54 protein-coding genes and 1 pseudogene (2 of these 55 only partly in view) are annotated in these 55,885 nt (G+C 65.3%); 28 read left to right on the top strand and 27 right to left on the bottom strand.

The window, feature by feature from the left end:
- Window positions 1-211, bottom strand: partial view of a glucose-6-phosphate isomerase gene (gene pgi, locus EN786_RS21685; protein WP_127282842.1) — the beginning only. Its footprint begins 1,433 nt before the window's first position; the window shows 211 of its 1,644 coding nt (coding positions 1-211); its start codon is at window positions 209-211; its stop codon lies off the left edge, out of view.
- A 394-nt stretch (window positions 212-605) separates the two neighbouring features.
- Here pgi and EN786_RS21680 point away from each other — a divergent pair, with 394 nt between their 5' ends.
- Both EN786_RS21680 and EN786_RS21675 read left to right on the top strand, forming a co-directional pair.
- Window positions 606-2,099 (top strand): PLP-dependent aminotransferase family protein, encoded by a 1,494-nt coding sequence (locus EN786_RS21680; protein ID WP_127309567.1) that lies wholly within the window; start codon window positions 606-608, stop codon window positions 2,097-2,099.
- Window positions 2,100-2,301: 202 nt separating this feature from the next.
- Window positions 2,302-3,891: a trimethylamine methyltransferase family protein gene (locus tag EN786_RS21675; protein WP_127282844.1), complete on the top strand. Its 1,590-nt coding sequence runs from the start codon at window positions 2,302-2,304 to the stop codon at window positions 3,889-3,891.
- 15 nt (window positions 3,892-3,906) lie between these two features.
- Here the strand turns inward: EN786_RS21675 and EN786_RS21670 are convergent, their stop codons facing one another.
- Window positions 3,907-4,305 (bottom strand): hypothetical protein, encoded by a 399-nt coding sequence (locus EN786_RS21670; RefSeq protein ID WP_127282845.1) that lies wholly within the window; start codon window positions 4,303-4,305, stop codon window positions 3,907-3,909.
- A gap of 167 nt (window positions 4,306-4,472) precedes the next feature.
- Between EN786_RS21670 and EN786_RS21665 the strand changes: the two genes are divergently transcribed.
- Window positions 4,473-4,892 (top strand): GFA family protein, encoded by a 420-nt coding sequence (locus tag EN786_RS21665; protein ID WP_127282846.1) that lies wholly within the window; start codon window positions 4,473-4,475, stop codon window positions 4,890-4,892.
- A gap of 88 nt (window positions 4,893-4,980) precedes the next feature.
- Here EN786_RS21665 and EN786_RS21660 read toward each other — a convergent pair whose 3' ends face one another.
- The gene (locus EN786_RS21660; RefSeq protein ID WP_127309569.1) at window positions 4,981-6,786 is read right to left on the bottom strand and encodes an IlvD/Edd family dehydratase; all 1,806 of its coding nucleotides are present in this window, start codon (window positions 6,784-6,786) and stop codon (window positions 4,981-4,983) included.
- A 150-nt stretch (window positions 6,787-6,936) separates the two neighbouring features.
- On the opposite strand from EN786_RS21660, the gene EN786_RS21655 reads away from it, so the two are divergent.
- Window positions 6,937-7,386: a carbon monoxide dehydrogenase subunit G gene (locus EN786_RS21655; protein ID WP_127309570.1), complete on the top strand. Its 450-nt coding sequence runs from the start codon at window positions 6,937-6,939 to the stop codon at window positions 7,384-7,386.
- A 16-nt stretch (window positions 7,387-7,402) separates the two neighbouring features.
- Here the strand turns inward: EN786_RS21655 and EN786_RS21650 are convergent, their stop codons facing one another.
- Window positions 7,403-8,572, bottom strand: a complete 1,170-nt coding sequence (locus tag EN786_RS21650; protein ID WP_135861132.1) for an Mrp/NBP35 family ATP-binding protein — start codon at window positions 8,570-8,572, stop codon at window positions 7,403-7,405.
- Between the two features lie 230 nt (window positions 8,573-8,802).
- Between EN786_RS21650 and EN786_RS21645 the strand changes: the two genes are divergently transcribed.
- Window positions 8,803-9,180 (top strand): VOC family protein, encoded by a 378-nt coding sequence (locus EN786_RS21645; protein ID WP_127282850.1) that lies wholly within the window; start codon window positions 8,803-8,805, stop codon window positions 9,178-9,180.
- Window positions 9,181-9,200: 20 nt separating this feature from the next.
- Here the strand turns inward: EN786_RS21645 and EN786_RS21640 are convergent, their stop codons facing one another.
- Window positions 9,201-10,205, bottom strand: a complete 1,005-nt coding sequence (locus tag EN786_RS21640; protein WP_128273137.1) for an inorganic phosphate transporter — start codon at window positions 10,203-10,205, stop codon at window positions 9,201-9,203.
- A 3-nt stretch (window positions 10,206-10,208) separates the two neighbouring features.
- On the bottom strand, window positions 10,209-10,850 hold the full coding sequence (locus EN786_RS21635; RefSeq protein ID WP_127282852.1) for a DUF47 domain-containing protein: 642 nt from the start codon (window positions 10,848-10,850) through the stop codon (window positions 10,209-10,211).
- Between the two features lie 180 nt (window positions 10,851-11,030).
- On the opposite strand from EN786_RS21635, the gene EN786_RS21630 reads away from it, so the two are divergent.
- The 10 genes from EN786_RS21630 to EN786_RS21585 all read left to right on the top strand — a co-directional run bounded on the left by EN786_RS21630 (window position 11,031) and on the right by EN786_RS21585 (window position 21,522).
- Entirely contained in the window at window positions 11,031-11,930 is a 900-nt protein-coding gene (locus tag EN786_RS21630; protein WP_127282853.1) for a LysR family transcriptional regulator, read from the top strand.
- Between the two features lie 193 nt (window positions 11,931-12,123).
- The gene (locus tag EN786_RS21625) at window positions 12,124-12,603 is read left to right on the top strand and encodes a formate dehydrogenase subunit gamma (RefSeq protein WP_127282854.1); all 480 of its coding nucleotides are present in this window, start codon (window positions 12,124-12,126) and stop codon (window positions 12,601-12,603) included.
- Window positions 12,600-14,156 (top strand): NADH-quinone oxidoreductase subunit NuoF, encoded by a 1,557-nt coding sequence (locus EN786_RS21620; RefSeq protein WP_127309573.1) that lies wholly within the window; start codon window positions 12,600-12,602, stop codon window positions 14,154-14,156. Before EN786_RS21625 ends, EN786_RS21620 begins: the two co-directional genes overlap by 4 nt.
- Window positions 14,157-14,166: 10 nt before the next feature.
- Window positions 14,167-17,079 carry a formate dehydrogenase subunit alpha gene (fdhF, locus tag EN786_RS21615; RefSeq protein ID WP_127309574.1) on the top strand — a complete coding sequence of 971 codons (2,913 nt, stop codon included), beginning with the start codon at window positions 14,167-14,169 and terminating at the stop codon, window positions 17,077-17,079.
- A 241-nt stretch (window positions 17,080-17,320) separates the two neighbouring features.
- Window positions 17,321-18,145, top strand: coding sequence for a formate dehydrogenase accessory sulfurtransferase FdhD (fdhD, locus tag EN786_RS21610; protein WP_127309575.1), 825 nt, complete (start codon window positions 17,321-17,323; stop codon window positions 18,143-18,145).
- Window positions 18,135-18,449: a formate dehydrogenase subunit delta gene (locus EN786_RS21605; protein WP_127309576.1), complete on the top strand. Its 315-nt coding sequence runs from the start codon at window positions 18,135-18,137 to the stop codon at window positions 18,447-18,449. The genes fdhD and EN786_RS21605 overlap by 11 nt, the downstream gene beginning before the upstream one ends.
- A gap of 122 nt (window positions 18,450-18,571) precedes the next feature.
- On the top strand, window positions 18,572-20,125 hold the full coding sequence (locus tag EN786_RS21600; RefSeq protein ID WP_135908842.1) for an alpha/beta fold hydrolase: 1,554 nt from the start codon (window positions 18,572-18,574) through the stop codon (window positions 20,123-20,125).
- Between the two features lie 108 nt (window positions 20,126-20,233).
- Entirely contained in the window at window positions 20,234-20,713 is a 480-nt protein-coding gene (locus EN786_RS21595; protein WP_127309814.1) for a carboxymuconolactone decarboxylase family protein, read from the top strand.
- Window positions 20,714-20,797: 84 nt separating this feature from the next.
- Complete coding sequence (locus tag EN786_RS21590) at window positions 20,798-21,160, top strand: nuclear transport factor 2 family protein (protein ID WP_127309813.1); 363 nt, start codon at window positions 20,798-20,800, stop codon at window positions 21,158-21,160.
- A 47-nt stretch (window positions 21,161-21,207) separates the two neighbouring features.
- Window positions 21,208-21,522 carry a hypothetical protein gene (locus tag EN786_RS21585; RefSeq protein WP_127282449.1) on the top strand — a complete coding sequence of 105 codons (315 nt, stop codon included), beginning with the start codon at window positions 21,208-21,210 and terminating at the stop codon, window positions 21,520-21,522.
- Between the two features lie 66 nt (window positions 21,523-21,588).
- On the opposite strand, the gene EN786_RS21580 is transcribed toward EN786_RS21585, so the two are convergent.
- From EN786_RS21580 to EN786_RS21535, 9 genes are all read right to left on the bottom strand, one after another.
- Entirely contained in the window at window positions 21,589-22,290 is a 702-nt protein-coding gene (locus EN786_RS21580) for a hypothetical protein (protein WP_127309812.1), read from the bottom strand.
- Between the two features lie 184 nt (window positions 22,291-22,474).
- Window positions 22,475-22,960: a nuclear transport factor 2 family protein gene (locus tag EN786_RS21575; protein WP_127309811.1), complete on the bottom strand. Its 486-nt coding sequence runs from the start codon at window positions 22,958-22,960 to the stop codon at window positions 22,475-22,477.
- A gap of 45 nt (window positions 22,961-23,005) precedes the next feature.
- Window positions 23,006-24,433: a gamma-aminobutyraldehyde dehydrogenase gene (locus tag EN786_RS21570; RefSeq protein WP_127309810.1), complete on the bottom strand. Its 1,428-nt coding sequence runs from the start codon at window positions 24,431-24,433 to the stop codon at window positions 23,006-23,008.
- 106 nt (window positions 24,434-24,539) lie between these two features.
- The gene (locus tag EN786_RS21565) at window positions 24,540-25,355 is read right to left on the bottom strand and encodes an ABC transporter permease (protein ID WP_127282453.1); all 816 of its coding nucleotides are present in this window, start codon (window positions 25,353-25,355) and stop codon (window positions 24,540-24,542) included.
- On the bottom strand, window positions 25,345-26,313 hold the full coding sequence (locus tag EN786_RS21560) for an ABC transporter permease (protein ID WP_127309809.1): 969 nt from the start codon (window positions 26,311-26,313) through the stop codon (window positions 25,345-25,347). The genes EN786_RS21565 and EN786_RS21560 overlap by 11 nt, the downstream gene beginning before the upstream one ends.
- Before the next feature lie 223 nt (window positions 26,314-26,536).
- Entirely contained in the window at window positions 26,537-27,535 is a 999-nt protein-coding gene (locus EN786_RS21550; RefSeq protein ID WP_127309808.1) for an ABC transporter ATP-binding protein, read from the bottom strand.
- Between the two features lie 167 nt (window positions 27,536-27,702).
- Entirely contained in the window at window positions 27,703-28,857 is a 1,155-nt protein-coding gene (locus EN786_RS21545) for an ABC transporter substrate-binding protein (RefSeq protein ID WP_127282456.1), read from the bottom strand.
- A 220-nt stretch (window positions 28,858-29,077) separates the two neighbouring features.
- The gene (locus EN786_RS21540) at window positions 29,078-29,989 is read right to left on the bottom strand and encodes a LysR substrate-binding domain-containing protein (RefSeq protein ID WP_127282457.1); all 912 of its coding nucleotides are present in this window, start codon (window positions 29,987-29,989) and stop codon (window positions 29,078-29,080) included.
- Window positions 29,990-30,063: 74 nt separating this feature from the next.
- Entirely contained in the window at window positions 30,064-30,837 is a 774-nt protein-coding gene (locus tag EN786_RS21535; protein WP_135908840.1) for a DeoR/GlpR family DNA-binding transcription regulator, read from the bottom strand.
- 403 nt (window positions 30,838-31,240) lie between these two features.
- Here EN786_RS21535 and EN786_RS21530 point away from each other — a divergent pair, with 403 nt between their 5' ends.
- Complete coding sequence (locus tag EN786_RS21530; protein WP_127282459.1) at window positions 31,241-32,128, top strand: phosphotransferase family protein; 888 nt, start codon at window positions 31,241-31,243, stop codon at window positions 32,126-32,128.
- Window positions 32,125-34,566: an FAD-dependent oxidoreductase gene (locus EN786_RS21525; RefSeq protein ID WP_127309806.1), complete on the top strand. Its 2,442-nt coding sequence runs from the start codon at window positions 32,125-32,127 to the stop codon at window positions 34,564-34,566. The genes EN786_RS21530 and EN786_RS21525 overlap by 4 nt, the downstream gene beginning before the upstream one ends.
- Before the next feature lie 4 nt (window positions 34,567-34,570).
- On the opposite strand, the gene EN786_RS21520 is transcribed toward EN786_RS21525, so the two are convergent.
- Window positions 34,571-35,203, bottom strand: a complete 633-nt coding sequence (locus EN786_RS21520; protein WP_127282461.1) for a class I SAM-dependent methyltransferase — start codon at window positions 35,201-35,203, stop codon at window positions 34,571-34,573.
- 110 nt (window positions 35,204-35,313) lie between these two features.
- Between EN786_RS21520 and EN786_RS21515 the strand changes: the two genes are divergently transcribed.
- Entirely contained in the window at window positions 35,314-36,216 is a 903-nt protein-coding gene (locus EN786_RS21515) for a phosphotransferase family protein (RefSeq protein ID WP_135908838.1), read from the top strand.
- A gap of 18 nt (window positions 36,217-36,234) precedes the next feature.
- On the opposite strand, the gene EN786_RS21510 is transcribed toward EN786_RS21515, so the two are convergent.
- Both EN786_RS21510 and EN786_RS21505 read right to left on the bottom strand, forming a co-directional pair.
- Window positions 36,235-37,158, bottom strand: coding sequence for a DMT family transporter (locus EN786_RS21510; protein WP_127309804.1), 924 nt, complete (start codon window positions 37,156-37,158; stop codon window positions 36,235-36,237).
- Window positions 37,159-37,241: 83 nt separating this feature from the next.
- The gene (locus EN786_RS21505) at window positions 37,242-38,522 is read right to left on the bottom strand and encodes an amidohydrolase family protein (protein WP_135861147.1); all 1,281 of its coding nucleotides are present in this window, start codon (window positions 38,520-38,522) and stop codon (window positions 37,242-37,244) included.
- A gap of 183 nt (window positions 38,523-38,705) precedes the next feature.
- On the opposite strand from EN786_RS21505, the gene EN786_RS21500 reads away from it, so the two are divergent.
- Entirely contained in the window at window positions 38,706-40,460 is a 1,755-nt protein-coding gene (locus EN786_RS21500; protein ID WP_127311905.1) for an ABC transporter ATP-binding protein, read from the top strand.
- Window positions 40,461-40,582: 122 nt separating this feature from the next.
- Here the strand turns inward: EN786_RS21500 and ilvD are convergent, their stop codons facing one another.
- Window positions 40,583-42,427 (bottom strand): dihydroxy-acid dehydratase, encoded by a 1,845-nt coding sequence (gene ilvD / locus EN786_RS21495; protein WP_135908836.1) that lies wholly within the window; start codon window positions 42,425-42,427, stop codon window positions 40,583-40,585.
- A 245-nt stretch (window positions 42,428-42,672) separates the two neighbouring features.
- Here ilvD and EN786_RS21490 point away from each other — a divergent pair, with 245 nt between their 5' ends.
- Window positions 42,673-43,143, top strand: coding sequence for a VOC family protein (locus EN786_RS21490; protein WP_127282467.1), 471 nt, complete (start codon window positions 42,673-42,675; stop codon window positions 43,141-43,143).
- Between the two features lie 84 nt (window positions 43,144-43,227).
- On the opposite strand, the gene EN786_RS21485 is transcribed toward EN786_RS21490, so the two are convergent.
- From EN786_RS21485 to EN786_RS21470, 4 genes are all read right to left on the bottom strand, one after another.
- Complete coding sequence (locus EN786_RS21485; RefSeq protein WP_127311895.1) at window positions 43,228-44,820, bottom strand: peptide chain release factor 3; 1,593 nt, start codon at window positions 44,818-44,820, stop codon at window positions 43,228-43,230.
- Window positions 44,821-44,924: 104 nt separating this feature from the next.
- Window positions 44,925-45,167, bottom strand: coding sequence for a DUF1127 domain-containing protein (locus EN786_RS21480; RefSeq protein WP_127311896.1), 243 nt, complete (start codon window positions 45,165-45,167; stop codon window positions 44,925-44,927).
- 85 nt (window positions 45,168-45,252) lie between these two features.
- A complete protein-coding gene (locus EN786_RS21475) occupies window positions 45,253-45,786 on the bottom strand; it encodes a hypothetical protein (protein ID WP_135908834.1) in 534 nt (177 codons plus the stop codon).
- A gap of 16 nt (window positions 45,787-45,802) precedes the next feature.
- Window positions 45,803-46,084: a DUF4242 domain-containing protein gene (locus EN786_RS21470; RefSeq protein ID WP_127282471.1), complete on the bottom strand. Its 282-nt coding sequence runs from the start codon at window positions 46,082-46,084 to the stop codon at window positions 45,803-45,805.
- 196 nt (window positions 46,085-46,280) lie between these two features.
- Between EN786_RS21470 and EN786_RS21465 the strand changes: the two genes are divergently transcribed.
- From EN786_RS21465 to EN786_RS21455, 3 genes are all read left to right on the top strand, one after another.
- Window positions 46,281-47,402 carry a winged helix-turn-helix domain-containing protein gene (locus EN786_RS21465; RefSeq protein ID WP_135908832.1) on the top strand — a complete coding sequence of 374 codons (1,122 nt, stop codon included), beginning with the start codon at window positions 46,281-46,283 and terminating at the stop codon, window positions 47,400-47,402.
- Window positions 47,378-48,097 carry a hypothetical protein gene (locus EN786_RS21460; RefSeq protein ID WP_135908830.1) on the top strand — a complete coding sequence of 240 codons (720 nt, stop codon included), beginning with the start codon at window positions 47,378-47,380 and terminating at the stop codon, window positions 48,095-48,097. The genes EN786_RS21465 and EN786_RS21460 overlap by 25 nt, the downstream gene beginning before the upstream one ends.
- A 71-nt stretch (window positions 48,098-48,168) precedes the next feature.
- Window positions 48,169-49,242 carry an FAD-binding oxidoreductase gene (locus EN786_RS21455; RefSeq protein ID WP_127311549.1) on the top strand — a complete coding sequence of 358 codons (1,074 nt, stop codon included), beginning with the start codon at window positions 48,169-48,171 and terminating at the stop codon, window positions 49,240-49,242.
- On the opposite strand, the gene EN786_RS21450 is transcribed toward EN786_RS21455, so the two are convergent.
- The 4 genes and pseudogenes from EN786_RS21450 to EN786_RS21435 form a co-directional block, all read right to left on the bottom strand.
- Entirely contained in the window at window positions 49,236-50,609 is a 1,374-nt protein-coding gene (locus EN786_RS21450) for an amidase (protein WP_127311550.1), read from the bottom strand. The two genes, EN786_RS21455 and EN786_RS21450, sit on opposite strands and share 7 nt — an antisense overlap.
- A 133-nt stretch (window positions 50,610-50,742) precedes the next feature.
- Entirely contained in the window at window positions 50,743-51,537 is a 795-nt protein-coding gene (locus tag EN786_RS21445) for a class II glutamine amidotransferase (RefSeq protein ID WP_135908828.1), read from the bottom strand.
- A gap of 215 nt (window positions 51,538-51,752) precedes the next feature.
- A pseudogene (locus EN786_RS21440) lies at window positions 51,753-52,549 on the bottom strand (class II glutamine amidotransferase).
- Between the two features lie 15 nt (window positions 52,550-52,564).
- Complete coding sequence (locus EN786_RS21435; protein ID WP_126056793.1) at window positions 52,565-52,816, bottom strand: DUF6356 family protein; 252 nt, start codon at window positions 52,814-52,816, stop codon at window positions 52,565-52,567.
- Between the two features lie 115 nt (window positions 52,817-52,931).
- Here EN786_RS21435 and EN786_RS21430 point away from each other — a divergent pair, with 115 nt between their 5' ends.
- The 5 genes from EN786_RS21430 to EN786_RS21410 form a co-directional block, all read left to right on the top strand.
- Window positions 52,932-53,402, top strand: a complete 471-nt coding sequence (locus EN786_RS21430; RefSeq protein ID WP_127311402.1) for an Lrp/AsnC family transcriptional regulator — start codon at window positions 52,932-52,934, stop codon at window positions 53,400-53,402.
- 84 nt (window positions 53,403-53,486) lie between these two features.
- Entirely contained in the window at window positions 53,487-53,972 is a 486-nt protein-coding gene (dut, locus tag EN786_RS21425) for a dUTP diphosphatase (protein WP_127311403.1), read from the top strand.
- A complete protein-coding gene (locus EN786_RS21420) occupies window positions 53,972-54,631 on the top strand; it encodes an HAD family phosphatase (protein ID WP_189340635.1) in 660 nt (219 codons plus the stop codon). Before dut ends, EN786_RS21420 begins: the two co-directional genes overlap by 1 nt.
- Before the next feature lie 80 nt (window positions 54,632-54,711).
- On the top strand, window positions 54,712-55,536 hold the full coding sequence (locus tag EN786_RS21415) for a hypothetical protein (protein WP_127282480.1): 825 nt from the start codon (window positions 54,712-54,714) through the stop codon (window positions 55,534-55,536).
- A 78-nt stretch (window positions 55,537-55,614) separates the two neighbouring features.
- Window positions 55,615-55,885, top strand: partial view of an oxaloacetate decarboxylase gene (locus EN786_RS21410; RefSeq protein ID WP_127282481.1) — the beginning only. 533 nt of this gene lie beyond the right edge of the window; the window shows 271 of its 804 coding nt (coding positions 1-271); it begins with the start codon at window positions 55,615-55,617; the stop codon falls past the right edge of the window.

Raw genomic sequence — 55,885 nt, 5'->3', positions numbered from 1 at the left:
GATCGGCGGCTCCGGCGAGCTTCTCCAGCATCGCCATCGTGTCGGCATCGACCGCGCATTTCGACCAGTCAAGCAGGAGATCGCCGTCGGTGGCGGAAAACGTCGCGAAGCGTTTGGGATCAGCTGCGAAAGCTTCACGCATCGTGCCTTTGGCCGCCGCGCGATGTTCGCGCAAGGCGGCGACTTGCTTGTCGAAGGATGATTGATCCAATGCGGGCTCCTGGCGGGTTTTTGAACCTATCTTAACAGGCCGGATGTTTCCGGCGCATGTCGTCGCGACATTCTATCGAGCCGATTCCATTTCATTCAAGGGCGGCATTGCCGCACTGCATCACGCTTTGATGACGGACTGCATCACGCTTTTATGATGCCTTGCATTACCCGGCGACGGAGGATGCGACGATGCTGCGCGTCGCTCACCAACCGGCAGGCCGCGACGCAGGCGACGACGCTGCGCGTCGCGCAACGGATCACATTCGTGACCAATGGATCACTGGCATAAATCCCAGCGATCAGAAAAATTGATTGGCGCAACCCCTTGTGCCACCCCTACACTCGACTGGTCCAGCCAAACACAAAAAGCTGGCCATCGAGGAAACTCTTCCATGCCACAGCGCAACGACACGGCCATATGGTCCGGCCTGTTCCGGATTTCGGCTGAATCCGGCCAGACCCTGCAGGCGCAGATCCGCCAGGCGATCGTCGCCGCCATTCTGGACCGGCAGATCGCCGCTTCCATGCCGCTTCCTTCCTGCCGCATCCTGGCCGAAAAACTGGGCGTCGCCCGCGGCACGGTGGTGCTCGCCTTCCAGCAGCTCGTCGACCAGGGCTTTCTGGTGGCGCGCGAGCGGCGCGGCCATTTCGTCAATCCGGACGTGCTGGCCACCCCCGCCAAGCCGCACCAGAAGGCTCCCGACCAGCAGAACGAGATCGACTGGAAGGCGCGCCGGCAGATCGCCGCCAGCGACATGCCGCCGCCGGCCAAGCACGACAACTGGATCAAGTCGTCCTACCCCTTCGTCTACGGCCAGTTCGATCCGGCGCTGTTCCCGACGGCCGAATGGCGCGAATGCAACCGCATGGCGCTCGCCGTGCTGGAGATCCGCAACTGGGCATCCGACATGGTCGACCGCGACGATCCGCTCTTGATCGAGCAGATCCAGGCGCGGCTCTTGCCGCGGCGTGGCATCTTCGCCAATCCGGACGAGATCATCGTCACGCTCGGCGCGCAGAACGCGCTTTACATGCTCGCCTCGTTGCTGATGACCAAGGGCTCGAAGGTGGCGATGGAGGATCCGGGCTATCCCGACGCGCGCTCGATCTTCCGGCTTGCGGGCGCCGACATCCAACCGGTTCCGGTCGACCAGTCCGGCATCGTGACCTCTTCGATCCCGCAGGATTCCGGCTTCGTCTTCGTCACGCCCAGCCACCATTGCCCGACTATGGTGCCGTTGTCGGCCGAGCGCCGGCAGGACCTCCTGGCGCGGGCCAACCGCCACAACCAGATCATCATCGAGGATGGCTATGACAGCCAGTTGCTGGACGAGGCGCCGCAGCAGGCGCTGAAGAGCCTCGATCGCTCAGGCCGCGTCATCTATGTCGGCTCGATGTCGAAGACCCTGGCGCCGGGCCTCAGGCTTGGCTACATCGTCGCCTCGGCCGGGCTGATCGCCGAGTTGCGCGCGCTGCGCCGCTTCATGCTCAGGCACCCGCCGGCCAACAACCAGCGGGCGGTGGCGCTGTTCCTGTCGCTCGGCCATCACGAGGCGCTGGTGCGGCGCCTGTCCAGCGCCTTCGACGAGCGGCGCAAGCGTCTGGTCCATGCGATTTCCGCTTTCCTGCCCGAGTGGCGCTCGACCGACTCGGCCGGCGGCACATCGCTCTGGCTCGAGGGGCCGCGCGGCACCGACTCGCGGGGCCTCGCCGAAGCGGCCGCCTCGCGCAGCGTCATCATCGAACCCGGCGACCGCTTCTTCGACCGCACCGAAAAACCGTCGCGTTTCATGCGCTTGGGCATTTCCTCGATCGCGCTGCAACACATCGAGCCCGGCATTCGGGAACTCGCCACCGCGGCCGGCCGCAGACCCGCGGCCGCCTGATCATCAACTGACGCTGAATTCCCAAAGAGAGCCGGCCTTCGCCGGCTCTCTTTGCTTTAGCGCTCTGGCATATTCGACGGAGCTGGCTGGCTCATAGGCTGTGCCAATGCCGGCGGCATAGTCGAACCATAAGGGGACGAAGCAGGGCCGATGGTGGACCAACCGCCGCGTCCCGCCTCGCAGCAAAAGGTGGAGTGCTTCCATGTCAGTGGCTCTTGAGAAGCAGGACGCTTCGGCCGACCAGCGGTCGCGGCGATCCGGCGGGCGCGAAGCGCGCCGTGCGATGCGGGCGGCACCGCTTGCCGACGACATCAGGCCGGTGCGGCCGGGCCTCGAAGGCGGCAGCTATGGGCCGCTCAGCGAAAACGACCGAGAGCGCATCCATGAGGCGGTGCTGACGCTGCTGGAAACGGTCGGCTTCGCCAACGCGATACCCTCCTGCATCGAGGCGCTGACCAGGGTTGGCGCGACCTATGGCGACGATGGCCGCATCCGCCTGCCGCGGGCGCTCGTCCTCGACACGATCAAGAATGCGGCCCGGCATTTCACCCTGCACGGCCAGGACCCCAAGCACGACATGGTAATCCAGGGCAAACGCGTGCATTACGGCACGGCGGGCGCGGCCGTGCATCTGGTCGACGTCGAGAAGCGCGAATACCGCGAGTCCCAATTGCAGGACATCTACGACGCCGCGCGCTTGGTCGACGGCCTCGACAACATCCATTTCTTCCAGCGCACCATGGTGCCGCGCGACATTCCCGATCCGCTGGAGATGGACTTCAACACGCTCTACGCCTGCGTGATGGGGACCGCCAAGCATGTCGGCACCTCGTTCACGGTGCGCGAGAACGTCAAGCCGGCGCTGGAGATGCTCTATGCGATCGCCGGCGGCGAGGAAAATTTCCGCGCACGCCCCTTTGTGTCGAATTCCAACTGCTTCGTCGTGCCGCCGATGAAGTTCGCCGAGGACGCCTGCGGCGTGCTCGAGGCCTGCGTCGAAGGCGGCATCCCGATCCTGCTTCTGTCGGCTGGCCAGGCCGGCGCCACGGCGCCGGCGGCGATTGCCGGGGCGGTGGTGCAGGCGGTCGCGGAAGTGCTGATGGGCCTGGTTTATGTCAACGCCATCAAGCCCGGCCATCCGGCGATCTTCGGGACCTGGCCGTTCGTCTCCGACCTTCGGACCGGCGCCATGTCCGGCGGCTCGGCCGAGCAGGCCGTGCTGACCGCCGCCTGCGCCCAGATGGCGCAATATTACGACCTGCCGGGCGGCTCGGCGGCCGGCATGACGGATTCGAAACTGCCCGACATCCAGTCCGGCTACGAGAAGGGCATCACCAATGTGATGGCCGGCCTCTCCGGCCTCAACCTGGTCTATGAGTCGGCCGGCATGCATGCCTCGCTGCTCGGCTTCTGCCTGGAAAGCCTGATCATCGACAACGACATGCTCGGACACTGCCTGCGCTGCGTGCGCGGCATCGAGGTGACCGACGAGGCGCTGTCGATCGACACCATCGCCGATGTCTGCCTGAAGGGCCCCGGCCACTATCTCGGCAACGAGCAGACGCTGAAACTGATGCAGACCGAATATTTCTATCCGGCCATCGGCGACCGCTTCTCGCCCAAGGAATGGAACGAGAAGGGCCGGCCCGACATCCTGCAAAGGGCGATCGCCGAGAAGAAGCGCGTGCTTGCCGAGCGCTTCCCGCGCCACGTGCCGAAAACGGTCGACGACAAATTGCGCGCCCGCTTCGGCGATATGATCAAGCTGCCGCGCGGCGGCATGGGCGGCTAGGCTGGGTAGAGCATCCTATTCGGCGCTTAGGCCGAAGCGCTCCACCACCTCGGCGCTGATCAGCTTTGCATGCAGCGCCATCAGCACGATCTGCGCATCGAGGCTGTCGCCGGCCTCGAGCGCTTCCTCGATGCGGCGCTCCGCGTCCAGCCTGCGCTCGCGGCCATTGGCCTGTTCGAACGTCTCTGGCCCGGCAACGCAATAGACGAACAGCTGCGCTAGCGAGGCGTAGGCCTGGGCCGGCGGCTCGTCCGGCCAGTGATCCTTCATCAGATTGACGATGGTGAGCTTGACGCCCTCCGGCACGAGCGCGGGATGGAGGTCGGCGCCGCGCAAGGCGGCATCGAGCGTCCGCAGATCGCCCGAGCGGCCGAACATGCCGAGGAAGCCTAGGGAAGAGCGCCGCTTCGTCATGGATGGTCCTGTCCGTTTGCCAGCATATGGCATCGCGCGCGCCGTTTTGCACAAGACGACGTATTGCCCAGAAGAGCCGGGCGCCTATCTGGCGGGGCTATGGTCACAATCTGATCTGGTTTCGCGGAGGCCACAGAGGGACCAGAGCAAATTCTGCGAGGAGTGCCATGAAGAAGACCTATCACGGCAGTTGCCATTGCGGCGCGGTGCATTTCCAGGCCGATCTCGACCTCGCCGAGGGCATTCGCAAATGCAATTGCAGCTTCTGCTGGAAACTTGGCTACCGCAAATCCTTTACCGCCTACCAGGCGCTCAGGGTGACGGAAGGCAGTGACCGGATGCGGGACTACAAGGCAAGCCCGTCCAACTGGCCGGAAGGCGACATCAACCACTATATGTGCCCGAACTGCGGCGCGAATGTCTTTTCGCGCGGCTATCTCGATTTCATGGGCGGGAATTTCTGGGCTGTGAACGTCGCCTGCCTGGACGACGTCAGCGAGGAGGAACTCGCTTCCGCACCGATCATCTACGAGGACGGTAAACGCAACAGGCAGGACCAGGCGCCGGAGATCACCGGTTACCTGTAAGCGCAGCCGGACAGCAGCCCTGGGTCAGCAAAAACGGCGGCTTGATCCACGATCAAGCCGCCGTTCGCGCGAGCGAGGTTGCCGGCGCTCAGTGGTTGTCGCGGGGCACACCCCTGGTGTGCGCGACATCCTGGTACTTCACTGCCGGCTTCAGCACCATGCCGGCGTCAAACTGGTCGACGATGCCGCGCTGGATCTCCTGCCACGGCGTCTGGTGCTGGGGATAATGGAAGCCGCCATTGCCCTGGAGTGCTGCGCGCCGCCTCGCGATCTCCTCGTCGCTGACGAGGATGTTGGCCGAGCCCTTCTTCAGGTCGATGCGGACGCGGTCACCGCTCTTGAGCAGCGCCAGGCCACCGCCTATAGCCGCCTCCGGCGAAGCGTTGAGGATCGAGGGCGAGCCCGACGTGCCCGACTGGCGGCCGTCGCCGATGCAGGCCAGCGAATGGATGCCCTTCTTGATGAGGTAGGCCGGCGGCTGCATATTGACCACCTCGGCGCCGCCGGGATAGCCGACTGGGCCGGCGCCGCGCATGAACAGGATGGTGTGCTCGTCGATGCCTTGCGCCGGATCGTCGATGCGGGCGTGGTAGTCCTCCGGGCCGTCGAAGACCATGGCGTTGCCCTCGAAGGCTTCGGGATCCTTCGGGTTGGACAGATAGCGCTGGCGGAATTCCGGCGAGATGCCGCTGGTCTTCATGATCGCGGAGTCGAACAGGTTGCCCTTCAGGTTGATGAAGCCGGCATTGGCCTTCAGCGGCTTGTCGACGCTGTGGATGACCTCCAGGTTTTCGTTGGCGGCATCGCGGCAATTGTCGCCGATCGACTTGCCGTTGGCGGTAACCGCATCCGGATGCGGCAAAAGCCCGCCCTTCAGCAGTTCGGCGACGACCGCCGGAACGCCGCCGGCGTGGTGATAGTCCTCGCCGAGATATTCGCCCGTCGGCTGCAAATTGACGATGAGCGGCACGTTGAGGCCGACCTTCTGCCAGTCGTCATTGTCGAGCGGCACGCCGAGATGGCGGGCAATGGCGTTGAGGTGGATCGGCGCATTGGTCGAGCCGCCGATGGCCGAGTTGACGACGATGGCGTTCTCGAACGCCTGGCGCGTCATGATGTCGGACGGCTTGAGGTCCTCATGCACCATGTCGACTATGCGCTTGCCGGTCTCGTAGGCGATCTGGCCGCGCTCGCGATAGGGCGCGGGGATGGCGGCCGAGCCCGGCAGCTGCATGCCGAGCGCCTCGGCCAGCGAGTTCATGGTGGTGGCGGTGCCCATGGTGTTGCAGTAGCCGGTCGACGGCGCCGAGGAGGCGACGATGTCCATGAACTCGTCGTAATTGATCTCGCCCGCCGAGAGGCGCTGGCGCGATTCCCACACGATGGTGCCGGAGCCGGTGCGCTTGCCCTTGTGCCAGCCATTCAGCATCGGGCCGACCGAGAGCGCGATGGCCGGGATGTTGACGGTGGCGGCGGCCATCAGCAGCGCCGGCGTTGTCTTGTCGCAGCCGATGGTCAGCACGACGCCGTCGAGCGGATAGCCGTAGAGCACCTCGACAAGGCCGAGATAGGCAAGGTTGCGGTCGAGCGCCGCGGTCGGGCGCTTGCCGGTCTCCTGGATCGGATGGCACGGGAACTCGAAGGGAATGCCGCCCATCGAGACGATGCCCTCGCGCACGCGCTTGGCGAGCTCGAGATGATGCCGGTTGCAGGGCGACAGATCCGAGCCGGTCTGGGCGATGCCGATCAGCGGCTTGCCCGACATCAGCTCGGCGCGCGTCAGTCCGTAGTTCAGGTAGCGCTCGAGATAGAGCGCCGTCATGCCCGGATTGTCGGGATTGTCGAACCACTCCTGCGAGCGAAATTTTTTCTTCTTGGTGGGGGCGCCGGCCATCGTGGTCTCCGTATTTGTATGACAAATCGATATGACAATGCGCGGATGCAGGCAAGGGGCACGCGCCATCCGAACCCGCACTTTGGTGCGATAGACATAAGTCTGCCCCTGCGCTAGGGCTTCCGGGCAGTCTTTTCCGGGAGGTTCTTGATGGCTTTGGTGATCGAAGGCGAGGAACGGATTGCCGCACCCCTGCAAAAAGTATGGGAAGCGCTGAACGACCCGGACATTCTGAGGGGCAGCATCCCCGGCTGCCAGAGCCTGGAAAAGAAATCCGACACCGAAATGGCGGCAACCGTCGTGCTGAAGATCGGGCCGATCAAGGCGACGTTCAACGGCGAGGTCGTGCTCAAGAACCTCAAGCCTCCGCATTCCTACACCATCCAGGGCGAGGGCAAGGGCGGCATTGCCGGCTTCGCCAAGGGCGGCGCCGACGTGACGCTGACCGCCGACGGCGCCGACTCGACGGTGCTCAAATATGCGGCCAAGGCCGATGTCGGCGGCAAGATCGCCCAACTCGGCAGCCGCCTGATCGAATCGACGTCGAAGAAGCTCGCCGGGCAGTTCTTCTCGACGTTCGGCGAGAAGGTCGGCGGCTGACCCTCGCGCCGAGGGATCACTCGAACACGATCGAGGGCACCGCGGCTTCCGCCGCGCCACGCTCCTCATTGACCCTGTCCCAGACCTTTGCCGCAATGTCGCGGTAGATCTTCGCCTCGGCGCCTTCCGGCTTCGAGACCACCACCGGCGCGCCGGCATCCGAGCTTTCGCGAATGCCCATTTCCAGCGGCACCTCGCCGAGGAAGGTGACGCCCAGCCGCTCGGCCTCGCGCCGCGCCCCGCCATGGCCGAAGATGTCGTAGCGCTTGCCGGTGTCGGGGGCGAGGAAATAGCTCATGTTCTCGACGATGCCGAGCAGCGGCACGTCGACCTTCCTGAACATGTTGAGGCCCTTGCGGGCATCGATCAGCGCCAGGTCCTGCGGCGTCGAGACAATGACGGCGCCGGCGAGCGGCACCTGCTGGGCCATGGTCAACTGGGCATCGCCGGTGCCGGGCGGCATGTCGACGACCAGCACGTCGAGCGCGCCCCATTCGACCTCGCGCAGCATCTGCGTCAGCGCCGACATCACCATCGGGCCGCGCCAGATCATCGGCGTCTCCTCATCGACGAGGAAGCCCATCGACATCACCTTCAGCCCATAGTTCTGCATCGGCTTCAGGATCTTGCCGTCGACCGTCTGTGGCCGGCCGTGGATGTTGAGCAGCCTTGGCATGGACGGGCCGTAAATATCGGCGTCGAGGACGCCGACCTTGAGGCCGTTGGCGGCAAGACCGAGCGCCAGGTTGACCGCTGTGGTCGACTTGCCGACGCCGCCCTTGCCGGAGGCCACCGCGATGATCGCGTCGATGCCGGGCACGCCGCGCTTGCCGTGGCTGTGCGATGCCGGCGCCTGCGGCACGGGGCGCTGCGGCGCGGCGGTCGGCGCCGGCCGCGGCGCAGGACGCGGCGGCACCGGCGCTTCCATGCCGCCGCCCTTCTTCTCCGCCGTCAGCGCCACGACGGCGCCGGCGACGCCCGGAATGGCCTTGACCACGCGCTCGGCGGCGGCGCGCAGCGGCTCCATCTCCTGGGCGCGGGCGGCGGGCACGGTGATCGAGAAGAACACCTTCGAATCGGCAATGAAAATCTCCGAGACCAGGCCGAGGTCGACGATGTTGCCGGTGAAATCCGGCCCGTTGACCGTTTTCAGGCGCTCGATGACGGTTTCCGTGGTGACGGCCATGGTGTTTCCTCGGGGTTTTGGCGATGCAGATAGTGCAGTTTCCGGCAAGAACCAAGCCGTGGAGCAAAGGCTTGCCCGGCGTGCCACGGAAAACGACCGGCAGTGTCGGATTTGCCGGATGACGTTTCCGGTCGGCCGGCTGTTGACCGCCTGCCCATGGCCAATCGATCCACCGGCCCTATCTCGCTTGCCATGAGCGGCGACACAACAAATCCGGGAAGGAGACTGTCATGCTCGCAAACAGCAATGCAGCAGCCAATCTGGCGGTGAAAGACCTGGCGAGAGCCAAGACCTTTTATGAGGGAACGCTGGGTCTCAGGCAGGTGGACGACATGGCTGGCGAACTGGTCGTCTACAAAAGCGGTGACACAGTCATCAACGTCTATCATTCGGATTTCGCCGGAACCAACAAGGCAACGGCTGTGACCTGGAACGTCGGCGACGAGATCGCTCCTGTCGTCAAGTCGCTGAAATCGAAAGGCGTCGCCTTCGAGCACTATGAGATGCCCGGCCTGTCGCTGGACGGCGACATCCATGTCGGCGACGGCATGAAGGTCGCCTGGTTCAAGGATCCGGACGGCAACATATTGTGCCTCGCGGGCGAGTAGGTCTTTGCGCCCCGCTCCGGTCAGCCCACCAGGCGCGTGGCGAAATAGGTGAGCGCTGAAATGGCGGCGGTGGCCGGCAGGGTGACGACCCAGGCGACGACGATGTTGCCGGCAATGCCCCAGCGCACGGCTGAGACACGGCGGGCGGCGCCGACGCCGATGATGGCGCCCGTGATGGTGTGCGTGGTCGAGACCGGAACGCCGAGCCAGGTGGCGGCGAACAGCGTGATGGCGCCGCCGGTCTCGGCGCAAAAGCCCTGCATCGGGTTCAGCCGGGTGATCTTCGAGCCCATCGTGTGGACGATGCGCCAGCCGCCGAACAAGGTGCCTAGCGCCAGCGCCGACTGACAGGTGATGACCACCCATAGCGGCACGTGGAAGGTGCCGCCGAGCATGCCTTGCGAATAGAGCAGCACGGCGATGATGCCCATGGTCTTCTGCGCGTCGTTGCCGCCGTGGCCGAGCGAATAGAGCGAGGCGGAGAAGAACTGCAGGACACGAAAGCTGTTGTCGACGGCGAATGGCGTCTGGCGCACGAACAGCCAGGAGACGATGAGGACGAGCAGGAGCGCCAGCACGAAACCCGTCGCCGGCGAGAGCACGATGGCCGCGACGGTCTTGCCGAGGCCCGACCAGACGATGGCGCTTGTGCCCGCCTTGGCGACGCCGGCGCCGACCAGCCCGCCGATCAGCGCATGCGAGCTGCTGGAGGGAATGCCGGCGATCCAGGTGACGATGTTCCAGACGATGGCGCCGACCAGCGCGGCAAAGATCACGGCCGGCGTGACGATGCTGGCGTCGACGATGCCCTTGCCCACCGTCTCGGCGACATGCAGGCCGAAGAACATGAAGGCGATGAAGTTGAAGAAGGCCGCCCAGAACACCGCATAGTGCGGCCTCAGGACGCGCGTCGAGACGATGGTGGCGATCGAATTGGCGGCGTCGTGCAGGCCGTTCAGGAAATCGAAGAACAGCGCCACGGCAACGAGGCCAACCAGCAGGGGAAAGGTGATGGTGGCGTCCATCGCCTAAACGTTCTCGATCACGATGCCGCTGATCTCGTTGGCGACGTCCTCGAACCGGTCGACAACCTTCTCCAGCTCACCATAGATCTCGGAGCCGATCAGATAGGCCATCGGATCGCTGCGGCCGTGCCGTTTGAACAGATCCTTCAGCCCCTGCTCGTGCAGGTCGTCGGCGCGGCCCTCGGCGCGCATGACCTCCTCGGCAATGGCGTTGAGACGAACGCTGTGGGCGCCGACCTTGCCGAGCAGCGGGATCGCCTCGGCGACCAGCTTGGCGGCGTCGACGATGACGGCGCCCATCTCCTGCATCAGCGGGTCGAACTCGGTCTTCTCGAACAGCTTCACCGTCTTGACGGTCTTGTGCATCATGTCGATGGCGTCATCCATCGACTGGATCAGGTCCTTGATGTCGCCGCGATCGAAGGGGGTGATGAAGGAGCGGCGCACGGCCAAAAGCACCTCGGCGGTGATGCGATCGGCCTCGTCCTCGAGATCGATGATCTTCTGGCTCCAGCGGTCGATGTCCTTGCCCTGCAGGAGCTGCTGCAGCGCCTCGGCGCCGCCGACCACCGTGCGGGAATGGCGTTCGAACAGGTCGAAGAAGCGATCTTCGCGCGGCAGCAGCTTGCGGAACCAGCCCAGCATGTCGATCTCCCGTCGTGTCTACACCCGTCACTGACATAACGCCGCAAGGCGCCTCGGGAAACAGTAAGCCGGCTGAAAGATGTGGATGCCGGGCGACGGCAGATGCGACTTGCGGCGCAGGACAATTTCCCCGACCCTGCGCGGAACGCGGACAGAAGGTCCGCAACAGGCATCAAAGGCATGATCGACAAGCTGGAATTCTTCATCGCGCTCGCCAGGGAGGAGCATTTCGGCCGGGCGGCGGAAGTGTGCGGCGTCACCCAGCCGACGCTGTCGGCGGGGATCAAGCAGTTGGAGGAGCAGCTCGGCGTCATGCTGGTGCTGCGCGGCTCGCGCTTCCAGGGGCTGACGCCGGAAGGCAAGCAGGTGCTGGTGTGGGCGCGCCGCATCGTCGGCGACAGCCGCACCATGCGCGAGGAGATGCGCGCGGCCCGGCACGGCCTGTCCGGCCGCATCCGCATCGCCGCCATCCCGACAGCGCTCGCAATGGTGGCGCGGCTGACGACGCCGTTCCGGGCCAAGCATCCCGGCGTCACCTTCTCGGTGCTGTCGCGCACCTCGATCGAGGTGCTGTCGCTGCTCGGCAATTTCGACGTCGATGCCGGCATCACGTATCTCGACAACGAACCGCTTGGACGCGTGGTGAGCGTGCCGCTCTATGACGAGCGCTATCAGCTGATCACCGCGGTCGGAAATCCCTTTTCCGACCGCGACAAAGTGACGTGGGCGGAGATCAGCCAGCTGCCGCTCTGCCTGTTGACGCCCGACATGCAGAACCGCCGCATCATCGACCAGCATCTGGCAGAGGCCGGAGTGCAGGTGCGGCCGACGCTGGAGTCGAATTCGATGATCGTGCTGTTTTCGCACATCCGGACCGGCAAATGGTCGTCGATCATGCCGCTCAACCTTGCGGAAACATTCGGCTTTTCCGAACCGATCAGGGCCATTCCGATCGTCGATCCGGACGCCAGCCACACGGTCGGCCTGGTGGCGGCGCCGGGCGAGCCGCACACGCCCTTGGTGCAGGCGCTGCTGGACGAGGCGATGACGCTTGCGGACGATTTCCGCGCCCATCGCTAGGCTAGACAATGCAGGTCGAGCGCGCTTGATAGAAAATTTCTATCAAGCAACGGGACAGCTTTATTGATTTCGGAGGTTTCCTCTGATTTCGTAAGGACTTAGCGATATTGCGCCGGGTGCGTGTCGTTGCCCCAAAACCGCTCTATATTTTGGGTGACACACATCGGGTCACCACGACCAGGGAGGGCGCTGCATGCCAATGCAGCCTGCAAGTACCGAGATCGCATCGCGCGCCGCCGCGATCATAGATGAATTGAAGGACCTCGAAGGTCCGCTGCTGCCGATCCTGCACGAGATCCAGGAAGAATTCGGCCATGTGCCGCAGGCAGCGCTGCCGGTCATTGCCGACGGGCTGAACCTGTCCAGGGCCGAAGTGCACGGTGTCGTCACCTTCTACCATGATTTCCGCGCCCGCCCGGCCGGCCGGCATGTGCTCAAGCTGTGCCAGGCGGAAGCCTGCCAGTCGATGGGCTCGGATGCGGTCGCCGCCAAGGTCAAGCAGTTGCTCGGCATCGGTTTCCACGAGACCACCCGCGACGGATCGGTTACACTGGAGCCGGTCTATTGCCTCGGGCTTTGCGCCTGTTCGCCGTCGGCGATGCTGGACGGCGAGGTGATCGGGCGGCTCGATGACGAGAAGATCGAAGAGATCGTCGCGGAGGTACGCTCATGATCCCGCGCATCTATATCCCCGGAGATTCCGGCGCGCTGGCGCTCGGCGCCGAAAAGGTCGCCAAGGCGATCGAGAAGGAACTCGCCGAGCGCGGCGTCGAGGCCAAGATCGTGCGCAACGGCTCGCGCGGCGCCTATTTCCTGGAGCCGATGGTCGAGGTTGCGACGGCCGAGGGCCGCGTCGCCTACGGGCCGGTCAAGCCTTCCGACGTCAAGAGCCTGTTCGACAGCGGCTTCCTCAAGGGCGCGCCCCACAAGCGCTGGCTGGGCGCGCCGGACAAGATCCCCTTCCTCGCCAAGCAGACGCGCCTGACCTTCGCGCGCTGCGGCGTCATCGATCCGCTCTCGCTCGACAATTACAAGGCGCATGGCGGGCTGAAGGGCCTGCACAACGCCGTCGCCATGGCGCCCGCGGACATCGTCAAGCAGGTCACCGAATCCGGGCTGCGCGGCCGCGGCGGCGCCGGCTTCCCGACCGGCATCAAGTGGAAGACGGTGCTCGATACCGCTTCGGACCGCAAATACATCGTCTGCAACGCCGACGAGGGCGACAGCGCCACCTTCGCCGACCGCATGATCATGGAGGGTGACCCCTTCGTGCTGATCGAGGGCATGGCGATCGCCGGCATAGCCACCGGCGCGACCAAGGGTTTCGTCTATATCCGCTCAGAGTATCCGCATGCGGTGGCGACGATGAACAAGGCCGTCGAGATCGCCCGCAAGCACGGCGTGCTCGGCGTCAATGTGCTGGGCTCGCCCAACGCCTTCGACATGGAAATCCGCGTCGGCGCCGGCGCCTATGTCTGCGGCGAGGAAACCTCGCTTCTGAACAGCCTGGAAGGCAAGCGCGGCGTGGTGCGCGCCAAGCCGCCGCTGCCGGCAATCCAGGGCCTGTTCGGCAAGCCGACGGTGATCAACAACGTGATCAGCCTGGCCTCGGTGCCGATCATCATGGACAAGGGTGCCGCCTTCTACAAGGATTTCGGCATGGGCCGCTCGCGCGGCACGATCCCGATCCAGATTGCCGGCAACGTCAAGCATGGCGGCCTGTTCGAGACGGCCTTCGGCCTGACGCTGGGCGAGATCGTCGACGACATCGGCGGCGGCACGGCTTCCGGGCGTCCGGTGAAGGCGGTGCAGGTCGGCGGTCCGCTCGGCGCCTATTTCCCGCGCGCGCTGTTCGACACGCCGTTCGACTATGAGGCCTTCGCCGCCAAGGACGGGCTGATCGGCCATGCCGGCCTCACCGTGTTCGACGACACCGCCGACATGCTGAAGCAGGCGCGCTTCGCCATGGAGTTCTGTGCCATCGAGAGCTGCGGCAAGTGTACGCCGTGCCGCATCGGGTCGACGCGCGGGGTGGAGGTTCTCGACAAGGTCGCCTCCGGCATCGAGGCGGAGAAGAACCTCGCTCTGGTCACCGACCTCTGCAACACGATGAAGTTCGGATCGCTGTGCGCGCTGGGCGGCTTCACGCCCTACCCGGTGATGAGCTCGATCACGCATTTCCCCGAGGATTTCAAGCCGGCGCCGACGCGCGTGGCGGCTGAATAGGAGCTGGCAGATGAACATCAAGGCCGACTTCCCGTCGCTCATCGAAGAGATCGACTACGGCACCCCGGAGTCGAGGGCGGAAAAACAGATCACGCTGATCGTCGACGGCCGCAGCATCACGGTGCCGCAAGGCACCTCGATCATGCGCGCGGCGATGGAGGGCGGGGTCGAGATTCCGAAGCTCTGCGCCACCGACATGCTGGATTCGTTCGGCTCATGCCGCGTCTGCCTGGTCGAGATCGACGGACGCGGCGGCACGCCGGCTTCCTGCACGACGCCAGTCGGCGAAGGCATGGTGGTGCGCACGCAGTCCGAGCGGCTCGATGCGATCCGCCGCGGCGTCATGGAGCTCTACGTCTCCGACCATCCGACCGGCTGGAATGAGACGGCCGGCACCGGCGCCAGCGAATTCGACGTGGTGGCGAAGTCGGTCGGCCTGAGCGAGAACCGCTACGGCGTCGAGGGCCGCAACCACGTCAAGGAAGAGAACGGCGTCGCGCCAGGCCATGGCTCGCTGGCCGTCGACTATATCGCCCGCGACGAATCCAACCCCTATTTCACCTACGACCCGGCGCAGTGCATCGTCTGCTCGCGCTGCGTGCGGGCGTGCGAGGAGGTGCAGGGCACCTTCGCGCTGACCATCGAGGGCCGCGGTTTCGAATCGCGCATGGTCGCCGGCATGCACGAGGATTTCATCGCCTCCGAATGCGTGTCCTGCGGCGCCTGCGTGCAGGCTTGCCCGACCGACGCGTTGCGCGAGAAGACGGTGCTCGAGAAGGGCATGCCGGAGCGCTCGGCCGTCACCACCTGCGCCTATTGCGGCGTCGGCTGCTCGTTCAAGGCCGAAGTGAAGGGTGACGAGGTCATCCGCATGATGCCCTACAAGGACGGCAAGGCGAACCACGGCCATAGCTGCGTGAAGGGCCGCTTCGCCTATGGCTACGCCACCCACAAGGACCGCATCCTGTCGCCGATGATCCGCGACAAGATCTCCGATCCGTGGCGCGAGGTGAGCTGGGAAGAGGCGATCGCCCACACGGCCAGGGAATTCCGCCGCATCCAGTATCAGTACGGCCGCACCGCGATCGGCGGCATCACCTCCTCGCGCTGCACCAACGAGGAGACCTATCTCGTCCAGAAGCTGGTGCGGCAGGGCTTCCGCAACAACAATGTCGACACCTGCGCCCGCGTCTGCCATTCGCCGACCGGCTATGGGCTTGGCCAGACCTACGGCACCTCGGCCGGCACGCAGGATTTCGACTCGGTCGAATTCACCGACGTCGCCGTCGTCATCGGCGCCAATCCGGTTTCCGCCCACCCGGTGTTCGCCTCGCGGCTGAAGAAGCGCCTGCGTCAGGGCGCCAAGCTGATCGTGCTCGATCCGCGCCGCACCGAGATGGTCAAATCGGCGCATATCGAGGCGGACTATCACCTGCCGCTGAAGCCCGGCACCAACGTTGCGGTGCTGACGGCGCTGGCGCATGTCATCGTCACCGAGGGCCTGTTCGACGAAGCCTTCATCCGCGAGCGCTGCGACTGGGCCGAGTTCCAGGACTGGGCGTCCTTCGTCGCCCTGCCGGAAAACAGCCCCGAGACCGTCGGCAAGCTGTCCGGCGTCGACCCCGAGTTGATCCGGGGTGCGGCGCGGCTCTACGCCAAGGGCGGCAATGGCGCGATCTACTACGGCCTCGGCGTCACCGAACACAGCCAGGGCTCGACGACGGTGATGGCGATCGCCAACCTCGCCATGGCCACTGGCAATATCGGCCGTCCGGGCGTCGGCGTGAACCCGCTGCGCGGTCAGAACAACGTGCAGGGCTCGTGCGACATGGGCTCCTTCCCGCATGAGCTGCCCGGCTATCGCCACATCTCAGGCGAGGCGGTGCGCGACATCTACGAGAGCCTGTGGGGCGTCAAGCTCGACGACGAACCGGGCTTGCGCATCCCCAACATGCTGGACGCCGCCGTCGACGGCTCGTTCAAGGGCATCTACATCCAGGGCGAGGACATCCTGCAGTCCGATCCCGATACCAAGCATGTCGCCGCTGGTCTCGCCGCGATGGAATGCGTCGTCGTGCACGACCTCTTCCTCAACGAGACGGCGAACTACGCGCATGTCTTCCTGCCGGGCTCGACCTTCCTCGAGAAGGACGGCACCTTCACCAACGCCGAGCGCCGCATCAACATGGTGCGCAAGGTGCTGGAGCCGAAGGCGCGCTACGCCGACTGGGAGGCGACGCAGGAGCTTGCCCGCGCCATCGGGCTCGACTGGAACTACCAGCATCCGTCCGAGATCATGGACGAGATCGCCCAGACGACGCCGAGCTTCGCCAACGTCTCCTTCGAGATGCTCGACCGCGTCGGATCGGTGCAGTGGCCCTGCAACGACAAGGCGCCGCTCGGTACCCCGATCATGCATGTCGATGGCTTCGTGCGCGGCAAGGGCAAGTTCATCCGCACCGAATATGTGGCGACGGACGAACGGACCGGCCCGCGCTACCCGCTGCTGCTCACCACCGGCCGCATCCTGTCGCAGTACAATGTCGGCGCGCAGACCAGGCGCACCGAGAACGTGATGTGGCATGCCGAGGACCGGCTGGAACTCCATCCGCACGACGCCGAGAATCGCGGCATCCGCGAGGGCGACTGGGTGCGGCTGGTGAGCCGTTCGGGCGAAACGACGCTGCGCGCGCTGATTACCGACCGCGTCTCGCCGGGCGTCGTCTACACGACCTTCCACCACCCGGACACCCAGGCGAACGTCATCACCACCGACTTCTCGGACTGGGCGACCAACTGTCCGGAATACAAGGTGACCGCCGTGCAGGTGGCGCCGTCCAACGGCCCGACCGACTGGCAGAAGGACTATAACGAGCAGGCGCGGCAGAGCCGCCGCATCGCTCCGCTGGAAGCGGCGGAGTAATTGTGTCGAGACATCGTCGACCCCCACTCCGTCGAGCTTCGCTCGACACCTCTCCCCCGATCGACGGGGGAGAGGAAAGGCGCGAGCCTTGGTCGGGAGTCGCCCCTCCTCTCCCTCCGGATGGGGGAGAGGCGGCGCTGCGAAGCAGCGACGGAGTGGGGGAAGGCCCGGAAGAACCATCGCCCATTGAAGCAAGGTGCTTCCTAAGTGAGATAGCTGGCAGGCCAGAGGTTGGCGCCTCGTGACCCGCCCTCCTGTCTCTCAGACCTCTCGCCTCGCGCACCGCGCCAGCGGCACGACTGCCGCGAACCGCATGGTGCCGGAGGAGACGCCGGTGGCATTCTCCTATGCCGGCACCACCCATGCGGTGATGATGGCGAGCCCCGCCGATTTCGAGGATTTCGCGCTCGGCTTCTCGCTGACCGAAGGCATCGTTGCCGACCCGCAAGAGATCGAGGCGATCGAGGTCGAGGATCTCGGCGCCGGCATCGACATCCAGATCAGGCTGAAGGACAAGGCCAACACGCGCTTCCAGGCAAGGCGGCGCAGGCTCGCCGGGCCGGTCGGTTGCGGGCTGTGCGGCATCGAATCCATCGAGGAGGCGATGCGTTCGGTCGACGCGGTCGGTTCGTCAAAGCTTACGCTTGACGCCGACGACATCACCCGCTCGGTCAAGCTTCTGTCGAAGGTGCAGCCGCTGCATACCGAGACCGGTGCCGTGCACGCCGCCGGCTTCTACGTGCCGGGCCAGGGCATCGTCATGGCGCGCGAGGATGTCGGCCGCCACAATGCGCTGGACAAGCTGGCCGGCGCGCTGGCCAAGGCCGGCATCGACGGCGCGACGGGCGCCGTCGTGGTGACGTCACGCGTGTCGGTCGAGATGGTGCAGAAGACGGCGGCCATCGGTGCGGCCATCATCATCGCCGTTTCGGCGCCGACGGCACTTGCCATCCGCACGGCCGAGGCCGCCGGCATGACGCTGGTGGCGCTGGTGCGCGGCGAAGATTTCGATATTTTCACCCACCCCGACCGGGTGGTTTCCGGAGTTGCCAAGCATGTCGCATGACGAAGACCACATCACGAGCACCAGGGAAAAGCTGGTGCGCATGGCCAACCAGATCGCAACCTTCTTCGATTCCAAGCCGCGCGAGGAAGGCATCACCGGCGTCGCCGAGCACATCAACAAGTTCTGGGAACCGAGGATGCGGCGGCAGCTGTTCGAGATGCTCGACGACGGCACCGAGACGTTCAACGAGCTGGTAGTGGCCGCCTCGGCAAAGATCAAGCGGCCCAAGACGTCCGAACAGGCCGACACGAGCATCGGTTACACCGGGCCTGCGCAAGGCGAGAACGGTGCCTTGCACAAGTAACGCGGCCGTCGCTCCCGTTCAACAAAGGCCTTATATTTTAGCTCTCTAAAGTTTGTCTGCCGCGGACGGCATAGCTCTGCTATGGTCGACGACAAGAAATCGTCTGGCCGGCGGGGTGTTGCGTGAGGCCGATCGAGACCCGGTACGCCCGTAGCGGCGATGTGCGGATCGCCTATCAGGTGGTCGGCCAGGGCTCGTTCGATCTCGTCTTCGTGCCGGGCTTCATATCCAACCTCGACCTGCAGTGGGAGGATGAGGGCTACAGCCGTCTGCTGAAACGGCTTTCGGCCTTCTCGCGGCTGATCCTGTTCGACAAGCGCGGCACTGGTCTCTCCGACCGCGTCGACAGCCGCCACCTGCCCAGCCTCGAGACCCGCATGGACGACGTGCGCGCGGTGATGGACGCCGCCGGCAGTGGCCGCGCGGCGATCCTCGGCGCCTCGGAAGGGGCGCCGATGGCGATGCTGTTCGCGGCCACCTATCCGGAGCGGACACGGTCGCTGGTGCTTTATGGCGGCTATGCGAATTTCCACAGATGGGTGATGCCGCCAGAGCGTCTCGAGGCCTTCATCGAGACCGCGGAAACGGCGTGGGGGACCGGCGCCACGCTGCCCAATTTCGCGCCGGGCCGGATCGACGACCCGCATTTTTCGCAATGGTGGGCGCGCTTCGAGCGGCTGTCGGCGAGCCCGACGGCGGCGGCCGCGCTGGCCCGCATGAATGCCGGTGTCGACGTGCGCGGCATCCTCAGCACGATCAGCGCGCCGACGCTCCTGATCCATCGCCGCAACGATGTGCGGGTCGACCCCGAGGCGAGCCGCTTCCTTGCCCGCAAGATCCCCGGCGCCCGGCTGGTCGAGATAGCCGGGCGCGACCATCCGGTGTGGACCGGCGACGTCGACCGCGTGGCCGACCTGATCGAGGAGTTCCTGACCGGGGAACCGGCGGTGGCCGACACCGAGCGCGTGCTCGCCGCACTGCTGGTGACGCGCATCTACGACACCGCCAAGCTCGGCGACCGCATGTGGAGCGAGCGCAGCCAGCGCTTCCAGGAAACCTGGCGGCTGCTGGTTGGCCGCCATGGCGGGCGCGCCGCCGGCACGCATGGCGAGTTGATGGTCTCGCGCTTCGACGGGCCGGGGCGCGCCATACGCTGCGCGGCGGCGCTGCGCGAGGCGGCGCAGCAGATCGGCGTGGCGAGCGCGCAAGGGGCGCATGTCGGCGAGATCGAGTTGCGCGGCCAGCCGGTCGGGCTCACGGCGCGCGTGACCCTGCAGCTTGCCAGCCATGCCGGGCGCGGCGACATCCTAGCCTCCCGGCTGGTTGCCGACCTCACCGTCGGCTCGGGGCTGCATTTCACTGAGGCCGGCCGCATCAGCCTCGACGAGCTGGACGAGCCGCTGCCGGTGGTGCACGCGACCTCGGAACAGCATCTGGAACCAGCCTGCCGGCCGAAGGCCAGGCCAGCCGAGCCGGCGACGCTGACGGCGCGGGAAAGCGAGGTGGTGAACCTGATCGCCGACGGAAAGAGCAACGCTGCGATCGCCGCAGAGCTCAGCCTCAGCGAACACACGGTCAAGCGTCACGTCGCCAACATCCTGCTCAAGCTCGACCTGCCGTCGCGGGCGGCGGCGGCGGCGTTTTCGGCCAGGCACACTGGCCCGGACGGGCCATGAGAGCCATGGCGCTTTTGGGCGAAGCGGCGCGGCGCGGCAGAGCGCTAGGATTTTCTTCATGCAGGCCAGGCGGATTTCGCCGCGAAGCACCTGCCAATGGAGGATGAGATGGAGAAGTCGAACCGGACACTCAAATCGCTGGTGATCGCGGCAGGCGTTGGCGCGATCTTCACGCTTGCTCCCGCCAAAGCCGAAGATTCCTCGGCCACCGCTGCCTACAAAGACATCCAGGCGACGCTCGGTTCAGTGCCCGACATGTTCAAGACGCTGCCTGACGTGGCGGTCGCCGGCGCCTGGGCCGAGATCAAGGGCGTGCAGCTCAATCCCAACACCGCTCTCGACGGCAAGACCAAGGAGCTGATGGGGCTTGCGGTGGCGGCGCAGATCCCCTGCCAGTACTGCATCTACTTCCACACCGAGGCGGCCAGGCTCAACGGCGCGAGCGACGAGGAGATCAAGGAGGCGATCGCGATGGCGGCCATCGTGCGCCACTGGTCGACGATGCTCAACGGCAGCCAGGTCGATCTCGCCACCTTCAAGAAGCAGACCGACGACGTATTCGCCGCCGTCAAGGCGAAGTCGCAGTGAGGAATGCGTCTGCCCGGCGCTTGAGCCGGGCAGCGCCCCCGATCAATCGAACGTCCCGCCTTGCGGCGGGCCATGGAGGAGAAAATGCTGACCAAGACTGAACTGGTGGACGGCGCTGCGATCAAGAAGGCAATCGAGGGCCGTGACGGCAAGCTGCTGGCGAGCTTCTACACCGACGACGCGCTGGTGCGGGTGATCGACCGCAACAATCCGCCGAGCAAGCCGCGCGAAATCCGCGGCCGCGCGGCGATCACCACCTTCTGGGACGACATCTGCAGCCGGGCGATGACCCATAAGGTCGACACCACCATCGCCGATGGCGACAACCTCGCCTTCACCCAGGCCTGCGCCTATCCCGACGGCACCAAGGTGTTCTGCGCGGCGATGCTGGAGCTCAAGGCCGGCAGGATCGCGCGGCAGACCGTGGTGCAAGCCTGGGACGAGTAGCAAGCAGATCAACAGCGGCTGGGCCGCAAACTCGCAGGAGAACGACAATGTTCAGCGCCAGATGGCAGATCGACGCCAAGTTCGGCCACAAGCAGACCGTGCTCGACATGATGCGGCAATGGGAACGCGACGTCGGCTCGCAGGTCGGCATCTCAGATCTGAACTTCCAGATCATGACCGGATCGATCGGCGCGCATGAATCGAGGATCGAGTCGCACCACCAAGTCGAAAGCCTGGCCCAGCTGGAAGCGTTCTTCGCCAAGCTCGGCAAGATCGAAGCGCACGCCAAATGGGGCAAGGCGCTGGAGCCCTATGTCGTGTCGGGCACCAATGTCTGGCAGATCTTCCGGATCGTCGAATAGCGGCGGCCCCAATCGGCATGCCTGTCGCCCGCAACCGCTCCGGGGCGACAGACGTTGGTCCGGCCGTCAGCCCTTGCGGCCGAAACTGCTGCGCTGCCCCGAAAAGCGCGCCTCCCTGGCCAGCCCCGCTGCTGCCTGGCGGCCGGCCGGGCCCTGATTGGGCAGGGTGGCCTGCTTGGCCAACGCCGCAGCGATCACGGCGTCCGCCTGGCGGGCGCGCTCGGCGGCATTGCCTCCCGGCAAGCCTGCGGCCGCGGCATTGGCGGACGACGGCCGCGGGCGCCTGAACGCGAGGAACAGGAGCAGGGTGCCGAGCGCCGCCGCGCCGGCGGCCAGTATGACACGCGTGCCGGTCATTCCGGCCCGCTCGATCTGTGTCGCCTTGGCGGGATTCTGAACAACCACGAGCTTGTCGCCAACCTGCGGCTCACGGCCTCCGCTCTTGTTCAAGTCCATGGTCGCCTCGACGGCGTCCGCGCCGGCGCCGACGCGCAAGATGCCGGTGAATTTCTGTTTCACCGTCCATTCCTTGTCGGCATGGACCGACTTGAATGCTTCCACCAATTCGCATGGGATCGAGGCGCTGCTGACTGTCTTGTAGAGGATCCTGTGCTGGGTCGATTCCATCAGGCATTCGACCGTGACCGCCGTGATTTCGGCCGGCACCTGCGGCCAGCCGCTCTTGGCGATGATGTCCTTGGCGCAGAAGAAGGCGACCAGCAGGCAGAAGCCGCCGATCATTGTTAGCTTGATCTTCGAGACAGTCATGCGCGAACCCCCTCGCTGCGTGGTTTCCCGTCAGCGAAGCTGCTCGCACAGGTTGAATATTCAATAAATCGGCAACCGTCGCCACGCGGCGGCAGTTCAACAGACTTAACGGATGACAACCGGTGAACTGAATACTTTAAGGATGGCAGTCCCGCCGCCATCCTTTTTTGCCCGAAGCAGCAACCTACATCAGGCCAAGCTGCTTGTAGAAACCGAGCGCATCGTAATAGTCGCTCTGGGTTGCGATCTTGCCGTCCTTGAGTGAAAACATCGAGGCCCCGGTGAAGGAGAACTTCTTGCCGGTTGCGGCGGTGCCGTCGGCCCAGGGGCCGGTGTTGGTGCCGGAAAACTCCCATTCGAAGGAGGCGCGGTCGCCCTCGATCACAGGCGCGCCCTTCATCGTCCAGACGGCGTCGGGGACGGCCTTGAGGAAATTGTCGATGACGCCGGTCTTGGCCGCTTCCTTGCCCTTGACCGGGGTGCCGACCGACGCGTCGTAGTAGGTGACGTCTTCGGCGAAATAGCCGGCGGCCTTGGCGGAATCATGAGCGTTCCACGCGGCGAGGTATGCTTCGATAACCGACTTCGCGCTGTCGTCGGCAAAGGCCGGCGCGACGGCAAGGAGCGTGGCGGCAATGGCTGCTGATGTCAGAAACTGGCGGCGATGCATCTTCTTCCTCCCTGGTTTTGAATGGTAGGTTCCCTGCGAATGGCGCTAGCCGTGGGCCACCATGACATGGCGGACGGCGGTGTAGTCCTCCAGCGCGTAGAGCGACATGTCCTTGCCGTAGCCGGACTGCTTCAATCCGCCATGCGGCATCTCGTTGGTCAGCATGAAGTGGGTGTTGATCCAGGTGCAGCCATATTGCAGGCGGGCAGCCGTCGCCATGGCGCGCGACACGTCCCTGGTCCACACCGACGAGGCCAGCCCATAATCGCTGTCGTTCGCCCAGTTCACTGCTTCGTCGACCTCCGAGAAGCGGGTGACCGAGACAACCGGGCCGAACACCTCGCGGCGCACGATCTCGTCCTCCTGCAGCGCGCCGGCGACGACCGTCGGCTGGTAGTAGAAGCCCGAGCCCTCGCCCGGCTTGCCGCCGGTGGTGATCTCGATGTGCTTCAGTTCCGAGGCGCGCTCGACGAAGCTCGACACGCGGTCGCGCTGGCGGCGCGAGATCAGCGGGCCGATCTCGTTCTCGGTGTCGTCCGGCCGGTTGTACTTGATGGTCGAGACGGCGGAGGAGAGGTCGGCGACCAGCTTGTCGTAGACCTTCTTGCCGGCATAGATGCGGCAGGCGGCGGTGCAATCCTGGCCGGCATTGTAGTAGCCGAAGGCGCGCAGGCCGCTGACCACGGCGCCGAGATCGGCGTCGTCGAACACGATGACAGGCGCCTTGCCGCCGAGCTCGAGATGCGTGCGCTTGACCGACTTGGCGGCCGCCTGCAGCACCTTCTTGCCGGTGGCGACGTCGCCGGTGATCGAGATCATGTTGACCTTGGCATGGTTGATCAGCGCGTTGCCGACGCTTTCGCCACGGCCGAGCACGACATTGACGACACCTTCCGGCAGGATCTCGGCCAGGATCCTGGCCAGCTTCAGCGCCGTCAGCGGCGTCTGCTCGGACGGCTTGAAGACGACGGTGTTGCCGCCGCCGATCGCCGGCGCCAGTTTCCAGGCCATCATCATCAGCGGATAGTTCCACGGCGCGATCGAGGCGACGATGCCGATCGGGTCGCGCCGGACCATCGAGGTGTGGCCGGGTAGGTATTCACCGGCGACCTGGCCGGGCATCGAACGGACGGCGCCGGCAAAGAAGCGGTAGCAGTCGACGATCGCCGGGATCTCGTCATTCAGTACGGAGTTGATCGGCTTGCCGCAGTTCAGCGCCTCGAGCGCAGCGAATTCCTTGGCCTCGGCCTCGATGCGGTCGGCGATCTTCAGCAGATAGCCGGAGCGCTGCGCCGGCGTGGTGCGCGACCAACTGACGAACGCTTGTTCGGCGGCACTCACAGCAGCCTCGATCTGCGCCGGGCTGGCTTCAGGCAGGCTTAGAATGGTCGCCCCGGTCTTTGGATTGAGGATCGGCTCCTCGGTCTCGGTGCCCTTCTCGAAGGTCGAGCCGATCAGCATCTGGGTGTCCATAAGATTTCTCCTTGATCAGGAGCGAGTAGCGAATAGCGAGTAGCGAATAGGGTTGGCGGTCGACTTTTCCCTTATTCGCTATTGGCTATTCCCTATTCGCTGTTCTTCATTTGCCCGAACCAGCGATCTGGTCGCCGTCGCGGGTCAGGTAATAGGCAAAGAGGATCGGCAGCAGCGTCACCAGAACCACGACCATGGCCACGACATTGGTGACCGGACGCTGGCGCGGGCGGATCAGTTCCTCGAGCATCCAGATCGGCACGGTCTGCTGCTGGCCAGCGGTGAAGGTGGTGACGATGACCTCGTCGAAGGACAGCGCGAAGGCGAGCATGCCGCCTGCAAGCAGCGCGGTGGCGATGTTGGGCAGCACGACATGCCTGAAGGTCTGGAAGCCGTCGGCGCCGAGATCCATCGAGGCCTCGATCATCGAGCCGGAGGTGCGGCGGAAGCGGGCGACGGCATTGTTGTAGACGACGACGACGCAGAAGGTGGCGTGGCCGAGCACGATCGTCCAGAACGAGAAGGGGATGTCGGCCAGCGCGAAGGCCGAGCGCAGCGCGATGCCGGTGATGATGCCGGGCAGCGCGATCGGCAGGATGACCAGCAAGGAGATGGTCTCGCGGCCGAAGAAGCGCGTGCGCGAGACGGCGGCGGCGCACAGCGTGCCGAGCACCAGCGCGATCGCCGTCGAGATGGCGGCGACGCGGATCGACAGCGACAGCGCCTCCCACACATCCGGGCGGTTCCAGGTGACGGCGAACCATTGCGTGGTCAGCCCCGGCGGCGGCCAGACGAAGCTCTTTTCCTCCGTCGTGAAGGCGTAGACGAAGATCAGCAGGATCGGCAGGTGCAGGAAGAGCAGGCCGCAGGCGGCGGCGATCTTCAGGCCGAGCGGGGCGGAAGGCGAGCCGTCAGAGCGCATCGAAGGCCCCCATGCGCTTGGCGCCCCAGAGGTAGAAGCCCATGATGACGATGGGCACCACGGTGAAGGCGGCGGCAAGCGGGATGTTGCCGGCCGTGCCCTGCTGCGAATAGACGGCCTGGCCGATGAACAGGCGCGAGGTGCCGATGATCTGCGGGATGATGTAGTCGCCCAATGTCAGCGAGAAGGTGAAGATCGAGCCGGCGACGATGCCGGGCAGCGCCAGCGGGAACAGCACGTTGCGGAAGGTCTGGCCTGGCGAGGCGCCGAGATCGGACGAGGCCTCGACCAGATTGCCCGGCACGCGCTCGAGCGCCGCCTGGACGGGCAGGATCATGAACGGCAGCCAGACATAGACGAAGGCGATGAAGGTGCCGGTGAAGGACACCGACAGCGAGTTCCCGCCGACGATCGGCAGCGACAGCCAGGCGTCGAGCAGCCACAGAAGGTTCAGCTTGCCGAGCAGCCAGGTGAGGATGCCCTCCTTGGCGAGGATGAGCTTCCAGGCATAGACCTTGACCAGGTAGCTCGACCACAGCGGCAGCATGACGCCAAGGTAGAACAGCGCCTTCCAGCGGCCGCGCGCGTAGCGCGCTGCGTAGTAGGCGATGGGGAAGGCGATGATCGCCGAGGCCAGCGTGACGAGCGCCGCCATCGTCACCGTGCGCAGGATGATGTCGAGATTGGCGGCCTGGAGCAGGTCGCCATAGGTCTTGAGCGTGAACTCGCGGTTGATGAGGCCGGAGAACTCGTCGATGGAGAAAAAACTCTGCGCCAGCAGGGCGAACAGCGAGCCGATATAGACGATGCCGAGCCACAGCACCGGCGGCAGCAGCATGAGGAGCAGCAACAGCTTCGGCCGGCGCCAGAACAGGTCGGAGAGCGCGCCGCGCAGGCCGCCGCTGCCCGGCAGGATGGCAGGCGCGGCGGGGTTGGATTGAACAGCGGCGATGGTCATGGCGCCGCCGCGTGCTGAAGAGAATTGCCTGAAAGGCCGTGATCCTTCGCCCCCCTCTCTGTCCTGCCGGACATCTCCCCCTCAAGGGGGGAGATCAGCAGTTTCTCGGCCTCGCCAATTCTGCCACGTCGGCGATTGGCGAAGCCGGAATGGATAGCCAATCTCCCCCCTTGAGGGCGAGATGTCCGGCAGGACAGAGAGGGGGGCCTCGCGCCAACCGTCATCATGCCGGCTCGTCCATCAGATGCAGGTGGTCACGGTTGAAGGTGAGCAGCACCGCCTCGCCTTCCTCAGGCACTCCCATGCCGGCGGGCACCATGGCGTGAAGCCTTAGTCCATCGGCGTCGAGCGCCAGCCTGGTGGTGGCACCGAGATAGTTGGTCGAGACCAGGCGGGCGGCAACGCCGTCGCCGCTCGCGTCGCGCGCGACACGGATGGATTCGGGGCGCAGACTGCCCCAGCGATGCTGGCCGCAATAGCGCTGGACGAAATCCGGCGGCAGCACGTTGGACGAGCCGACGAAGTCGGCGACGAAGCGTGTCCTCGGGCGCTGGTAGATGTCTTCAGGCGTGCCGATCTGCATGATCCTGCCGTCGTTGAAGACGGCGACGCGGTCGGCCATCGACAGCGCCTCGCCCTGGTCGTGGGTGACGAAGACGAAGGTGATGCCGAGCGCCTTCTGCAGCGACTTCAACTCCTCCTGCATGTTCTCGCGCAGCTTGAGGTCGAGCGCGCCGAGTGGTTCGTCGAGCAGGAGCACCTTGGGCTGGTTGACGAGCGCGCGGGCGAGCGCGACGCGCTGGCGCTGGCCGCCGGAGAGCTGGCCCGGACGGCGAGCGCCATAGCCAGGAAGCCTGACCAGCGACAGCGCCTCTTCCGCCGCCTTATGGCGCTCCGGCTTGCCGACGCCCTTGACCATCAGCCCGTAGGCTACGTTGTCGAGGACATTCAGATGCGGAAAGAGCGCGTAGTCCTGGAAGACGGTGTTGACGTTGCGGCGGTAGGGCGGGACGCCCTCGGCGCGCTCGCCGAAAATGGAGATCGAGCCCGAGGTCGGCTGCTCGAAGCCGGCGATCAGGCGCAGGCAGGTGGTCTTGCCGGAGCCCGACGGGCCGAGCATGGCGAAGAACTCGCCGGGCGCGATGTCGAGATCGACGGCGTCGACGGCGCGAACGCTGCCGAAATGGCGGGAGACTTTTTGAAAGGATACGGCCGAGGTCATGGGCTGTCAGTCAGTTGCCGGTTTGGTTCTGTCGGATCGCGATAGCGCGCTGCTTCACCTCCCCCTCCATGGGAAAGGTCGCGGCGAAGCCGCGGGTGGGGTGGCTGGCACGGACCGCCACCCCGACGCTGCGCGTTTACCCTCCCCACAAGGGGGAGGGTGATGGATCACCGTCCGCCGATGACGCCGATATAGTCAGACACCCAGCGGTAATAGGGGACGCACTGGTTGTTCTCGCTGGCGCATTTCGACACCGGCGTCTTCCAGAACTTGATCTTGTCGAAATTGTCGTAGCCGTTGGTCTTGCAGCCTTCGTCGCCGAGCAGTTCATTGCCCTTGCAGGCGGCGGGCACTACCGGCAGCGAGCCGAACCAAGCCGAGACATCGCCCTGAACCTTGGGCGACAACGAGTGCTCGAGCCACATATAGGCGCAGTTCGGATGGGCGGCGTCCGCCTCCATCATGGTGGTGTCGGCCCAGCCGGTGACGCCTTCCTCCGGCACGGTCGAGGAGACCGGCTTCTTGGCGGCGACCAGCGTGTTGACCTGGTACGGCCACGAGCCGGAGGCGACGACGCCCTCGTTCTGGAAATCGTCGACCTGGATCGCGGCATCGTGCCAGTAGCGGCCGACAAGCGTGCGCTGGACGCGCAGCAGGTCGAGCGCAGCCTTGTACTGGTCCTCGGTCAGTTCGTAGGGATCCTTGATGCCGAGTTCCGGCTTGTGGAACATCAGGTAGTTGGCGGCGTCGGCAATGTGGATCGGACCGTCATAGGCCTGGACGCGGCCCTTGTTCGACTTGCCGTCGGGCAGGTTCATCTCCTCGAAGACGACATTCCAGCTCTTGGGCGCTTCCTTGAAGACGTCGGTGTTGTACATCAGCACGTTCGGGCCCCACTGATAGGGAACGCCGTAATGCACCTTGTCGACCGTAAACCAGGGGGCGTCCTTCAGCCGGTCGTCGACGCTCTTCCAGCTCGGGACGAGATCGGTGTTGATCGGCTGCACGCGCTTGCCGGCGACGAGGCGCAACGAGGCATCGCCCGACGCGGTGACGAGGTCGAAGCCGCCCTCGTTCATCAACGAGACCATCTCGTCCGACGTGTTGGCGGTCTTGACGTTGACCTTGCAGCCGCTCTCCTTCTCGAAGGAGGTGACCCAGTCATAGCCCTTGTCGGTTTCGCCGCGCTCGATGTAGCCCGGCCAGGCGACGATGTTGACCTCGCCCTCGCCCTTGCCGAGTTCCTTGACCTGGGCGACGGCCTGGCCGGAGAAGGTCAGCGCGACCGTCAATGCAGTGCACGACTTCAGGAATGAATTCATCATCGATCTCCCATTTTGGCGCATGTCTCGATAAGATCACGCGCACCCTCAAAACATTGAAGCGTCCGCCGACCAGGAAAATGGGCGGCGCTCCAAGGGGCCGCACTCTGCGGCGGCTTTTGGTTCCCTAACCGGAGGTTGCTGCGAAATTCCCGGTTTCGCAAATTCATTTATCAGAAAGCCGATATCGGTTTTTCCGATAGATAAATGCGCGAGCTTGTCAGGGGCGCTGGCGGACCATGCGCTGCGACTGGGCAAGGCCGATGAAGTCGCGCGCGGCCTGCGGCAGGCTGGAGCCGCGGCGCCAGACCATGCCTACCTGGACCACCGGCAAGGCGCCGGAAATATCGCGCGATTCGATGCGGTCGCCTTCCAGCGACCATGGCCGGTAGACGAGGTCGGGCAACAGCGCCACGCCGGCGCCGGTGGCGACGAGGCTGCGCACCGCCTCGACCGAGCGGGTGCGGAAGGCGACATGCGGCCTGGCGCCGAGCGCGGCGAGCAGCTTGCCGGTGTTCTCCTCGATCTCGTCGACGGTCAGCATGATCAGCGGCTCCGACACGATGTCGCTGAGATCGATGATGTCGGCGCTGGCGAGTTTGTGGCTGAGCGGCACCCACAGGCGATAGGCCGAGACCTCGAGGATTTCCGACTGCAGCGCGGTGCGGTCGCGCAGGTTCGAGGTGACCATGACGGCGATATCGAGCTTGCCGCCGATCAAAAGGTGCTCGAGATAGTCGCCATTGTCCTCGATGGCCGAGACCTCGACACCGGGATAGGCGCGACGGTAGCGGGCGAGAAGATCGGACAGCACATAGCCGGCGACCAGCGAGGTGACGCCGAGCTGGAGGCGGCCGCCGGCCACCAGCTGGTCGCCGAAGAAGGCGCGGCGGGCGTCCGACACATCGGCGAGGATCTTGGTCGCGTGGCGCAGGAACTGGTGGCCTTTGTGGGTGATGTTGAGGCCGCGCGGATGGCGCTCGAACAGTTCGACGCCGAGGTCGCTTTCCAGTTCCTTGATCGCCTCGGTGACCGAGGATTGGGAGATGGAGAGGTTCTGAGCGGCGCCGGACACGGTGCCCTGCTCGGCGACGGCGACGAAGAACTGCAGCTGGCGGATGGTGAAAGCCATGGCGGGACTAAACACTGGCGCAGGGCGGAAGGAAAGCGGGCCACTTGGCGGCCCACAACATCGCTGTCCCGGTCTTACCTGCCGTCGCCACCGGCTATGCTGATCCGCCCGCCGGCCGCGGCGAGCGCGGCGGCGATGTCGCGCGGCGGCGGCAGGTCGGTGGCGAGTTCGGAAAAGCCGTCGAAGCCGCAGACCCGGACCAGACCCTGGCGGCCGAACTTGCTTTGATCGGTGACCACCACAGAGCGCTGGCCGCGCGACAGCACCATGCGGGCGAACTCCGCCTCTTCCAGATCGTAGTCCATCAGGCCGGCGACGGCGTCGACCGCGCCGATGGAGATCACCGCGTGGCTGACGGATAAGCGGCTGACGAAGTCGATGGCCGAGACGCCGAAGGCGGCGCCGGAATCGCTGCGCAACTCGCCGCCGGCCATGTAGACCTTGTTGCCGTTGACGGTGGCCAGCGTGCGGGCGATGTCCGACGAATTGGTGACGACGGTGAGCCGCCGGTGGCCGAGCAACTCGCGGGCGAGGAACGAGGTGGTCGTGCCGGTATCGAGCATGACCGACTCGCCGTCGCGTATGGTGGCGGCGACCATGCGGGCGATGGCGCGCTTGGCGTCGGCATTCTCGCGCATGCGCCGCTCGAACGGCGCTTCGCCCGCCATTGCCGGCAGACTGACGGCGCCGTGCATCTTCAGGATCGAGCCGTCATTGGTGAGCGGCTTGACGTCGCGGCGCACGGTCTCCAGCGAGACCCCCAGCCGGTCGGCCAGGCTGGCGATGGTGATGGTGCCCTCCTCGTTGAGGAGCCGCAAAATCTCGCCATGCCGTTTCGAATGGATCATACGGGCTTCCAGGATTTTGACCGATTCTAAGGCAATCCTGCCGTTTTTAAAGGAAGCGCTTATACTTTCGGGCAAAACACCCAAAAAAAGTCACGGCTTTTGATTGACAGCCGACCAACACTGGCGTGAGATCGAAGAAAGGTGACAGGCTCGAAAGCGCCACGGGAAGGTGATGGCAGAGCCGCAATTCACGGACCAGATCGCCCGGAACGGGCCTGGTGCAAGGAATTTTCAGATCCGCGGGGGCGGATGCCGGGATCACAAACCTGGCCAAGGGGCTCGTCGGTGCGGTGCGGGATACCGGTCCTGGCGTCCCGCACCGACGAGATTTTCCCATTCCCCTCCGCCGTCGCCGCCCTGTCCGTGGCGCTTTGTCGAAACTCAGCCCAACCAGGGATAGACCGTGACCGTCGAAGACCGCATCCGCGCCCTGCCCTGCTGGACCGGCACGATCGAGATTGAGCCGCTGCCGGGCGGCCTGAGCAACGCCAACTACCTGGTCCAGGACGCGGCCGGACGGCATGTGGTGCGCTTCGGCCAGGATTTTCCGTTCCACCACGTCTTTCGCGAGCGCGAGGTGATGACCTCGCGCGCGGCGCATGCCGCGGGCTTCGCACCGGCCGTCCGCTATGCCGAGCCGGGCATCATGGTGACGCAGTATCTCGGCGCCAGGACTTATACGGCCGAGGACGTGCGCGCCAACATCGGCCGCGTCGCCGCCCTGATGCGCGGCTTCCACCGCGAAATGCCCAATCACGTCTCCGGCGCCGGTTTCATGTTCTGGGTGTTCCACGTCATCCGCGACTACGCGCGCACGCTGGATGAAGGCGGCAGCCGCAAGCGGGACGAATTGCCCCGCTACCTGACGCTCGCCGATGAACTGGAACGCGCGCAAAAACTGCTGCCTATCGTCTTCGGCCACAACGATCTTTTGCCGGCCAATATTCTCGACGACGGCAACAGGCTGTGGCTGATCGACTTCGAATATGCGGGTTTCAACACGGCGATGTTCGACCTTGCCGGCTCGGCCTCCAACGCCGGCCTGAGCGACGAGGAATCCTTCGCCCTGCTCACCGCCTATTTCATGAAGGAGCCTGACGATGCCATCCGGCGCTCGCATGCCGCGATGCAATGCGCCTCGCTGCTGCGCGAGGCGATGTGGAGCATGGTCTCCGAACTCTATCTCGACGCGCCCGGCATCGACTACGTCGCCTACACCGAGGAGAACCTGACGCGGCTCGACGCGGCGCTGGACCACTACCAGACCAAATACGGAAGGCTGAGCCCATGACTTTGCCCAGCCATGCCGGGATCGTCGTCATCGGCGGCGGCATCATCGGCTGCTCGACGGCCTATCATCTGGCGCGCGACCACAAGGCCGATGTCGTGCTCCTGGAGCAGGGCAAGCTGACCTCGGGCTCGACCTGGCACGCGGCCGGGCTGGTCGGCCAGCTGCGTTCGTCGGCCTCGATCACGCGCGTGCTGAAATACTCCGTCGAGCTCTACAAGGGGCTGGAGGCCGAGACCGGGCTCGCCACCGGCTGGAAGATGACCGGGTGCCTCAGGCTGGCCACCAATGCCGACCGCTGGACCGAGTTCAGGCGGCTGGCGACGACGGCGAAAAGCTTCGGCATGGATATGCAATTGCTGTCGCCGGACGAGGTGAAAAAGATGTGGCCGCTGATGGAGACCGGCGACCTCGTCGGTGCCTCCTGGCTGCCGACCGACGGCCAGGCGAGCCCCTCCGACATCACCCAGTCGCTGGCCAAGGGCGCGCGCATGCATGGCGCCAAACTGTTCGAGGAGGTGCGCGTCACCGGCTTCGCGATGAAGGACGGCCGCATCACCGCGGTGAAGACCGACAAGGGCGACATCGCCTGCGACAAGGTGGTGAACTGCGCCGGGCAATGGGCCCGCCAGGTCGGCGCGATGGCCGGCATCAACGTGCCGCTGCAGCCGGTCAAGCACCAGTACATCATCACCGAGAAGATCGACGGGCTGGCGACCGACGCGCCTACGATCCGCGACCCCGACCGCCGCACCTACTTCAAGGAAGAGGTCGGCGGGCTGGTGATGGGCGGCTATGAGCCGAACCCGCAGGCCTGGACGACGGGCGACGTTCCCAACGACTGGGAATTCCGGCTGTTCGACGACGACTACGATCATTTCGAGCAGCATATGGCGCAGGCGATCGAGCGCGTGCCGGCGTTGGCCCATGCCGGCGTCAAGCAGATGATCAACGGGCCGGAAAGTTTTACGCCGGACGGCAATTTCATCCTAGGCGTGGCACCCGAATGCGCCAACATGTTCGTCGGCGCCGGCTTCAACGCCTTCGGCATCGCGTCTGGCGGCGGCGCCGGCTGGGTGCTGGCGCAATGGGTGGTCGACGGCGAGGCGCCGCTCGACCTCTGGGTCGTCGACATCAGGCGTTTTTCCAACCTGCACCGCGACCGGCAATGGGTCTGCGACCGCACGCTGGAGGCCTATGGCAAGCACTACACGATCGGCTTCCCGCATGAGGAATATCTCTCCGGCCGGCCGCGCATCGTCTCGCCGCTCTATGAACGGCTGGGCGGGCACCGCGCCGTGTTCGGTTCGAAGCTCGGCTGGGAGCGGCCGAACTGGTTCGCGCCCGACGGCGTCGAGCCGGAGGACGTCTATTCGATGGGCCGGCAGAACTGGTTCGAGGCGGTCGGCGAGGAACATCGGCATGTTCGTGAGAAGGTCGGCATCTTCGACCAGTCGTCCTTCGCCAAATACGAGATGACCGGCGCGGATGCCTTGAAAGCGCTCGACTGGATCTGCTCCAACGACGTCGCCAAGCCGGTCGGCCGGCTGACCTATACGCAGCTTCTCAACACGCGCGGCGGCATCGAGGCTGACCTGACCGTGTCGCGGCTCGGCGAGGATAGGTTCTACATCGTCACCGGCACCGGCTTCCGCACCCATGATCTGTCGTGGATCGAGGACCATGTCGGCAAGGGGCTCGACGTGGCGCTCAAGGATGTCACGGAGGATTTCGGCACGCTGACGCTGATGGGGCCGCGCGCCCGCGACGTGCTGTCGGCGGTGACGGACGCGGATGCCTCCAACACCGCCTTCCCGTTCGGCCATGCGCGCGAGATCCAGATCGCCGGCCATACGGTCAAGGCGCTGCGCGTCACCTATGTCGGCGAGCTCGGCTGGGAACTGCATGTGCCGATCGCGGCGACCGGCGAGGTGTTCGACGCGCTCATGGCGGCGGGCGAGGCGCACGGCATCCGCCCGATCGGCTACCGGGCGCTGGAATCGCTGCGGCTGGAGAAAGGCTACCGCGCCTGGGGTTCCGACATCACGCCCAACGACACGCCGCAGGAGGCTGGCCTCGGCTGGGCGGTGAAGCTTCGCAAGAACACCGACTTCGTCGGCCGAAGGGCACTAGAGGACGCCGCCGGCGAGGCGCTGAAGAAACGCTTTGCCGGCTTTACTGTCGACGACCCCGCGATCGTCCTGGTCGGGCGCGAGACCATCCTGCGCAATGGCGAGCCGGTCGGCTATCTCACCAGCGGCGGCTATGGCTACACGCTGGGCAAGAACATCGGCTACGGCTATGTGCGCAACGCCGCCGGCGTCGGCGACGATTTTCTCGCATCCGGCGACTATGAGCTGGTGGTGGCGATGGAGCGGACGCCGGCAAAGATCCATCTCGAGCCGATGTACGATCCGGCCGGGGAAAAAATCAAAGCCTAGGGCTTCAGATCACGCGCAGGACCAGGCCGCGGCTGGGCACCGTGTCGGCCTCGCCGGGCATTGAGACATAGGGCGCGGTTTCTTCGACGCGGACGACCGTGCGCCCTGCCTCGAGCGCGGCGACGCGCTTAGCAAAGCCGGCCTCCCACAGCGTGTTCTTGACCGTGAGCACGATAACCCCGCCCGGCCGGCAGATGCGGATCAACTCGTCCAGACCCTCGGCGCCGACATGGCCTGAAGTGAAGACGCCTGCCGAGACGATGCCGGCATAGGCATTGTCCGCGAAGGGCAATGGCCCACCCATCGCCAGGCAGTGAAGCGCCGTGTAGACGCCTTTGGCGGCAGCCTTGTCCAGCATGCCTTGCGAAATATCGAGCGCCTCGACCTTGGGATAGCCGGTGATGGCAAGCCATTCGCCGATCAGGCCGGTGCCGGCGCCGGCATCCAGCAGCGGCGCGGCGCCGCGCGCCAGATGGCGGGCGATCAGCGCCAGGCAGATCGTCGGATGGCGATAACCGGCCGCCGACATGTCGGCGTCGTAGGTCTCGGACCAGCGGTCGTAAAGCGCTGCCACCTCTTCCGGCCGCTTCGCCGCGTAGGCCGCGGTGAGCGGTCCAAGATGCTTGCTGTCTGCCATCTTTCTGTTGCCGCCGCCTGATCGAGTCGACTTTGATCGGATGATAGCCAAATGGCGAAAATTGTGGAACCGTTCCTCCATAAACAAGGTGAGAAGGTAAACACGGGGGCATAATGACGGACGAGGCACGCGCGGCATTGGCCGCGATTCCGGTGCTGGCGGGCTACCAGGGACCGCTGGAACGGCTCGGCGGCCTGACCAATCTCGTCTACAGGGCCGGCGATCTTTGCCTGCGCATCCCCGGCAAGGGCACCGAGGAGTATATCAACCGCGCCAATGAGGCGGTGGCGGCGCGCGAGGCGGCCAAGGCCGGGGTCAGCCCCGAGGTGCTGCATGCCGACGCCGCGACGGGCGTGCTGGTGAGCCGCTACGTCGCCGGTGCCGAGACGATGTCGCCGGAGAAGTTCAAGACGCGGCTCGGCAGTCCGGCGCGCGCCGGCGAGGCCTTCCGCAAGCTGCATTCATCCGGCGCGGTGTTTCCGTTCCGCTTCGAGCTGTTTGCGATGATCGACGACTATCTCAGGGTGCTGTCGACCAAGGATGTGGCGCTGCCCGCCGGCTATCACGACGTGGTGCGCGAGGCCGACAGCGTGCGCGCGGCGCTTGCCGCCCACCCCATTCCAATTGTCGCCTGCCACTGCGATCCGCTGTGCGAGAATTTTCTCGATACCGGTGACAAGATGTGGATCGTCGACTGGGAATATTCGGGCATGAACGATCCGCTCTGGGACCTCGGCGATCTCTCCGTCGAAGGCAAATTCGACGCCGCGCAGGACGAAGAATTGATGCTCGCCTATTTCGGCCGCGCGCCGAAGCCCGCCGAGCGCGGCCGCGTCGTCATCTACAAGGCGATGTGCGACCTTCTGTGGACGCTGTGGGGGCTGATCCAGCTCGCCAACAACAATCCGGTCGATGATTTCCGCGCCTATGCCGACGGCCGTTTCGTCCGCTGCAAGGCGTTGATGGAGACGGCGGAGTTCTCGCTCCACCTTGCGGCGATACGCAAGGGCTAGCCGCCCGAACTGCGAGCCCTAGTTCACGCCCTTCGGCACGTTCTCCGGGGGAACCACTGTCTCCACCACCTTCTGGCGATGGAAGATGAAGATGCCGGCGAGCACGACGATCGCCGAGCCGACCAGGATACGAAGGCTCGGCACGTCGCCGAAGAAGGCCAGACCGAAGACGATCGCCCACAGAAGCAGGCTGTAGTGCAGAGGCGCCAGCGTCGAGGCCGGCGCCAGCTTCAGCGCCCTGGTGATCATCAGATGGGCGGCGCAGGAGACGACGCCGAGCAACAGCATGGCGCCGAAATCGAGCGCGGACGGTGTGCGCCAGGCGCCGATGGTCAAGACCCCGCCGACAACCAGCGTGCCGATGGTCTGCCAGGTGACGAGCGTAGTGTCGCTGGTGCCGCGCAGACGACGGCCAAGGATGATGGCGAAGCCGAAAGCGATGCTGCCGACCAGCGCAAAGCCGGAAGACATTGAGAAGGCGGCAGAGGACGGCTTCAGGATGATGAGCACGCCGCAGAAGCCTACCAGGATCGCCAGCCATCGCCGCCAGCCGACCTTCTCGCCGAGCAGCAGGTGCGACAGCGCCGCGACATAGATCGGGCCGGCCATGTAGAAGCTCATCACGTCGGCGAGCGGCAAATAGACGACCGCGGCGTAGAAGAACCCGGTATCGAGCGTGGTCGCCACGACGCGCAGGACCTGCAGCATCGGCCGGTCGAGACTGAACAGCTTGCCCGTGCCCTGGTTGGCGATCATCGGACCGAGCACGATGAAGGCGCCGATCGAGCGGATCAGCACCACCTGACCGACCGAGAAGGAGGCGACCAGCCATTTGCCCATCGCGTCGTTCAGCGCGAACATGAAATCGCCGGCCAGCATCAGGAGGATGCCGGCGAGAAGCATGTTCTTGATCGTAAAGCCACGGGCGAAAGACTGAGCCATGGCGGGCGTCCTAGCTTCAAGCCGGGGATTTGACGAGCAAAATCCCGGCAATCCGTAAGACCAGCGACGAAAATCGGCTGGTTCTAGCTCGATTTATGCCTTCGGTTGACATTTTGCGGCCTGCCCGCGATCGACAGGCGCGTTTCCTGCTTTGTCCGCTCCGCCACCACCTTGCCCCGGGCGATGACGCAGAGCCGTTCAGCGCGCAGGCGCACCGCCTCGATCGGATTGCCGGCATCGAGGACGACGAGGCTGGCGCGCTTGCCGACGGCCAGCCCGAGGTGGTCGAGGCCCATGATGGCGGCGTTGACGTTGGTGACCATGTCGAAACAGCGCGCCATGTCGGCCGGGCTCGACATCTGGGCGACATGCAGGCCCATGAAGGCGACGTCGAGCATGTCGGCGGTGCCCAGCGAATACCAGGGGTCGAGCACGCAGTCCTGGCCCCAGCCGACGCGGATGCCGAGCGCCAGCATCTCCTTCACCCGGGTCAGGCCGCGTCGCTTGGGGAACGTGTCGTGGCGGCCCTGCAGCATGATGTTGATCAGCGGATTGGGGATCGCCGCCACGCCGGCCTCGGCGATCAGCGGCAACAGCTTGGAGACGTAGTAATTGTCCATCGAATGCATGGAGGTGAGGTGCGAGCCGGCCACCCTGCCCTGCAGGCCGAGCCGCTCGGTCTCATAGGCAAGCTGCTCGATGTGGCGCGACAGCGGATCGTCGGTCTCGTCGCAGTGCAGGTCGACCATGAGGCCGCGTTTGGCGGCGATTTCGCAGAGCTCGGTTACTGAGCGCGTGCCGTCGGCCATGGTGCGCTCGAAATGCGGGATGCCGCCGACAATGTCGACGCCGAGATCGAGCGCGCGGACGGTGTTTTGACGCGCCGTCGGCGAGCGGTAGAGCCCGTCCTGCGGGAAGGCGACGAGCTGCAGGTCGATATAGGGCGCGACGGTCTTCTTGACCTCGAGCAGCGCCTCGACCGCCAGCAGCCGGTCGTCGCAGACATCGACATGGGTGCGGATGGCAAGCAGCCCCATCGACACCGCCCAGTCGCAATAGGCGAGCGCACGCTCGCGCACCGCCTCATGCGTCAGCAGCGGCTTCAGTTCGCCCCACAGGGCGATGCCTTCGAGCAGCGTGCCGGAGGCGTTGATGCGCGGAATGCCGTAGGAGAGCGTGGCGTCCATATGGAAATGCGGATCGACGAAGGGCGGCGAGATCAGATTGCCACGCGCGTCGATCACCGTGCCCGCGGCGGCGGTCAGTTCGGGCTCGATCGCGGCGATCGTCTCGCCGGCGATGCCGATATCGGCAACCCTGCCGTCAGGCAGCGTGCCGCCGCGTACGATCAGGTCGAAATCCATCTTCCGTCATCCCCTTGGTAGAATCAGCGCCATCCTGGCGCAAAAGAGGGTCTGCCGCAGCCGTTTCGTTCCGCAAGCGCGAAAGGTTCCATCCGGCGGCAACTCGCTCTATAAGCCGCCTCTCGCCCTCGTGGCGAATCCGAAATTCGCTCAGAGACTCCAGCCAGGCACGGGATCAGCCGTTTGTTTCGTTTCTTCCGTTCGTCGGAAAACCAGAGCCTCATCGCGAGGTTGGTGAGGGAATCCTTTCACCAACACAAGTTCGGCTATGGCGCCGCCATAGTGTCGATGCTGGTGGTGGCCGCCACGACCGCCGCCAGCGCCTGGATCCTCAGCGTAATCACCAATGAATTCGTGATCTACAAGAGAGTCGAACGCGTCAACTGGATAGCCTTTGCGGTCGCCGCAATCTTCATCGCCAAGGGCATCGCCAACTTCGTCCAGGCCTATTTCATGAGCCGGGTCGGCAACGCCATCATCGCCGACCGCCAGCGCAAGATCTATGACCGGATCTTGGCGCAAGGCATCGAGTTCTACCATTCGACCTCGTCATCCGACCTGATCACGCGCATGACCAACAACGCGCAGGCCGCACGCAGCGTCCTCGACCTCGTCGTCACATCCTATGTGCGGGACCTGGTGACCTTGATTGCCTTGGTGGCCGTCATGGTCTGGAAGCAACCGGCGTTGTCCCTGATCTGCTTCGTCGTCGGGCCGGTCGCGATCTACGGCGTCAACCGCATCCTGAAGCGCATCCGCAAGATTGCGTCGATGGAATTTCGCTCGCTCGGCCAGATCGTGCATGTGATGCAGGAGACGGCGATCGGGGTGCGTGTCGTCAAATCCTTCAACCTCGAAGGCGCGATGCGCAAGCGCATGTACAAGGCGGTCTCCGACGTCGAGAACCGCGCCAACAACATCGCCACACTGGAAGCCGCCACCAGTCCGGTGATGGAAACGCTTGCCGGGCTGGCGATCGCCGGTGCGATCTTTGTGAGCGGTTTCCTGGTTTTGCAGGGCGGCCAGATGCCGGGCAACATCATGGCTTTCATCGGAGCGCTGCTGCTGGCCTATGAGCCGGCCAAGCGCCTGGCACGCGTGCGCATCTCGCTTGAGACCGGGATCGTCGGTGTGCGCATGATGTTCCAACTCGCCGATCGGCCGCTGACCCTTTCCGAAAAGCCCGACGCCACACCGCTGCGGCCGGGGCCCGGCGAGATCAGGTTCGAAGACGTAACTTTCGCCTATCCCGAGAGCGCGCCGGTCTTCAAAGACTTGAACCTCACCCTGGCGCCCGGCAAGATGACGGCGCTGGTCGGGCCGTCGGGCGGCGGCAAGTCGACGATCCTCAATCTGATCATGCGCATGTACGACCCGCAGAGCGGCAAGGTGGCGTTCGACGGCCAGGATATCTCGCATGCGGCGCTCGCCTCGCTCAGGCAGAAGATCGCCTATGTCAGCCAGGACACGTTCCTGTTCGCCGGCACCGTCATGCACAACATCCGCCTCGGCCGTCAGGATGCGACCGAAGCGGAGGTGATCGCCGCCGCCAAGGCCGCCAATGCCCATGACTTCATCAGCGCCATGGCCAAGGGCTACGAGACAGAGGTAGGTGAGAATGGCTCGCTATTGTCCGGCGGCCAGCGCCAGCGCATCTCGATCGCGCGCGCCATGCTGCGCAATGCCGAAATCCTGCTGCTCGACGAGGCGACCAGCGCGCTCGATGCCGAGTCGGAAGCGCTGTTCCGCGACGCGCTGCAGCAGCTCACGGTCGGGCGCACAACCATCGTCATCGCGCACCGGCTGTCGACCGTGCATCAGGCCGACACGATCGTGGTGCTGGAGAACGGCAAGGTGCAGGAAAGCGGCCCGCACAAGGCGTTGCTCAAGCAGGGCGGGCTTTACCAGAAGCTTTATGAGTATCAGCTGATGCCGTGAGCTTACCCTCCCCCTTGTGGGGAGGGTCGCTGCGAAGCAGCGGGGCGGGGGTCGGCGCCGCCCCCACCCGGACCTTCGGTCCGACCTCCCCACAAGGGGGAGGTAGGGGTCGCAGCTTAACCCTACTCCGGCACTTTCCGCACCGCACCCTTGTCGGCGCTGGTGGCGAAGGCGGCGTAGGCGCGCAGCGCGGTCGTGACCTTGCGCTTGCGCTTTTCCTCCGGCTTCCAGGCATCCGCGCCCTTCGCCGCCATGGCGGCGCGGCGGGCATCGAGCTCGGCTGCGCTGACCGCGAGATGGATCTTGCGGTTCGGGATGTCGATCTCGATCGTGTCGCCTTCCCGGACCAGGCCGATCAGCCCGCCTTCGGCGGCTTCCGGTGAGACATGGCCGATCGACAGACCCGACGTGCCGCCGGAGAAGCGGCCGTCGGTGATCAGCGCGCAGGCCTTGCCGAGGCCTTTCGACTTCAGATAGCTGGTCGGATAGAGCATCTCCTGCATGCCGGGGCCGCCGCGCGGACCCTCATAGCGGATGACGACGACATCGCCGGCCTTGATCTCATTGCCGAGGATCGCCTTGACCGAAGCGTCCTGGCTTTCGAACACCCTGGCCGGACCGGTGAACTTCAGGATCGACTCGTCGACGCCGGCGGTCTTCACGATGCAGCCGTCGAGCGCCAGATTGCCCTTCAGCACAGCAAGGCCGCCATCCTTGGAGAACGGCGTCTGAGCCGAACGGATGACGCCCGTCTCGCGGTTCGTGTCGAGGTCGTCCCAGCGGCGGTCCTGGCTAAAGGCGACCTGCGTCGGCACGCCGCCGGGGGCGGCGAGGAAGAAGTCGCGCACGTTCTGGCTGGAGGTGCGGGAAATGTCCCAATGGTCGAGCGCCTCGCCTAGCGTCGCCGTATGCACGGTCGGCAGGTCGCGGTTGATCAGCCCGGCATTGTCCAACTGGCCGAGGATGGCCATGATGCCGCCGGCGCGGTGGACGTCCTCCATGTGCACGTCGGACTTGGCCGGCGCCACCTTGCAGAGCACCGGCACCTTGCGCGACAGCCGGTCGATGTCTTCCATGGTGAAGTCGACCTCGCCCTCGTGGGCGGCGGCCAGGATATGCAGAACCGTGTTGGTCGAGCCGCCCATGGCGATGTCGAGCGCCATGGCGTTCTCGAAGGCGCCCTTGGAGGCGATGCTGCGCGGCAGGGCGCTTTCGTCGTCCTGCTCGTAGTAGCGCTGGGCGAGGTCGACGACGAGATGGCCGGCCTCGACGAACAGGCGCTTGCGGTCGGCATGGGTGGCAAGCGTCGAGCCATTGCCGGGCAGCGACAGGCCGAGCGCCTCGGTCAGGCAGTTCATCGAATTGGCGGTGAACATGCCCGAGCACGAGCCGCAGGTCGGGCAGGCCGAGCGCTCGATGACCTTCACGTCCTCGTCGGAGATCTTGTCGTCGGCGGCGGCGACCATCGCGTCGACGAGGTCGAGCGCCTGCGTCTTGCCGGCCAGCACCACCTTGCCGGCCTCCATCGGTCCGCCGGAGACGAAGACGGTCGGGATGTTGAGGCGCAGCGAGGCCATCAGCATGCCGGGGGTGATCTTGTCGCAATTGGAGATGCAGACCATGGCGTCGGCGCAATGGGCGTTGACCATGTATTCGACGGAGTCGGCGATCAGCTCGCGCGACGGCAACGAATAGAGCATGCCGTCATGGCCCATGGCGATGCCGTCATCGACGGCGATGGTGTTGAATTCCTTGGCGACGCCGCCCGCCTTCTCGATCTCGCGCGCCACCAGCTGGCCGAGATCCTTCAGATGGACATGGCCGGGCACGAACTGGGTGAAGGAGTTGACGACCGCGATGATCGGCTTGCCGAAATCCGAATCCTTCATGCCGGTGGCGCGCCACAGGCCGCGGGCGCCGGCCATGTTGCGGCCATGGGTGGTGGTGCGGGAACGATAGGCGGGCATGCAATTTTCCTTAGCTGGCTGGCCACGCTCGATGCGGAGCGCGGCGGCGCTGAATTCAGGTCGCAGGCGTTATAGACGCCGAAGCCTGGTCTGGCCACAATTTTGCGGCGCGCCAGATTTTCCAGGAAAATTCGATGCCATTGTCGGATCGCGCGCCGCGCGGCCGTCCTTGGACAGACGGCACGGAATGGCACCATTCCCGGAGTCAGCCGTTTCATCGTAAGAAGCAACCCGAGGAGCACGAGATGCAAAAGATCACCACCTGCCTGTGGTTCGACGATCAGGCCGAAGAGGCGATGAATTTCTACGTGTCCATCTTCAAGAATTCGAAGGTGCTGAGCGTGATGCGTTGGCCCGAAGGCCACGCCGATGAAGGCAAGGCGCTGGTGACCACGTTCGAACTCGACGGCGTGCAGTTCCAGGCGCTCAACGGCGGACCGCAATTCAAGTTCAACGAGGCGATGTCACAGTCGATCGACTGCAAGACGCAGGAAGAGGTGGACTATTTCTGGGACAGGCTCATCGAAGGCGGAGGCGAACCGTCGCAATGCAGCTGGCTCAAGGACAAGTTCGGAGTGTCCTGGCAGGTCGTGCCGGAGCAGTTGCCGCGGCTGCTTCTGGACCCGGACCGGGCCAAGGCCGGCCGCGTGATGTCGGCGATGATGGAGATGAGCAAGATCGACATCGCCAAGATCGAGGAAGCGGCGCGAGGCTGAGTGAAATCTCAAACGCCGGCGCCGCCCCTCATCCGCCCTTCGGGCACCTTCTCCCCGTGAACGGGGAGAAGGAAAAAGGAGTGACTACGCCGCCTTGTCGCGGACCTGGTAGTCCTTCACCGCGGCGAAGCGGATCGCCTTCCAGCGCTCGGCTTCGTAGTTGAGCGAAAAGGCGTGCTGGGCGAGGAACACCGGATCGTTGTCGAGATCGCGGGCGATGTCGCCGCGATGCGCTTCGATGAAGCGCTCCACCTCGGCCCTGTCGTCGGCCGAGATCCAGCGGCAGACGGAAAAGCGCGACATTTCGAAATCGACCGGCAGCGTGTACTCGATGTTCAGCCGTTCCTTGAGCACGTCGAGCTGCAGGGCGCCGACGACACCGACGATGGCAGGCGAGCCGTCCTCGGGCGAGAACAGCTGCACCACGCCTTCCTCGGCCATCTGGTGCAGGGCTTCCTTCAGCTTCTTGGCCTTCATGGCATCGCCGAGGCGGACGCGGCGCAGGATTTCCGGGGCGAAGTTCGGCACGCCGCGGAACAGGATCTCCTCGCCCTCGGTCAGCGTGTCGCCGATGCGCAGCGTGCCGTGGTTGGGGATGCCGACGACGTCGCCGGCGAACGCCTCGTCGGCGGTGACGCGGGTGCGGGCGAAGAAGAACTGCGGCGCCGACAGGCTCATCGGCTTGCCGGTGCGCACCAGCTTGGCCTTCATGCCGCGCTCGAGCTTGCCCGAACAGACGCGCACGAAGGCGATGCGGTCGCGGTGGTTGGGGTCCATGTTGGCCTGGATCTTGAAGACGAAGGAGGTCATCTTCTCCTCGGTCGCCTCGACCTTGCGGCTGTCGGCCTCCTGCGCGCGCGGCAGCGGCCCGAAGGCGCCGAGCGCCTCGATCAGGTCGCGCACGCCGAAATTGCGCAGCGCCGAGCCGAAATAGACCGGCGTCAGATGGCCCTCGCGGAAGGCGTCGATGTCGAGGGGTCTGCACGCTTCCCGCGCGAGTTCCAGCTCCTCGATGAAGGCTTCCCGCTCATTGTCGGGCAGCAGCCCGGCAACGCGGTTGGAATCGGGACCGTTGACCGGCGTGCGCTCCTTCTCGTCATCGCTCTTGCGCACGGCGTTCAGCGCCAGATGGTAGGTGCCCGAAAAGGTCTTGCCGCGGCCGATCGGCCAGGTGACAGGCGCGGTGTCCAGCGCCAGCTTCTGCTCGATCTCGTCAAGGATCTCGAAGGGATCGCGGCTCTCGCGGTCCATCTTGTTGACGAAGGTGATGATCGGGATGTCGCGCAGCCGGCAGACCTCGAACAGCTTCAGCGTGCGCGGCTCGATGCCCTTGGCGGCATCGATGACCATGACGGCCGAGTCGACCGCCGAGAGCGTGCGATAGGTGTCGTCGGCGAAATCCTCGTGGCCGGGCGTGTCGAGCAGGTTGAAGACATTGTCGTCATACTCGAAGGTCATCACCGAGGTGACGACCGAAATGCCGCGCTCGCGCTCGATCTTCATCCAGTCGGACCGGGTCTGGATGCGGTCCTTCTTGGCCTTGACCTCGCCGGCAAGCTGGATCGCGCCGCCGAACAAAAGCAGCTTCTCGGTGAGCGTGGTCTTGCCGGCGTCGGGGTGGGCGATGATCGCGAAGGTGCGACGGCGCGATACCGCGTTTTCGATGTCTTCTGCCAAGTCGTGGAATCCTGTCTGTGGCGCGGGCTTCTAGCAGCGCTTTTCCGGCCTGTCGACAGTTTCGGGCCGATCGGTCCGAGACGACCGGAAATCGGCCGCGCAGATCAGTTCCACAGCCAGCCGCGACCATTCTTGCTGCCGTAGCGGGTGACCAACGCGATCTCGGAGCGATCAATGCCGATGTCGCGCAGCAGGTGATCCGGAAATTCGTGAAGCCGCGCCCGGTCCCTGCGAATGCGGATGATGCGGGCGAAGGCGCCGACGCCGAAACGATCGATGGCCGTCACGAAGAAGCGCCAGCCGAAGGGCCGATCGATGGTGAATTCCAGTTCTTCAAGGGATGACATTGTCGTATTTCCTTCTGTTTGAACGATGGGAGATCGGGAGGGCCATGCAATGACCCTCCCGTTGCGGTGCCGGGTCTTGGCTGCGTCAGGACTGATCGTTGGCGCAGCTCACATAGGGGTTCCAGTCTGCGAACATGCCGGCCGGATTGTGCCGCCAGTGCCAGACATGCAGCTCGTAGTAGGGGTCCACCGGATGGACGCCCACGGTCGTCTTGCGCTGCAGGGTGCGGCCGAGGAACTCGGGAACGCCCTTGCCCTTCCAGTCCTTCTCGAAGACGATGTACTCCATGCCGACGAGCTGCATGGAGCCGTCCGGCTCCGGCTCGTAGGTCAGCACGTCCGGCTCGGCGAGCACGAGCTTGCCATCGCCGGCACGGCCCGGATGGATGAAGTGGACCCCCATCGTGCCGTGCTCGTCATGCCTCGTGCATTCGAAGAGCTGCTGGTAGCCTTCGGCCTTGGCGACCTCGATGTTGACGTACCTGGCCGCCATTTCCCGAGACCGGTTGAGCACCGGATCCGGCGTATCATGGGCATCCGCGGTGCCGCAGGCGAGCGCGGAGGCCCAGATGGCGCCGGACAACGCCGTGCCGAGGACGAGATTTGCGAAGAGTTTCACCACCCGTGCCTCCCCGTCAGGCGCTGGCGTGCGCCGTCGTCGGATCGAACAGGCGCTTCACCTGCGTGATCTTGGTGGCCGGGAAGCCGCTCATCTTGGCGTGGCGCTGGATGATCGCCTCGTCCTTGGCGAGATAGACGCAGAAGGTCTTGTCGTCGGTGACGAACGACTCCACCCACTGGATTTCGGGGCCAAGTTCGGCGAGGACGGCGTTCGAGGCCTTGGACGCGTCGCGGAGCTGCTCGCGCTCAAAGGTGCCGACCTTGGGAATGTCCCGTTCGATGATGTACTTCTGCATTTTCGTAGTCTCCTCATCTTGGCTTCAAAAGCCGGCTGGCGGCCCGACCAGGTCGCTGCCGGTGACATGCCTGGGGTTGCTGGGCTAAAGTGCCGCTTGGCTCGCCAGGCACGGGAAGAATGACAGGAGGGGCGGCCGACAGTCCTTACGCCGCGCTTATCTTCTCCTGATCCTTTGCCCATTGTCGTTGGAGGGAATGCTGCCGATGGGGGTCTATTGCTTCGGCGACTTCGAGCTGAACGAGGAATCCCGCGCCCTTCGCCTCGCCGGCAGGGAGGTCGAGGCGCAGCCGCTGGTCTTCGACTTCCTCGCCATGCTGCTGCGAAATCAGGAGCGGGCGCTGAGCAAGGACGAACTGCTCGAAACGCTGTGGCCGGGCGTCACGGTTACGGAGGCCTCGCTGCAGCGCGTGGCGAGTCTCGCTCGCAGCATCCTTCGCCAGGGCGGAATTGAAACGGCGCTGCGCAACTTGCCCCGGTTTGGCTACCGGATCTACCTGGATTCACCTGCCGCTCCGGAAAACAAGATCGTTCCGGCCGGCGAGGTCAGCAAGCCTTCGAGCCCCGGCTCGCCAATCCTTTTGGCACGCGCGGCCGTTGCGGCCAGAAAATGGCGTGAGGCCGCGGCCTCCTTCGCCGAAGCAGACGCCACCGACGAGTTGTTGACGGCCGATCTCGAAGAATGGGCATTGGCACTGGAGTGCATGCGACGGCCGGCGGAAGCCATTCCGCTCCTGGCGCGCGCGGTGACGGAGTACGGCGTCGCCGGCGAACGCCTGCGCGCGGCTTCTCCGGCAATCACCCTTGCCATGATCCATCTGGAGAGAGGAGAGCTTGCCGCCGCCAATGGCTGGCATAAGCGTGCCGCGCAGTTGATCGATGGCGCCACCGAGAGCAGGGAGCATGGCCTCTGGTGCTGGATGGGCGCGCGCATCAAGGGCGCGGAAGCCGAGCCGGAGCACGCGCTGCGCTCGCCGAGCAGGCTTTCGAGGTCGGCAAGCAGCTCGAGGATCCGGTCGTCGAGTCGCTCGGTCTCATCTATCGCGGCTTCTTCAAGCTTTGCCTTGGGGAAACAAGGTCCGGGCAGGAAGACCAGGATTTTGCCGCAGCGCTTGGTCTCTCCAGCGATGTCGACCCGATCGTCGGCGGTATCCTCTACTGCAACATTCTCTGGGCCTGCCGAAATTTCGGCGACTGGGCGAGAGCCAACCAATGGACCCTCAGCTACGAGGGCTGGTGCAGAGGACACGGGCTGGAGGAACTCACGGGCTCGTGCCGGCTGCATCGGGCCGAGGTGCTCGGCGTCCATGGCACGCTGAAAGAGGCGGAGACGCTGGTGCGTGCCGCGCTCGACCAGCTTGCGCTCGACGCGCCTTGGGCCACTGGCGATGCGCTGCGCGTCCTGGGTGACATTCATCTTGCCGCCGGCGATTTCGCCGAGGCCGAAACAGCCTATCGCGCGTCCCACGCCGCGGGCTGGGACCCGCAGCCCGGCCTTGCGCTGCTGCAGCTCGAGCAGGGACAGGCGGAGGCCGCCTTCAGCGCGCTCGAGCGGTCCCTGGTTGGGAACCGCTGGCCAACCCTGCAGCGGCGCGGCATGGTCCTTGCCACGCTCGCCAAGGTGGCGGCGCGGACCGATCGGCTGGAGCGCGCGAAGCAGGTGATCGCCGAACTGGAAAGCGAGCCGCAACGTTGGCCGATGGCCTCGATCCGGGCGTTGACTGCCGAGGCCAAGGCGGAACTGTTCATGCGGGAAGATCGCCTTGTGGAAGCGGCGTGGGAGCTGCAGACCGCATGCTCGCGCTGGGCCGAGATCGGCTCGCCGACCAGCTGCGCGGATGCCAGGCTTTCGCTCGCGGCGCTGCTCATCCGGCTGGGTGACCGCACCGGCGCGGAGCTGGAGCTCGGCACGGTGCTCGCGGTCGCGAAGAAAGTCGACTCGCCGCGCCTCATGCGGCGGTACGACGAGTTGAAAGGGCTGCTCGCCGGCGCCAAGCAAGAGGCGCTTGGCTAGCGCATAGACGCCTTCTCGCTTGAGGTCGGCTCGGTGCGATGGCATGACGGGAAACCCCAATGGAGCCCGGCATGAGCAGCGCGAAAGAAGTCATCGTCATCGGCGCCGGCATCATCGGTGCCTCGATCGCCTGGCATCTGACGGGAGCCGGGGCGCGGGTGACGGTGATTTCGGATAGCGGCGCGGGTGGCGTCGCGACACCCAATTCGTTTGCCTGGATCAATGCCAGCTGGGGCAACCCCGAGACCTATTTCCGGCTGCGCCGGCGCGCCATGGCCGAATGGACAAGGCTGGCGAAGGATCTGCCCGGCCTGCCGCTCGCCTGGTGCGGCGGCCTGTGCTGGGACATGCCGGCGGGCGAGCTGGAGGCCTATGCGGCCGAGCATTCCTCCTGGGGCTATGGCATCGAGCGCGTCGACCGCGACCGGGTGGCCCGCATCGAGCCTAATCTTGCCGAGCTTCCGGAGCTTGCGCTCTATGTGGCGGAGGAAGGCGTCGCCGAGCCGGTTGCCGCCACCAGGGCGCTGCTGGCCGATGCCGAGCGGCGCGGCGCGAAGTTGGCAACCGGGACCGTCACCGCCCTGGTGCGATCCAATGGCAAGGTCACGGGCGTGGAGATGTCCGGCGAGCAGCTTACCGCCGACGAGGTGGTGATCGCGGCCGGCGCCGGAGCTCCGGGGATCGCCGAAACAGTCGGGGTCAAGCTGCCGATCGAAACACCGCCCGGCCTGATCGTTCATTCGCGCCCTTACAAGAAGCTGCTCAACGGGCTGGTGCTGGCCGAGCGGCTGCACATGCGCCAGACGGCCGAGGGCCGCATCATCGCCGGCTCGGATTTCGGCGGCGCCGATCCGGGCGAGAATGCGGAGGGCACGGCGCGGGAGCTGTTCAAGGCGGCGAAGACGATGCTGCGCGGCGCCGAGGGGCTGGAGCTCGATTTCCACACGGTCGGCTACCGGCCGACCCCGGTCGACGGCTTCCCGATCATCGGCCGCGCCGAGGGGATGGACGGGCTCTATGTCGCCGTTATGCATTCCGGCATCACGCTGGCGCCGGCGGTCGGTCTTTTTGCCGCCCGCGAAATCCTGGCCGGCGAGCGCGATCCATTGCTTCAGCCTTACGGGCTTGGCCGCTTCTCTCAATAGCCGGTCGGCCTGCGATAGCCGTCAGTGAGTGGCGCGATCGCTGACGCGATGCCGAGCAGCCGCGTCTCGGACCATCGCCTGCCGACCAACTGCAGGCCGATGGGCAGGCCCTCGCTATCGTACCCGCCGGGTATCGTCAGCGCCGGATGGCCGGAATAATTGAACACCGCGCCATAGGCCGGCAGCATCCAATAGTTTTCCTCTCTGCCGTTGACCTCGATCGCCGTTCCCGGCGCGCAATGCGGGAAGGCGGTGGTCATGGCGACCGGGCAGAGCAGCGCATCGCAGCTTTCGAAGAACCGGTCCCAGGCGAGAATCGAGCGGTCGCGGCGGGCGAGCGCCGCGAACCAGCGCGAGACGGGCGTCGGCTGCTCCGGCGGGTCCGGCTGCGCGGCCTCCAGCATCATGCCGATCAGCGCGCCGCCCTCGGCGAGATCATCGTGCAGATCGAGCCTGGGCAATTTTGCCTCCTCGACCATGGCGCCTGCCGATCCGAGCTTCTCGCCAAGCTTTTCGACGGCGGCGCTGATCTCGCCAGCCACCGGGAAGCCAGGGAAGGACGTGGCGACGGCGATGCGCAGCGCGCCGACGTCCGGCGTCTCCGTAGCCTCGACCGGCACCGGCGCAAGGTCGGTGTCGCCTTCGTCCGGCCCGGCGATGATCCGGTAGATCAGTGCCAGGTCCTCGGCGCTGCGCGCCAGCGGGCCGAGGCACGACATCAGCCGGACGCTGCGCGCCGTCCCGCCCGGATCGGGAAAAGCGCCGGCCAGCGAAACGCGGTGCTCGGTCGGCTTCAGACCGTAGACACCGCAGAAGGCAGCCGGCAGCCGGATGGAATCCTGCATGTCGGTGCCGATCTCGAACGGCGTCATGCCCGCTGCAACCGCCGCCGCCGCGCCGCCGCTGGAGCCGCCGGCGGTGCGCGACAGATTCCAGGGGTTGCCGGTGCGGCCGAACAGTGGATTGTCCGATTGCCAGTCGCCGAGCATGGTCGCGACATTGGTCTTGCCGATCAGTATTGCGCCAGCCGCCTTCAGCCGCGCCACGACCGGGCTGTCCTTTTTCGCCACATAGTCGGCAAACGGCGGGAAGCCGACCGTGGTCTTCATGCCGGTCGTGTCGTGCGTATCCTTCAGGGTGAAGGGCACGCCGTGCAGCGGCCCAAGCGCGTCGCCGCGCGCCAGCGCAACGTCCGCCTGCCTGGCACGCTCGCGAGCCCCTTCCCTGTCGAGGGTGACGATGGCGTTGACCGCCCCGTTGCCCCTGTCGATCTGCGCAAGATGCGCATCCAGCGCCGCCACGGCCGAGATTGTTCGCGCGGCGATCGCGGTGGCGAGCTCTATGGTCGAGGCGAAGGCGATGTCCATGACGAATGCTCCGGCTTGCTGGCCGCGCCTGCTGATCAAGATGGCGGACTGTGGCGCGGCTTCAAGCCGAGTTCAGCATCCGAGGATCGGCCTCGCTTGATCGGGATTGCGCTGGTATGCGCGGCCGGATGGTTCAACTCGCGAGCGCCAGCTCCGCCAGAGCCGGAGTAAAGGGCCGAACGACCATGCCATCGCGTGTAATGGTGACGAAGCTCGATGGCGGGATCGTCTGCCACTCGCCGCCTTCGCGGTCGAAGGGCTCCGAGACGATGCAGCGGCCCCTTCCAAAGGCCGAGGTGTAAAGCGTCGGCGCATGATCGTCGGTGGCGTAGCGCACGGCGTGCAGTGCCTTGCCGTCCGAGAAGGCGGCGGTGAGCTTCAGCGCCGGGTCCAGACCGGCGCGGCGCGAGGCGTCGAGCACGCGATTGGCGGCGCGCGTTGCCGCGCCATGCGGATCACGCGACAGGCCCTCGTCGATCATCAGCAGGAAGAACAGCTCGGAATCGGTGCTGCCCGAGCGCCGGTCGTAGACGGCGTCCGAAAGCGAGTTCTCCAGTCCGCGGCGTATCCTTTCGAAGCTGTGGATCTGGCCGTTATGCATGAACGACCAGCGGCCGGAAATGAACGGGTGGCAGTTCATGCGGCTGGTGCCGCCACCGGTCGAGGCGCGGACGTGGGCCAGGAAAAGGCCGGATCTGATCTGCTGGCACAGGCTTTTCAGATTGGGGTCTGACCAGGCCGGCAGAATATCGCGATAGAGCCCAGGCTCGGGCCGCCCGCCATACCAGGCGAGACCGAAGCCGTCGGCATTGGTCGGCGATTTCGCCTCCCGCGCGTCGCGGCTCTGAACGATCAGCGAGTGGGAAGGTGCGGTGACGATCTCTTCAAGGAATATCGCTTCGCCGAGATAGGCGGCCCATCTGCACATTGTCGCGTCATCCTCTTTTGCCCATCCAACCGGGGCCGCGAATGAAAACCATTCGCCGCCGGTGAGGCGCCAGAGATGACAGGAGGACGGTTTGGCGTCCTTACGTCGCGCTGATGTTTTGCTGATCCTTTGCCCAAGGCAGGCCGGAAAGATGGCGGCGATCGCCGGGCGATTCCGGCCCGGACCGCACCGGTCTCGACGGATCGAGATCGTGTTTAGCCGACCAGCGCCAGCTTGTTCGCTGCAGGTGCAAAAGGCCGAATGCCCATGCCGTCCGCCGTCATGGTGACGAAGCTCGACGGCGGGATCGCCTGCCACTCGCCGCCGTCGCGGTCGAAGGGTTCGGAAACGATGCAGCGGCCCGCGCCGTTGCGGAAGACGGAGGTGTAGAGCGTCGGCGCATGATCATCGGTGGCGTAGCGCACGGCATGGAGCGCCTGGCCGTCGGAGAAAGCAGCCGTCAGCTTCAGCGCCGGCTCGAGGCCAGCGCGACGCGAGGCTTCCAGCACGCGACTGGTGGCGCGCGACACCGCGCCTTGCGGGTCTTCGGACAGACCCTCGTCGATCATCAGGAGAAAAAAGAGCTCGGAATCTGTGGTGCCCTCGCGCTGGTCGAAGACGGCGTCGCAGAGCGAATTCTCCAGCGCGCGACGGATCTTCTCGAAACCACCGATCTGGCCGTTGTGCATGAACGACCAGCGGCCGGAGATGAAGGGATGGCAGTTCATGCGGCTGGTGGCGCCGCCGGTCGAGGCGCGCACATGGGCGAGGAACAGGCCGGACTTGATCTGCCGGCACAGGCTCTTCAGATTGGGGTCCGACCAGGCCGGCAGGATGTCGCGATAGAGGCCGGGCTCGGGCCGGTCGCCATACCAGGCAAGCCCGAAACCGTCGCCATTGGTCGGCGACTTGGCTTCCTGGGCGCAGTGGCTCTGGGCGATCAGCGAATGGCAGGGCGCGGTGATGATGTCTTCGAGACCGCTTCACCAAAATAGGCCGCCCACCGGCACATCGCATTCCACCGTTGCTAGGCGCGGTCCATCAGAGCCTTGGGCTCCTTGACCGCGTGTGAGCCTCTGTTGTGCGTCCGCTCATAGAGCTCGCGGACGATTCGGCTGGCGGTAGTCTCGAACAGAAATGGCAAGAAAGCGTGAACGAGCGCTGCGCCCGCGGCCAGCGACAGGCGCGAGCAGAACCAGGCGGCGAAGGCCATGTGGCTGAAATAGGTCTCGCCCACCTTGGCCGGGTGAGAGGTGAACAGCTTCGAAAACGTCGTCATGGTGATCCCTCCTGCCGGGATGAGCCCCGATGCTGGGTATCGTGCCACGGGTCAAAGGTTCATCGATCCCAAATTGTCCTTGCGATGAGCGGCAATTTGGGACAATCATCCCAAGATGAGCATAGAAATCGATGAAATCGATCGAAGATTGCTGGCGGAGCTGCAACGCGACGGCACGTTGTCGGTCGATCAGCTGTCGGAGCGGGTGGCGCTGTCGCGCAACGCCTGCTGGCGGCGGGTCAAGCGGCTGGAGGAGGACGGCGTCATCACCGGGCGCGTGGCGCTGGTCGATGCCGACAAGCTCGGCCTCGGCCTCTCCGTGTTCATCCTGGTCCGCACCTCCAACCACGATCCGGACTGGCTGCAGAAATTCCGCGCGGCGGTGACCGGCTTTGCCGAGATCACCGGCGTCTATCGCATGTCGGGCGATCTCGACTATGTGCTGAGAGCCCGCGTCGCCGACGTGAAGGCCTATGACCGGCTCTACCAGCGGCTGATCGCCAAGGTGGCGTTGTCGGATGTCTCGGCCTCCTTCGTCATGGAGGAGATCAAGGAGACGACCGTCGTACCGGTAGAGCTGCGCTGAGCAGGAACCGCCTCGAAAGAAAGGCGTTGATAGCGTTGCTGCCGGGTTGACCTTTCCGGCACTCGCGCCGATAGGAATGGGCTCATGCGCACAGCTGTCTATCCCTCCTCCGTCATCGGCCCCTCCGTCGGTTTCGTCCGGCTTCCGCATGGCGAAGGCCTGCCGCTGCCGGCCTATGAAAGCTCCGGCGCCGCCGGCATGGATTTGCGCGCCGCGGTGCCGGAAGACCGGCCTTTGCTGATCCTGCCCGGAAAACGCGCGCTGGTGCCGACCGGGCTGATCGCGGAAATTCCGGAAGGCATGGAAGGCCAGGTCCGGCCGCGCTCCGGTCTTGCCTTCAAACACGGCCTTACCGTTCTCAATTCACCCGGCACCATCGACAGCGATTATCGCGGCGAGGTGAAGGTGCTGCTGGTCAATCTCGGCGACGAGGACTTCGCGGTGACGCGCGGCATGCGCATCGCCCAGATCGTCTTTGCCGCGGTGACGCAGGTGGCGGTGGAAGAACGTTCCCTGGCTGGCAGCACGACGCGCGGCGGCGGCGGTTTCGGGTCTACCGGCACCGCTTGATGCAAGTTCCAAAGCTGGTCATCTTCGACTGCGACGGGGTTCTGGTCGACACCGAGAACCTTGCCAACCGGCGCCTCGCCGAGTGGCTGAGCGGCGCCGGCTTCGCCACCACCTTCGAATATTGCCGCAAGAACTTCTCCGGCCGCAGCATGGCCTCGGTGCAGAAAGAGATCGAAGCGGCGACCGAGGTCAGGCTCGGCGTCGATTTCGTCGACCGCTGGAACGCCGGCCTGCCGGACCTGTTCGCGCATGGCGTCGAGGCGATCCCTTATGTGCGCGACTTCGTCGAGAAGGTGCGGGCCGCCGGCATCGCCTATTGCGTCGCCTCCTCGGCGCGGGTGTCGAAGATGCACATCACCCTCGGCCAGACCGGGCTGTTGCCGCTGTTCGAGCACGCCATGTTCTCCTCGACCATGGTCGGGCGCGGCAAGCCGTTTCCGGACCTGTTCCTCTACGCGGCAAAGACCATGGGCTTCGCGCCGGCCGACTGCATCGTCATCGAGGACAGCGTCGCAGGCACCGAGGCCGGCATCGCCGCCGGCATGCGCGTCTTCTCCTATCACGCGGACCCCTATTCCGATCCGCACGGCCTGGAAGAGGCCGGCGGCATCCTGTTCGACGACATGCGCGAACTGGCCGGGCTGGTGCCGATCCCCTGAGCCTATGTTCGACCTTGCCCCCGGCTGTGCGCTGCAAAACTCCGTGCTAGCGTGCGCTCTTTCGAGGGGCACCCGCACATATGATTTCCATTTTGTATCGCTTCATTCTCGCTTGCCTGTTCTTGCCCTGGCTGTGGGCAGCGGCAGGCGCACAAAGCGCCAGCTTCCCGGAACTGAGCAGCGCCGTCCCTGGCCATAACGGCATCACCTATCTCGACCTAGCCAACATGGTCGCTCCGGTTCTCGCCGGCACTTCGCCGATCAAGATCCGCCCCATCAGCGGCGAGGCCGATGACGAGGCGCCACCTTCGACCGGCGACCTGTCGAGCGCCGCCGTGCTCGACATCAAAGCCGGCGGCGGGGAGCGGCTGACGATGCTGTTCGACCTCGGGCAAGCCTCCGACAGCGCCCAGGGTTTCGCTGTGCTGGCTCTCTACGACCTCGGCAGCAAGCCGAAACTGCTCGATGCGGTCAATGTCGCCACCGATCGGAGCACGTTTTTTCGCGAACCGGCCAGGCTTTCGATCAGCGCCGGCGATGACGCCGTCGTCATCACCAGCACGCATTTCAATTCGAACCAGGGCTATGTCAGCACGTTGCTGCTCATGGTCCGCAACGACCGCTTCGAGCTGGTCGACACCATCAATACGTTCGATGAACACTACTGCTACAAGCGGACGCAGGATCTTGCCTTCAAGACGCTCGCGGACGGCCGGCGCTATGCGGCGATCAAGGCGACGGTCACAGACGCCACCGTGCCGGGGGAGGACTGCGAGGGCGGGCAGCCCAAGGCCTCGTCGCACAAGATCTCCGTGACCTACCGCTGGAGCAAGAAAGCGTCGCGCTACGTGCCTGGCTCCAAGGCGTTCGAGCGTTTGTCAGCAGAGAACGAGAAACGCTTCTGAGCCAAACGCATTCGTTTGCCCGGCGAAAATCGGCGCGATAGACTTTCCCGGCAATTCGATGTCTGGAGGGAAGCATCCATGGACAAGGGCAAGATCTTTCGCGACCTGCACGCCTCGACCTTCGTCATGCCCAATCCCTGGGATATCGGCACGACGAAGCTTCTCGCCTCCTTCGGCTTCAAGGCGCTGGCGACGACGAGCGCCGGCTTTGCCTTCTCGCGCGGCCTGCCCGACGGCGCGGTGACGTTCGACCAGATGATCCATCATTGCCGCGAAGTGACGGCGGCGACCAGCCTGCCGGTCTCGGCCGACCTCGAGCGCGGCAAGGGCGACAGCCCGGAACAGGCCG

This window comes from Mesorhizobium sp. M4B.F.Ca.ET.143.01.1.1 (genome assembly GCF_004792275.1).
GTDB lineage: Bacteria > Pseudomonadota > Alphaproteobacteria > Rhizobiales > Rhizobiaceae > Mesorhizobium > Mesorhizobium abyssinicae.
Note: the sequence above shows the minus strand (reverse complement) of the source record. Positions and strands in the feature narration are given on the sequence as shown.

Excerpts from the sequence above, each read along its gene's own strand:
- EN786_RS21505 (WP_135861147.1), bottom strand. The coding sequence starts at position 38,522 with ATGGATTTCGACCTGATCGTACGCGGCGGCACGCTGCCTGACGGCAGG.
- EN786_RS21590 (WP_127309813.1), top strand. The coding sequence starts at position 20,798 with ATGCTGACCAAGACTGAACTGGTGGACGGCGCTGCGATCAAGAAGGCA.
- EN786_RS21525 (WP_127309806.1), top strand. The coding sequence starts at position 32,125 with ATGACTTTGCCCAGCCATGCCGGGATCGTCGTCATCGGCGGCGGCATC.
- EN786_RS21540 (WP_127282457.1), bottom strand. The coding sequence starts at position 29,989 with ATGGCTTTCACCATCCGCCAGCTGCAGTTCTTCGTCGCCGTCGCCGAG.
- EN786_RS21575 (WP_127309811.1), bottom strand. The coding sequence starts at position 22,960 with ATGCATCGCCGCCAGTTTCTGACATCAGCAGCCATTGCCGCCACGCTC.
- EN786_RS21665 (WP_127282846.1), top strand. The coding sequence starts at position 4,473 with ATGAAGAAGACCTATCACGGCAGTTGCCATTGCGGCGCGGTGCATTTC.
- EN786_RS21520 (WP_127282461.1), bottom strand. The coding sequence starts at position 35,203 with ATGGCAGACAGCAAGCATCTTGGACCGCTCACCGCGGCCTACGCGGCG.
- EN786_RS21415 (WP_127282480.1), top strand. The coding sequence starts at position 54,712 with ATGATTTCCATTTTGTATCGCTTCATTCTCGCTTGCCTGTTCTTGCCC.
- EN786_RS21580 (WP_127309812.1), bottom strand. The coding sequence starts at position 22,290 with ATGACTGTCTCGAAGATCAAGCTAACAATGATCGGCGGCTTCTGCCTG.
- EN786_RS21675 (WP_127282844.1), top strand. The coding sequence starts at position 2,302 with ATGTCAGTGGCTCTTGAGAAGCAGGACGCTTCGGCCGACCAGCGGTCG.
- EN786_RS21670 (WP_127282845.1), bottom strand. The coding sequence starts at position 4,305 with ATGACGAAGCGGCGCTCTTCCCTAGGCTTCCTCGGCATGTTCGGCCGC.
- EN786_RS21445 (WP_135908828.1), bottom strand. The coding sequence starts at position 51,537 with ATGTGCAGATGGGCCGCCTATCTCGGCGAAGCGATATTCCTTGAAGAG.
- EN786_RS21635 (WP_127282852.1), bottom strand. The coding sequence starts at position 10,850 with ATGCTGGGCTGGTTCCGCAAGCTGCTGCCGCGCGAAGATCGCTTCTTC.
- EN786_RS21595 (WP_127309814.1), top strand. The coding sequence starts at position 20,234 with ATGGAGAAGTCGAACCGGACACTCAAATCGCTGGTGATCGCGGCAGGC.
- EN786_RS21435 (WP_126056793.1), bottom strand. The coding sequence starts at position 52,816 with ATGACGACGTTTTCGAAGCTGTTCACCTCTCACCCGGCCAAGGTGGGC.
- EN786_RS21560 (WP_127309809.1), bottom strand. The coding sequence starts at position 26,313 with ATGACCATCGCCGCTGTTCAATCCAACCCCGCCGCGCCTGCCATCCTG.
- EN786_RS21620 (WP_127309573.1), top strand. The coding sequence starts at position 12,600 with ATGATCCCGCGCATCTATATCCCCGGAGATTCCGGCGCGCTGGCGCTC.
- EN786_RS21490 (WP_127282467.1), top strand. The coding sequence starts at position 42,673 with ATGCAAAAGATCACCACCTGCCTGTGGTTCGACGATCAGGCCGAAGAG.
- EN786_RS21680 (WP_127309567.1), top strand. The coding sequence starts at position 606 with ATGCCACAGCGCAACGACACGGCCATATGGTCCGGCCTGTTCCGGATT.
- EN786_RS21455 (WP_127311549.1), top strand. The coding sequence starts at position 48,169 with ATGAGCAGCGCGAAAGAAGTCATCGTCATCGGCGCCGGCATCATCGGT.
- EN786_RS21510 (WP_127309804.1), bottom strand. The coding sequence starts at position 37,158 with ATGGCTCAGTCTTTCGCCCGTGGCTTTACGATCAAGAACATGCTTCTC.
- dut (WP_127311403.1), top strand. The coding sequence starts at position 53,487 with ATGCGCACAGCTGTCTATCCCTCCTCCGTCATCGGCCCCTCCGTCGGT.
- EN786_RS21480 (WP_127311896.1), bottom strand. The coding sequence starts at position 45,167 with ATGTCATCCCTTGAAGAACTGGAATTCACCATCGATCGGCCCTTCGGC.
- EN786_RS21465 (WP_135908832.1), top strand. The coding sequence starts at position 46,281 with ATGCTGCCGATGGGGGTCTATTGCTTCGGCGACTTCGAGCTGAACGAG.
- EN786_RS21630 (WP_127282853.1), top strand. The coding sequence starts at position 11,031 with ATGATCGACAAGCTGGAATTCTTCATCGCGCTCGCCAGGGAGGAGCAT.
- fdhF (WP_127309574.1), top strand. The coding sequence starts at position 14,167 with ATGAACATCAAGGCCGACTTCCCGTCGCTCATCGAAGAGATCGACTAC.
- EN786_RS21470 (WP_127282471.1), bottom strand. The coding sequence starts at position 46,084 with ATGCAGAAGTACATCATCGAACGGGACATTCCCAAGGTCGGCACCTTT.
- EN786_RS21625 (WP_127282854.1), top strand. The coding sequence starts at position 12,124 with ATGCCAATGCAGCCTGCAAGTACCGAGATCGCATCGCGCGCCGCCGCG.
- EN786_RS21585 (WP_127282449.1), top strand. The coding sequence starts at position 21,208 with ATGTTCAGCGCCAGATGGCAGATCGACGCCAAGTTCGGCCACAAGCAG.
- EN786_RS21430 (WP_127311402.1), top strand. The coding sequence starts at position 52,932 with ATGAGCATAGAAATCGATGAAATCGATCGAAGATTGCTGGCGGAGCTG.
- EN786_RS21545 (WP_127282456.1), bottom strand. The coding sequence starts at position 28,857 with ATGAATTCATTCCTGAAGTCGTGCACTGCATTGACGGTCGCGCTGACC.
- EN786_RS21450 (WP_127311550.1), bottom strand. The coding sequence starts at position 50,609 with ATGGACATCGCCTTCGCCTCGACCATAGAGCTCGCCACCGCGATCGCC.
- EN786_RS21650 (WP_135861132.1), bottom strand. The coding sequence starts at position 8,572 with ATGGCCGTCACCACGGAAACCGTCATCGAGCGCCTGAAAACGGTCAAC.
- EN786_RS21420 (WP_189340635.1), top strand. The coding sequence starts at position 53,972 with ATGCAAGTTCCAAAGCTGGTCATCTTCGACTGCGACGGGGTTCTGGTC.
- EN786_RS21660 (WP_127309569.1), bottom strand. The coding sequence starts at position 6,786 with ATGGCCGGCGCCCCCACCAAGAAGAAAAAATTTCGCTCGCAGGAGTGG.
- EN786_RS21535 (WP_135908840.1), bottom strand. The coding sequence starts at position 30,837 with ATGATCCATTCGAAACGGCATGGCGAGATTTTGCGGCTCCTCAACGAG.
- EN786_RS21550 (WP_127309808.1), bottom strand. The coding sequence starts at position 27,535 with ATGACCTCGGCCGTATCCTTTCAAAAAGTCTCCCGCCATTTCGGCAGC.
- EN786_RS21655 (WP_127309570.1), top strand. The coding sequence starts at position 6,937 with ATGGCTTTGGTGATCGAAGGCGAGGAACGGATTGCCGCACCCCTGCAA.
- EN786_RS21645 (WP_127282850.1), top strand. The coding sequence starts at position 8,803 with ATGCTCGCAAACAGCAATGCAGCAGCCAATCTGGCGGTGAAAGACCTG.
- EN786_RS21570 (WP_127309810.1), bottom strand. The coding sequence starts at position 24,433 with ATGGACACCCAGATGCTGATCGGCTCGACCTTCGAGAAGGGCACCGAG.
- ilvD (WP_135908836.1), bottom strand. The coding sequence starts at position 42,427 with ATGCCCGCCTATCGTTCCCGCACCACCACCCATGGCCGCAACATGGCC.
- EN786_RS21640 (WP_128273137.1), bottom strand. The coding sequence starts at position 10,205 with ATGGACGCCACCATCACCTTTCCCCTGCTGGTTGGCCTCGTTGCCGTG.
- EN786_RS21565 (WP_127282453.1), bottom strand. The coding sequence starts at position 25,355 with ATGCGCTCTGACGGCTCGCCTTCCGCCCCGCTCGGCCTGAAGATCGCC.
- EN786_RS21605 (WP_127309576.1), top strand. The coding sequence starts at position 18,135 with ATGTCGCATGACGAAGACCACATCACGAGCACCAGGGAAAAGCTGGTG.